Source organism: Nocardia sp. NPDC059764, from assembly GCF_042732555.1.
Taxonomy (GTDB): domain Bacteria; phylum Actinomycetota; class Actinomycetes; order Mycobacteriales; family Mycobacteriaceae; genus Nocardia.
In genome coordinates this window covers 1-53,668 of the sequence record NZ_JBHWHH010000031.1, presented here as the reverse complement: position 1 = coordinate 53,668, position 53,668 = coordinate 1, and the positions used below count along the sequence as shown (strand labels likewise).

42 protein-coding genes and 1 pseudogene are annotated in these 53,668 nt (G+C 68.9%); 25 read left to right on the top strand and 18 right to left on the bottom strand.

Annotated elements, in window-relative coordinates; translation table 11 throughout:
• Positions 1-274: 274 nt before the first annotated feature.
• Both ACFV4K_RS09525 and ACFV4K_RS09520 read left to right on the top strand, forming a co-directional pair.
• A complete protein-coding gene (locus tag ACFV4K_RS09525; RefSeq protein ID WP_379273483.1) occupies positions 275-3,856 on the top strand; it encodes a protein kinase in 3,582 nt (1,193 codons plus the stop codon).
• A gap of 36 nt (positions 3,857-3,892) precedes the next feature.
• Positions 3,893-5,398 (top strand): alpha/beta hydrolase, encoded by a 1,506-nt coding sequence (locus ACFV4K_RS09520; RefSeq protein ID WP_379273481.1) that lies wholly within the window; start codon positions 3,893-3,895, stop codon positions 5,396-5,398.
• A gap of 68 nt (positions 5,399-5,466) precedes the next feature.
• On the opposite strand, the gene ACFV4K_RS09515 is transcribed toward ACFV4K_RS09520, so the two are convergent.
• The 3 genes from ACFV4K_RS09515 to ACFV4K_RS09505 all read right to left on the bottom strand — a co-directional run bounded on the left by ACFV4K_RS09515 (position 5,467) and on the right by ACFV4K_RS09505 (position 14,231).
• Complete coding sequence (locus ACFV4K_RS09515; protein WP_379273479.1) at positions 5,467-6,783, bottom strand: class I SAM-dependent methyltransferase; 1,317 nt, start codon at positions 6,781-6,783, stop codon at positions 5,467-5,469.
• The gene (locus ACFV4K_RS09510; RefSeq protein WP_379273491.1) at positions 6,780-8,210 is read right to left on the bottom strand and encodes an FAD-binding oxidoreductase; all 1,431 of its coding nucleotides are present in this window, start codon (positions 8,208-8,210) and stop codon (positions 6,780-6,782) included. Before ACFV4K_RS09510 ends, ACFV4K_RS09515 begins: the two co-directional genes overlap by 4 nt.
• 189 nt (positions 8,211-8,399) lie before the next feature.
• A complete protein-coding gene (locus ACFV4K_RS09505; protein ID WP_379273477.1) occupies positions 8,400-14,231 on the bottom strand; it encodes a pentapeptide repeat-containing protein in 5,832 nt (1,943 codons plus the stop codon).
• Positions 14,232-14,335: 104 nt separating this feature from the next.
• On the opposite strand from ACFV4K_RS09505, the gene ACFV4K_RS09500 reads away from it, so the two are divergent.
• On the top strand, positions 14,336-15,574 hold the full coding sequence (locus ACFV4K_RS09500; RefSeq protein WP_379273475.1) for an SLC13 family permease: 1,239 nt from the start codon (positions 14,336-14,338) through the stop codon (positions 15,572-15,574).
• On the opposite strand, the gene ACFV4K_RS09495 is transcribed toward ACFV4K_RS09500, so the two are convergent.
• Positions 15,571-16,464: a hypothetical protein gene (locus tag ACFV4K_RS09495; RefSeq protein ID WP_379273473.1), complete on the bottom strand. Its 894-nt coding sequence runs from the start codon at positions 16,462-16,464 to the stop codon at positions 15,571-15,573. The two genes, ACFV4K_RS09500 and ACFV4K_RS09495, sit on opposite strands and share 4 nt — an antisense overlap.
• A gap of 109 nt (positions 16,465-16,573) precedes the next feature.
• Here ACFV4K_RS09495 and ACFV4K_RS09490 point away from each other — a divergent pair, with 109 nt between their 5' ends.
• Complete coding sequence (locus ACFV4K_RS09490) at positions 16,574-17,008, top strand: SRPBCC family protein (RefSeq protein ID WP_357087866.1); 435 nt, start codon at positions 16,574-16,576, stop codon at positions 17,006-17,008.
• 5 nt (positions 17,009-17,013) lie between these two features.
• Here ACFV4K_RS09490 and ACFV4K_RS09485 read toward each other — a convergent pair.
• From ACFV4K_RS09485 to ACFV4K_RS09475, 3 genes and pseudogenes are all read right to left on the bottom strand, one after another.
• Positions 17,014-17,914: pseudogene (locus ACFV4K_RS09485) on the bottom strand (IS5 family transposase).
• A 58-nt stretch (positions 17,915-17,972) separates the two neighbouring features.
• Positions 17,973-18,320 carry a VOC family protein gene (locus tag ACFV4K_RS09480; protein WP_379273471.1) on the bottom strand — a complete coding sequence of 116 codons (348 nt, stop codon included), beginning with the start codon at positions 18,318-18,320 and terminating at the stop codon, positions 17,973-17,975.
• Positions 18,321-18,334: 14 nt separating this feature from the next.
• Complete coding sequence (locus ACFV4K_RS09475) at positions 18,335-19,144, bottom strand: MerR family transcriptional regulator (RefSeq protein ID WP_379273469.1); 810 nt, start codon at positions 19,142-19,144, stop codon at positions 18,335-18,337.
• Positions 19,145-19,245: 101 nt separating this feature from the next.
• Here ACFV4K_RS09475 and ACFV4K_RS09470 point away from each other — a divergent pair, with 101 nt between their 5' ends.
• Complete coding sequence (locus ACFV4K_RS09470; RefSeq protein ID WP_379273467.1) at positions 19,246-19,575, top strand: YbaB/EbfC family nucleoid-associated protein; 330 nt, start codon at positions 19,246-19,248, stop codon at positions 19,573-19,575.
• Positions 19,576-19,589: 14 nt separating this feature from the next.
• On the top strand, positions 19,590-20,198 hold the full coding sequence (recR, locus tag ACFV4K_RS09465; RefSeq protein WP_357087859.1) for a recombination mediator RecR: 609 nt from the start codon (positions 19,590-19,592) through the stop codon (positions 20,196-20,198).
• A 368-nt stretch (positions 20,199-20,566) separates the two neighbouring features.
• Here the strand turns inward: recR and ACFV4K_RS09460 are convergent, their stop codons facing one another.
• Together ACFV4K_RS09460 and ACFV4K_RS09455 are read right to left on the bottom strand one after the other, a co-directional pair.
• Positions 20,567-21,208, bottom strand: coding sequence for a hypothetical protein (locus ACFV4K_RS09460; RefSeq protein ID WP_379273465.1), 642 nt, complete (start codon positions 21,206-21,208; stop codon positions 20,567-20,569).
• Positions 21,209-21,224: 16 nt separating this feature from the next.
• The gene (locus tag ACFV4K_RS09455) at positions 21,225-21,431 is read right to left on the bottom strand and encodes a hypothetical protein (RefSeq protein ID WP_357275413.1); all 207 of its coding nucleotides are present in this window, start codon (positions 21,429-21,431) and stop codon (positions 21,225-21,227) included.
• Positions 21,432-21,537: 106 nt separating this feature from the next.
• Between ACFV4K_RS09455 and ACFV4K_RS09450 the strand changes: the two genes are divergently transcribed.
• The 3 genes from ACFV4K_RS09450 (at position 21,538) to ACFV4K_RS09440 (ending at position 25,745) form a co-directional block, all read left to right on the top strand.
• Positions 21,538-21,708 (top strand): hypothetical protein, encoded by a 171-nt coding sequence (locus tag ACFV4K_RS09450; protein WP_379273464.1) that lies wholly within the window; start codon positions 21,538-21,540, stop codon positions 21,706-21,708.
• Between the two features lie 199 nt (positions 21,709-21,907).
• Complete coding sequence (leuA, locus tag ACFV4K_RS09445) at positions 21,908-23,710, top strand: 2-isopropylmalate synthase (RefSeq protein WP_379273462.1); 1,803 nt, start codon at positions 21,908-21,910, stop codon at positions 23,708-23,710.
• Positions 23,711-23,960: 250 nt separating this feature from the next.
• A complete protein-coding gene (locus tag ACFV4K_RS09440; protein WP_379273460.1) occupies positions 23,961-25,745 on the top strand; it encodes a MinD/ParA family protein in 1,785 nt (594 codons plus the stop codon).
• A gap of 82 nt (positions 25,746-25,827) precedes the next feature.
• On the opposite strand, the gene ACFV4K_RS09435 is transcribed toward ACFV4K_RS09440, so the two are convergent.
• The gene (locus ACFV4K_RS09435) at positions 25,828-26,817 is read right to left on the bottom strand and encodes an LLM class F420-dependent oxidoreductase (protein WP_379273458.1); all 990 of its coding nucleotides are present in this window, start codon (positions 26,815-26,817) and stop codon (positions 25,828-25,830) included.
• A 72-nt stretch (positions 26,818-26,889) separates the two neighbouring features.
• Complete coding sequence (locus ACFV4K_RS09430; RefSeq protein WP_379273489.1) at positions 26,890-27,783, bottom strand: LysR family transcriptional regulator; 894 nt, start codon at positions 27,781-27,783, stop codon at positions 26,890-26,892.
• A gap of 114 nt (positions 27,784-27,897) precedes the next feature.
• Here ACFV4K_RS09430 and ACFV4K_RS09425 point away from each other — a divergent pair, with 114 nt between their 5' ends.
• From ACFV4K_RS09425 to ACFV4K_RS09395, 7 genes are all read left to right on the top strand, one after another.
• Positions 27,898-28,875: an EamA family transporter gene (locus ACFV4K_RS09425; protein WP_379273456.1), complete on the top strand. Its 978-nt coding sequence runs from the start codon at positions 27,898-27,900 to the stop codon at positions 28,873-28,875.
• A gap of 126 nt (positions 28,876-29,001) precedes the next feature.
• Positions 29,002-30,768, top strand: a complete 1,767-nt coding sequence (locus ACFV4K_RS09420; RefSeq protein WP_379273454.1) for an FAD-dependent oxidoreductase — start codon at positions 29,002-29,004, stop codon at positions 30,766-30,768.
• 66 nt (positions 30,769-30,834) lie between these two features.
• Entirely contained in the window at positions 30,835-31,458 is a 624-nt protein-coding gene (locus ACFV4K_RS09415) for a pyridoxamine 5'-phosphate oxidase family protein (protein ID WP_379273452.1), read from the top strand.
• 183 nt (positions 31,459-31,641) lie between these two features.
• Positions 31,642-32,874 carry a MurT ligase domain-containing protein gene (locus ACFV4K_RS09410; RefSeq protein WP_379273487.1) on the top strand — a complete coding sequence of 411 codons (1,233 nt, stop codon included), beginning with the start codon at positions 31,642-31,644 and terminating at the stop codon, positions 32,872-32,874.
• Between the two features lie 70 nt (positions 32,875-32,944).
• The gene (locus ACFV4K_RS09405; protein WP_357275433.1) at positions 32,945-33,658 is read left to right on the top strand and encodes a glutamine amidotransferase; all 714 of its coding nucleotides are present in this window, start codon (positions 32,945-32,947) and stop codon (positions 33,656-33,658) included.
• A 173-nt stretch (positions 33,659-33,831) separates the two neighbouring features.
• Positions 33,832-35,445 (top strand): GMC oxidoreductase, encoded by a 1,614-nt coding sequence (locus ACFV4K_RS09400; protein ID WP_379273485.1) that lies wholly within the window; start codon positions 33,832-33,834, stop codon positions 35,443-35,445.
• Positions 35,446-35,628: 183 nt separating this feature from the next.
• A complete protein-coding gene (locus ACFV4K_RS09395) occupies positions 35,629-36,429 on the top strand; it encodes an ion transporter (protein ID WP_379273450.1) in 801 nt (266 codons plus the stop codon).
• 4 nt (positions 36,430-36,433) lie between these two features.
• On the opposite strand, the gene ACFV4K_RS09390 is transcribed toward ACFV4K_RS09395, so the two are convergent.
• The 3 genes from ACFV4K_RS09390 to ACFV4K_RS09380 form a co-directional block, all read right to left on the bottom strand.
• A complete protein-coding gene (locus tag ACFV4K_RS09390) occupies positions 36,434-37,642 on the bottom strand; it encodes a low temperature requirement protein A (protein WP_379273449.1) in 1,209 nt (402 codons plus the stop codon).
• Between the two features lie 83 nt (positions 37,643-37,725).
• Positions 37,726-38,319, bottom strand: a complete 594-nt coding sequence (locus ACFV4K_RS09385) for an SRPBCC family protein (protein WP_379273447.1) — start codon at positions 38,317-38,319, stop codon at positions 37,726-37,728.
• 193 nt (positions 38,320-38,512) lie between these two features.
• Positions 38,513-39,091 (bottom strand): TetR/AcrR family transcriptional regulator, encoded by a 579-nt coding sequence (locus ACFV4K_RS09380; protein ID WP_379273445.1) that lies wholly within the window; start codon positions 39,089-39,091, stop codon positions 38,513-38,515.
• A gap of 72 nt (positions 39,092-39,163) precedes the next feature.
• Between ACFV4K_RS09380 and ACFV4K_RS09375 the strand changes: the two genes are divergently transcribed.
• The 3 genes from ACFV4K_RS09375 to ACFV4K_RS09365 all read left to right on the top strand — a co-directional run bounded on the left by ACFV4K_RS09375 (position 39,164) and on the right by ACFV4K_RS09365 (position 42,162).
• Positions 39,164-39,748 carry a dihydrofolate reductase family protein gene (locus tag ACFV4K_RS09375; RefSeq protein WP_379273443.1) on the top strand — a complete coding sequence of 195 codons (585 nt, stop codon included), beginning with the start codon at positions 39,164-39,166 and terminating at the stop codon, positions 39,746-39,748.
• Between the two features lie 112 nt (positions 39,749-39,860).
• Positions 39,861-41,126 carry an aspartate kinase gene (locus tag ACFV4K_RS09370; protein ID WP_357275449.1) on the top strand — a complete coding sequence of 422 codons (1,266 nt, stop codon included), beginning with the start codon at positions 39,861-39,863 and terminating at the stop codon, positions 41,124-41,126.
• A 4-nt stretch (positions 41,127-41,130) separates the two neighbouring features.
• Positions 41,131-42,162: an aspartate-semialdehyde dehydrogenase gene (locus ACFV4K_RS09365; RefSeq protein ID WP_379273441.1), complete on the top strand. Its 1,032-nt coding sequence runs from the start codon at positions 41,131-41,133 to the stop codon at positions 42,160-42,162.
• 71 nt (positions 42,163-42,233) lie between these two features.
• Here ACFV4K_RS09365 and ACFV4K_RS09360 read toward each other — a convergent pair whose 3' ends face one another.
• Positions 42,234-42,434, bottom strand: coding sequence for a hypothetical protein (locus tag ACFV4K_RS09360; RefSeq protein ID WP_357087801.1), 201 nt, complete (start codon positions 42,432-42,434; stop codon positions 42,234-42,236).
• A gap of 455 nt (positions 42,435-42,889) precedes the next feature.
• On the opposite strand from ACFV4K_RS09360, the gene ACFV4K_RS09355 reads away from it, so the two are divergent.
• Complete coding sequence (locus ACFV4K_RS09355) at positions 42,890-44,140, top strand: helix-turn-helix domain-containing protein (RefSeq protein ID WP_379273439.1); 1,251 nt, start codon at positions 42,890-42,892, stop codon at positions 44,138-44,140.
• 15 nt (positions 44,141-44,155) lie between these two features.
• Here ACFV4K_RS09355 and ACFV4K_RS09350 read toward each other — a convergent pair whose 3' ends face one another.
• On the bottom strand, positions 44,156-45,499 hold the full coding sequence (locus tag ACFV4K_RS09350; protein ID WP_379273437.1) for a serine hydrolase domain-containing protein: 1,344 nt from the start codon (positions 45,497-45,499) through the stop codon (positions 44,156-44,158).
• Positions 45,500-45,824: 325 nt separating this feature from the next.
• On the opposite strand from ACFV4K_RS09350, the gene ACFV4K_RS09345 reads away from it, so the two are divergent.
• The 3 genes from ACFV4K_RS09345 to ACFV4K_RS09335 all read left to right on the top strand — a co-directional run bounded on the left by ACFV4K_RS09345 (position 45,825) and on the right by ACFV4K_RS09335 (position 49,678).
• Positions 45,825-47,087 carry an AAA family ATPase gene (locus ACFV4K_RS09345; protein ID WP_379273435.1) on the top strand — a complete coding sequence of 421 codons (1,263 nt, stop codon included), beginning with the start codon at positions 45,825-45,827 and terminating at the stop codon, positions 47,085-47,087.
• An 18-nt stretch (positions 47,088-47,105) separates the two neighbouring features.
• Positions 47,106-48,149, top strand: a complete 1,044-nt coding sequence (locus tag ACFV4K_RS09340; RefSeq protein ID WP_379273433.1) for a tetratricopeptide repeat protein — start codon at positions 47,106-47,108, stop codon at positions 48,147-48,149.
• A 74-nt stretch (positions 48,150-48,223) separates the two neighbouring features.
• On the top strand, positions 48,224-49,678 hold the full coding sequence (locus ACFV4K_RS09335; RefSeq protein WP_379273432.1) for a catalase: 1,455 nt from the start codon (positions 48,224-48,226) through the stop codon (positions 49,676-49,678).
• An 82-nt stretch (positions 49,679-49,760) separates the two neighbouring features.
• Here ACFV4K_RS09335 and ACFV4K_RS09330 read toward each other — a convergent pair whose 3' ends face one another.
• Positions 49,761-50,363 carry a TetR/AcrR family transcriptional regulator gene (locus ACFV4K_RS09330; RefSeq protein ID WP_379273430.1) on the bottom strand — a complete coding sequence of 201 codons (603 nt, stop codon included), beginning with the start codon at positions 50,361-50,363 and terminating at the stop codon, positions 49,761-49,763.
• Between the two features lie 101 nt (positions 50,364-50,464).
• Between ACFV4K_RS09330 and ACFV4K_RS09325 the strand changes: the two genes are divergently transcribed.
• Positions 50,465-51,190 carry an SDR family oxidoreductase gene (locus ACFV4K_RS09325; protein WP_379273428.1) on the top strand — a complete coding sequence of 242 codons (726 nt, stop codon included), beginning with the start codon at positions 50,465-50,467 and terminating at the stop codon, positions 51,188-51,190.
• 18 nt (positions 51,191-51,208) lie between these two features.
• On the opposite strand, the gene ACFV4K_RS09320 is transcribed toward ACFV4K_RS09325, so the two are convergent.
• Complete coding sequence (locus ACFV4K_RS09320) at positions 51,209-51,949, bottom strand: TetR/AcrR family transcriptional regulator C-terminal domain-containing protein (protein ID WP_379273426.1); 741 nt, start codon at positions 51,947-51,949, stop codon at positions 51,209-51,211.
• A gap of 157 nt (positions 51,950-52,106) precedes the next feature.
• Between ACFV4K_RS09320 and ACFV4K_RS09315 the strand changes: the two genes are divergently transcribed.
• Positions 52,107-53,648, top strand: a complete 1,542-nt coding sequence (locus ACFV4K_RS09315; protein WP_379273424.1) for an MFS transporter — start codon at positions 52,107-52,109, stop codon at positions 53,646-53,648.
• Positions 53,649-53,668 lie beyond the last annotated feature (20 nt).

The following is a 53,668-nucleotide window of genomic DNA, read 5'->3' as shown; positions in this document are numbered from 1 at the left end:
GAATTCGCGGCCCGGGTCTCGGCGTTCAACCTGGTAGCAGTGGGGACGTTGCCCGACGTGACAACTGATTTCGTTGCGATGCGGGTAACTCACCGGGTACGTCCGAAGTGGGTTCGGCGCCTGACCGGCGGTCCCCATGCGAGACCGGCGACGGCTCCCGAGCCGTGCGCTGAAGACTCGGGGAGGCGGAACAGTCCACACGCCCGAGCGGTCCGCGCTACGTTGAATATGCGCGGGTGGACACGGTTACTCGTACCAGGTCGAGGTGGTGGAGATGAACTCACAGGCGCGCCGGGACGGCTCGCGGCGTGAGCAGACGTCTCTCGAAAACTCCACGCAGGCATACGTTCCCGTGAACATCGACGACGAACTCGAGGCCATGGGCCTGTTCGACGCGGAGGAGATCGGCCGGGGCGGGTTCGGGGTGGTGTACCGCTGTAGCCAGCGCGCCCTGGACCGGGTGGTCGCGGTGAAGGTGCTCTCCGCGGAGATCGACGACGAGAGCCGGGAGCGGTTCCTGCGCGAGGAACACGCCATGGGCCGGTTGTCGGGGCATCCGAACATCGTGGACATCCTCCAGGTGGACGTGACGCCGACCGGACGGCCCTACATCGTGATGCCGTACGCGACCCGCGGTTCCCTCGAGCAGGTGGTGCAGCACAACGGGCCGCTGTCCTGGGCGGATTCGCTGCGTGTCGGGGTGAAGCTGGCGGGGGCCATCGAGACCGCGCACCGTGCCGAGGTGCTGCACCGGGACGTGAAGCCCGCCAATGTGCTGTTGAGCCGGTACGGGGAACCGCAGCTCACCGACTTCGGAATCGCGCGCATCCCGGGCGGTTTCCGCACGTCCACGAGTTTGATCACCGGGTCGCCCGCGTTCACCGCGCCCGAGGTGCTCAAGGGTGACGAGCCGACCGTGCGCTCGGATGTGTACGGGCTCGGTTCCACCCTGTTCGCGCTGCTGACCGGGCACGCCGCCTTCGAGCGGCAGGCCGGGGAGAAGGTGGTGGCGCAGTTCCTGCGCATCACCAGTCAGCCGGTGCCGGACCTGCGGGAACTGGAGATCCCGCCGGATGTGGCCGCGGCCATCGAGGCGGCCATGTCGCCGGAGCCGCGGGATCGGCCGGTCAGCGCGGTCGAGTTCGGTGAGCTGCTGCGCGGGGTACAGGGCGACCATGGTCAGGTGCCGGACGAGATGGCGTTGATCGACGGCGCGGAACTCGGTGCGGACGGCCACGATCCGTCGGCGCCGACCCATTCGACCCAGCGCCGGCACACCGTGGTGACAGCCCCGCGCAACCGGTCGCTGACGCTGCGCCCGACCGGCAATCCGAGCGCGGTGTTCAGCACCGGCAATACGCTGCCGCCCACGGCCACAACGAAATTCCTGCCGCCGACCCCGGCGCGCGAACCGATCGCCCGGCCCCGGCTGCTGGAGCCGCTGCGGTCCGGCGGCCGCCGCCGGCTGGCGGTGATCCACGGCCCGGCCGGATTCGGCAAGAGCACGCTGGCCGCGCAGTGGTGTGCCGAGCTCACCGATCGCGGGGTGCCGGTGGCCTGGATCGGCATCGACCGCGACGACGACAACGAGGTGTGGCTGCTGGCCCACGTCATCGCGGCCATTCGCAAGGTGCGGCCGGAGATCGGCGTGGGGCTGGAGCAGCTGCTGGAGGAGCGGCCCGCCGAGGCGGTGCCGTACGCGGTGTCGGCGCTCATCGACGAGGTGCGGGCGGGCGGGACCCCGGTGGTCGTGGTGGTGGACGACTGGCATCGGATCACCGACGCCGGGGCGCAGCGGGTGATGGCGTCGCTGCTCGACAATTGTTCGCACGAACTGCGTTTCGTCATCACCAGCCGGGAGCGGGCGGGACTGCCGCTGAGCCGTATGCAGGTGGCCGACGAACTGATCGAGCTCGGATCCCCGCAGTTGCGGCTGACCGAGTCGGAGACCAGGGAAATCCTGCTCGACCGGCTGGGATTGGAGTTGAGCGACCGGCAGGTCGAGCAGATCCACACCGCGACCGACGGCTGGCCGGCCGCGATCCAGCTGGCGGGGTTGTCGCTGCGCGCGGCGGATCACGATGTCGACCGGCTGATCATCGGGCTGTCCGGCGACAACAAGGCGATCCGGGAGTATCTGGCCGAGAACGTGCTGGGCGCCATCGAGCCGCGCATGCTCGAATTCCTCAGTGCCATAGCGATTCCCGAGCGGGTGAACGCCTCGCTGGCCGAGGCGCTGTCGGGTGCAAAGGACGCCGCGGATCTGCTCGACGAGGCCGAGCGGCGGGAGCTGTTCGTGCACCGGATTCCCGACGATCCGAGCTGGTATCGGATGCAGCCGATGGTGGCCGAGCATCTGCGGGCCCGGCTGGACCGGGCGCAGCCGGGGCAGTTGAAGAAGTTGCACGGCAAGGCGTCTCGCTGGTTCGCCGAACACAATCTGATCAAGCAGTCGGTGGATCACGCGCTGGCCGCGACCGATCTGAAGTACGCGCTGGACCTGGTCGAGAAGGGCGGCATGGATCTGATCGACAGTTCCCGGCTGGCTACCCTGTTCGGCACGGTGTCGAAACTTCCGGTCCAGCAGGTGAGTTCGCGGTCCAAGCTGTTGATGGCGCTGGCCCGCGCGAATGTGAATCTGCAGCAGTCCGGGGCGGCGCGGACCGCGCTGGGCCGGCTGTCGAACATGCTGGCGCGCAGCGGCACCGACGATGCCGAGGCGGTGACCCAGCGCTGTCAGGCGGCGGTGCTGGCGGCGGCCGACCAGGTGGCGCGGGACCGCACCGAAGGCGTACTCGACAAGATCACCGAATGCTTGAAACTGGCCGACGATCTCCCGGCGTGGACGGTGTCCACGGCCGCGAATCTGGCCTCGTTCGTGCGGCTGTGCGGTTTCGACTTCGAGGGCGCGCGCAGCATGCAGGACTGGGCCGCCCCGTTCCACGCGCGGTCGGCCGATCCGCTGGGTGCGGTGTTCGGCCTGTGCGCGCGGGGTGACGCCGCCTACGAGCAGCTCGATATCGCCACCGCCACACAGTGTTTCGAACAGGCCTGGCAGACCGCCCGCGATCGCGCCGGGTCCCGGTCGGACGCGGTGCGGGTGGCGGCGGCGCTGCTGGGCGAGGTGGCCTACCGCCGCGGCGACCTGGACAGCGCCGAGCGGCTGCTGGATCAGAGCCACGAATTGACTACCCGCGTCGGCCCGGTCGACTTCCTGGTCACCATCTTCGTGAGTGGCGCACGCGTGAAGGCGGTGCGCGGCGACCTGGTGACGGCGGCGGCCCGCCTGGACGAGGGCGCGCGGATCGCCGCCGACCGCAAGCTCACCCGGCTGGCCGCGCAGGTCCGGGCCGAGCGCCTGCGCCTGGGCCTGCCCGCCGACTCGCTGAGCGCGGGCCTGGTCACCGACCCGATGGCGCGCACGCCGCGGCATGCCACCGGCGCGGCGGTGCTGACCGCCGAGGCCGAGGAGATCGCCACCATCCGGGCGCTGTTGGCCCGCCACTATCGCGGCGACGACCGCGCCACCGACGACCTGGCCCCGCTCGGCACCGACGACACCGTGGTGAAGCGGGCCCGCGTCCTGCACGCCCGGATCCAGGAGCAGCACCGGCCCCGGGCCGAACTCGATTCGGCGCTACTGCTGGCCGAGTGCCTGTCCACGGCGGGTTGGCTCGGGGAGTCGATCGCGACGCTCACACCGGTGGTGCTGCGGTGCGCCGAGCTGGGCTGGTCGCGGCCGCTACTGGATGCCGGGCCGGGCGTGCTCACCATCCTGCGGACGATGCGGCACGAGATGCCGCTGGACGCCGACGGTCAGGAGGCGCCGCGTCGCTTCCTGGATTCGCTGCTGTAGGTCGGGTCGCAGGGTATTCACAGCGTTTCTCGAGGAATGGCGGACACAATCGCCGTCGTGTTCTCGCCGCATGCGCCGTCGCAGTCACCGCCGCTCGGGCCGCCGCCCGCGCCGCGCCCGCCCGCCGCCCGCAATGGCTACGGGGGCTTCCACCACGGGGTTTCGCTACTGCACGGGTGGGTGCCGCAGGTGGTGGCCTTCGTGGCGGTGCTGCTGCTGGTGATCGCGTTCGCGCGGGCGACGCGGCGCTGGTGGGTGCTGTGGATGCCGGTGTGCGCGGTGGGCGGCGTCGCGGCGGCGTGGGCGGCCTGGGATTTCGTGGACGATCAGGGGCTGGCCTCGGATCCGGCCCCGGCCTTGTTGTGGGCGTCGGTGGGGTTGACCGCCGCCGGACTGGTGGCCGCGGTCGTCGGCCTGCGCACCGGCGGCTGGTGGCAGCGGATCGCGGCGGTGCTGGCCGTCCCGGCGGCGCTGCTGTACACGGGCGTGGTGCTGAACCAGTGGGTCGGCTACTACCCGACGGTGCAGGCGGCGTGGGACGCGCTCAACGCGGATCCGCTGCCGCACCAGGTGGATCTGGACGAGCTGGCCGAATTGCGCAATACCGAGGTGGGGACGGGGCGCATCGTGGAGGTGGATATTCCGGAGGCGGGCAGCGACTTCCGGCATCGGCGCGAGTACGTGTATCTGCCGCCCGCCTGGTTCGCCGGTGACAAACCGCCCACCCTGCCCGCCGTGATGATGATCGGCGGCGAGTTCAACACCCCGGCCGACTGGGTGCGCAGCGGCCAGATCATGCCCGCCGTGGACGCTTTCGCGGCCAAGAACAACGGGCAGACGCCGGTGCTGGTGTTCGTCGATTCCGGCGGCAGCTTCAACAACGACACCGAATGCGTGAACGGCCCGCGCGGCAACGCGGCCGACCACCTCACCACCGACGTGCCCGGCTATGTGGAGTCGGAGTTCGGCGTCTCCAGGGATCCGGCGCAGTGGGCGGTGGTGGGCTGGTCCATGGGCGGCACCTGCGCGGTCGACCTGGCCGTCATGCATCCGGATCTGTTCGGCACCTTCGTCGACATCGCCGGTGACCTGGGCCCGACCGCGGGCTCCAAGGAGCAGACCATCAAACGCCTCTACGGCGGAAACGCGGACGCCTGGGCGCAATTCGATCCGCTGACGGTCATGGAGAAGCACGGCCCCTACACGGGCGTGGTCGGCCTGTTCGACGACCTGACCGCGCCCAAGCGCACCGACAACCCGGGCGCGAACGGTGCGCCCAACGGTCCGCCGCGAAACTTCCCCGGCATGCCCAAGGTGAACGAGGAGCAGATCGGCAAGGGCGGTCGCGACGGCGTCCAGGACGCCAACGAGGAAGGCGCGGCCGAGCAGCTGTGCGACGCGGGCCGCAAGGTCGGCATCGACTGCACCGTGCACACGACGGTCGGCGGTCATACCTGGCAGTTCGCCGCCTCGGCCTTCACGTCGTCATTCCCCTGGCTGACAGCCCGTGTGGGGATTCCGGTACCCGGCCTGTCGTCGTAAGCGGAACGGGCGCGCGGCACCGGCCGCACGCCCGTCCTCCGGGGTTTACCCCTGAGAGCCCAGGAGAGTCATGCCTTCCACCAGGGGCGGAGGGGCACCGTCCAGGTCTGGTCCGCGGCGAGTTTGACGCCCAGGATCTGGTGCAGCTGCACCACATTGCGTTCGAACCCGAGCTGGCAGCCCGCCATGTACAGGCCCCACACCTTGGCGGTGCCCTCGCCGACCTCGGCGACCGCGTGGTCCCAGTTCTTCACCAGGTTGTCGCACCATTCGGCGAGGGTGAGGGCGTAGTGCTTGCGCAGGTTCTCCTCGTGCAGCACCTCGAGGCCCGCGTTCTGGATCTCGGAGATGATGCGGCCGGAGCCCGCGAGTTCGCCGTCGGGGAAGACGTAGCGGTCGATGAAGTCGCCCGCCTTGGTGATTCTGGTGTTGTCGGGCCGGGTGATGGAGTGGTTGAGGAACAGGCCGCCGACGTTCAGCTTGGACTTGATGTAGTCGAAGTAGGCCGGGTAGTTGTGCACGCCGATGTGTTCGGTGAGGCCGATGGAGGACACCGCGTCGAAATTGCCTTCGCGCACGTCGCGGTAGTCGGAGTGCCGCACCTCGGCGAGGTCGGACAGTCCTTCCTCGGCGATCTTGGCCTGCGCCCATTCGGCCTGTTCGGCGGACAGGGTCGCGCCGATGACGTGGACGCCCTGCTTGGCGGCGTAGCGCACCATGCCGCCCCAGCCGCAGCCGATGTCGAGCAGCCGGTCGCCGGGCTTCAGGTTCAGCTTGTCGAAGACCAGGCGGTACTTGTTCTCCTGCGCCTGTTCCAGCGTCCAGGCCGGATCCTCGTAGGTGGCGCAGGTGTAGGTCATGGACGGGCCCAGCACGTATTCGTAGAACGTGTTGGAGACGTCGTAGTGATGGTGGATGGCCTCGGCGTCGCGAGTCTTGCTGTGCCGCAGTCCCTCCAGCGCGATGCGCCGCCACCGCGGCATGGCCTCCTGCGGCGGCGGGGGCACCGGCTTGAGCAGTTCCCAGCCCAGCGAGCGCGCGATGACCACCAGTTGCAGCGCGGTGGGGCGGCGGAACTTCATGCCCGCCATGGCCTTCAGCAGTTCGTACGGGTCGCCGGGCTCGACGCCGTGGGCGATCAGATCCCCGGCGATGTAGGCGCGCGCCATGCCGAGGTCGCCGGGCGCGGTGGCGATGTAGTTGACGCCGCGGGGCGTGAGGATCTCGAGGCCGAATTCGGAGTCCTCGGGTCCGGCGGTGCTGCCGTCGTAACAGGTCAGGTGGATGGGCACCGGGCCGTCGAGCAGGGTCGCGAAGATCTCGGCAATGCTCAGTTTGGTTCCGAGCTCGGCGAATACGTCGGAACGGTCCTTGTATGTGGTCACTTGCGTTGCACCGCCTTCGAGTACAGATCCAGTAGACGAGAATCCGGGTCGTAGCGTTTCTTGAGGGAGGAGTAGGCACCGCCGCCGTAATAGAGGCCGGCGAATTCATCCTGGTCGTAGTAGGAGTCCGAATACAGCGATTTGTGACCGTCCAGTTCGGACACTGTGCGTTCGATGGCGCGGTTGGCCGCGCCCTCGGGCTGTCCGGGCGCGGTCGGCACGGCCGACCAGAAGCCGACGTTCACATAGGTGCGCTCGGGTTCCAGCGGGTAGAGCGGCCAGGGCCGTTCGCCGTCGGTGTCGCGCAATCGCAACGGGCACAGCCAGATCGGCTCGATCGGGATCTCGCGCAGGAACCATTCCACGAAGTCCGCGGTGTGCTCGAGCGGCACCTCGATGTCCTGCACCACCCGCTCGCGGGGCGGATTCCCGTGCCGCGCCTCGATCTTGTCGCCGATGGCGTACTTGTGGTCGAGGGCGATGAGTTTCCAGTAGAAGCTGGAGCGCCGGTATCGCTGCGGCCAGAAGCGCCGGATGCGCGGGTTCTGCGCGCCGAAGGCCCGCGAGCACCAGAACCAGTCGGTGTCCCAGCGCCACAGGTAGTCGTGGATGGTGAGCCGGTCGCGTGTGGGCCGCGGGGAGTCGTGCTGGATGGACCGGTAGTAGATGTCCATGCCGGTGTAGTCGCTGACCGGGCCGGGTTCGTCGGTCTGGCGGCCCAGGATCAGGTAGCTCTCGTCGGCCGTGAAGACCACGCCGTCGAGGTAGTCGACCGGTTCGCCGTCCCAGGCGCGGTCGGCGATGATCCGCGCCATGGCGGCCTCGAGTTCGCGCAGCTGGTGGAAACGGACGTGCCGCAGCTCGACATACGGTTCGACGGTTTCCAATTCGATTTTCAAACGCGTCGAATAACCCAGCGTTCCATACGAATTGGGGAAGCCGCGATACAGCTCGGCATGCTCCCCGTCGCGGGTCGCGGTGATGATCTCGCCCGCCCCGGTGAGCACGTCCATCTCCAGTACGGATTCGTGCGGTAGCCCGTTGCGGAACGAGGTGGATTCGATGCCGAGCCCGGTGACCGCGCCACCGAGGGTGATGGTCTTGAGCTGCGGCACCACCAGCGGGGCCAGTCCGTAGCGCAGCGTGGTGGCGACCAGGTCCTCATAGGTGGTCATCCCGGCCACGTCGGCCGTGCGGGCTTCCGGGTCGACCGCGATGACCTGCGTCAATCCGGACACATCGAGTCCGGGTGCGGTGCTGCGGGCGCGGGCCCGGAAGAGATTGGACGTCTTCTTGGCCAGCCGGACATTGGCATCCGGCGGTATGGCGCGGTAGGAGGCCAGGAGGCGATCGACCCCGGCCCTATGCGCGGCGAAACCTGATTCCTGTGCGGCCGGTGCGCGGCCGGCCTTACCCAACAGACTCACTGCCACCCTCGAAAACCTAGCGTGCACCGACCGGTACGGCCAGCAAGGAAGCACCGGCGGGGCGGGTTTTCACACATAGTTTCCTTGTGTGCGGGCAGGCGTGACCTGCCCTGTAGTCAGAGTATTCCCCGTCACACCGTGATGATTCTTACTTTGGCTAACATTTGGCTTACGGTGCGCCGGAACGGTTTACAGCGGGTCGTCCAGTTCCATCTGCCGGATCTGCGGCAGATACGGGTCCAATTCGCCCGCTTCGAAGCGGCACATGCCGATCACGTGCCAGAACTGGCCCGCCGTCAGACCTTCGGTCTTGTAGCGGCCGTCCGGGGTGAACGCCACCCAGCCCTCCGGCAGGCCCAGCAGGGTGGCCCGCGGTTCCGGCGCGGCGCCGGACTCGTCCAGGGCCCACACCATGATCGAGCCGTCATTCCCGCCGCTGGCCAGCAGCCGCCCGGACGGATCGAAGGCCAAGGACCGCACCCGGTTCCGATGGCCGTGCAGGGTGTGCCGGTGCTCGCCCGTGGCGATGTCCCACAGGTGGATCACCAGATCGTCGCCCGCCGTGGCCAGCAGGCCCGACCGCGCGTCCACCGCCACGCACCACAACCGCCCGCGATGCAGGTCCAGCCGGTGCAGCGGGGGACCTCCGGCCCGGCTCCAGATCCGGACCGTGCCGTCCCAGGAGATGCCCGCGACCAGGTCGTCGTGCAGGACCACCCCGTAGACGCGATGCCCGCCCGCGCCGCTCGGCATCGGATCCGACAGCGTGCCCAGCAGGTCCCCGGACTCCACCGCCCAGAGCCGGATCTGCCCGTCGTCGCAGCCGGTGGCCATGGTCGCGCCGGTGGCGTCGAAGGCGATCGAGCGCACCCGGCCGCGATGGTCGGCGCAGACCGCGTGCTCACCGCCGGTCTCGCGGGTCCACAGCGTCACGGTGTCGTCGTCGTTGGCGGTGGCGATGAAGCGGGCGGTCGGGTCGTAGGCGATGGCCCACACCGGCGCGGAGTCGACGGTGATCTCCCGTTCGGCCTCGCCGGTGCCGATATCGGACACCCGCAGCCGCCCGGCATTGCCGACCGTCACCAGCTGGGTGGCCCGGGCCGGGCTGAACACCCCCGATTCCACCGTGACCAGCCCGTCCGCGCTGCCCTGCAGCCGGCGGGTGAGCCGCCCGGTGGCGGCGTCCCAGAGCCGGACACTCCCGTCGTTGCCGAAACCGGCGAGCAACGTGCTGTCCGCGCTGAAGGACACCGCGCGCACGTGCCGCCCGTGCCCATTGAGGGTGTGCAGGCGTTCGCCGGTGGCGGGATCCCAGACCCGCAGCGCGAACTGGTCGTCGGCGATGGCGAGCTGGGTGCCGTCGGGCCGGAACGCGAACGGCCAGATGGATCCGGTGTGCCCGGTCAGCTTGTGCAGCGGCGCGCCGGTTCGGCCGTCGCGCACGTAGACCGCGCCCGCGGTGTCGCCGGAGGCCAGCATGTCACCGCCCGGATCGAAGCCGAGCCAGTGGATGCGGGCGTCGCCGTGCTCGGTGCGGTGGTGCCGCTGCGCCCCGGCGCCGGTGTCCCACAGCCGGATTCCGCCCGCGAGATCGCCGCTGGCCAGGATGGGTTCGGTCGGATGGAAAGCGATCGTGTAGACGATGTGCTCGTGCCCGGACAGATCGTGGACCAGGGTCCCGGTGGCCGGATCCCACAGTCCGAGTATGCCGTCCGCGCCCCCGGCGGCCAGCAGCGCGCCCATCGGATCCCAGCAGACGCGGCGGACCGGTCCCGGCGCGGCCCGGAAGCGGCCCAGCTCGGCCCCGGTGCCCAGGTGCCAGACCCGCACGGTCCCATCGTGATAGGCGGCGGCGAGCCGGTCGCGGTGGAAGGCGAGGCTGTAGATGCGTTGCGGGCGGCCGTCCGGCGGCGGGAGTTCGTGCAGCAGTTCACCGTCGGGGAGTCGCCGGACCCGTAGCGTCCCGGCCGCGTCGCCGGTGGCGAGCAGGGCTCCGGCGGTATCGGTTTCCAGTGGCCAGGGCCAGTTCTCGTGTCCGGTCAGGACCGCCTTGATCGCGCCGCTGGCGGCGTCCCAGATCCGCACGGTCCCGTCGGCCGATCCGGTGACCAGCACCTGTTCGGTGTAGGCGAGGGCGAAGGTGCGGTCGCGGTGCCCGTGCAGGGTGCGCAGGGTGCGCCCGGTGTCCGCGCCGTAGACGACCACGCTGCCGGAGTCGCAGCCCACCGCGATGGTGCCGCCGTCCGGACTGTAGGCCAGCGGTCGCGGCAGTCGTCCGCTCTGCGCGTCCACGCCGTGCTTGACCCCGATGGCGGCGGGCGCGAATTCGGTCAGCGGCGGGGTGCCGGGGACGCGGCCGGACCCGGCCAGATCGGTCCCGGCGGGACGGCCGACGATGTCGAGCAGCGCGGCCCGGGTCCAGCGGCTGCCCTCGCCGCGCACGCCGGTGAGGTCGGTGCGGGCCAGGCGGGCCCCGGTCAGGTCGGCGCGGCCGAGATCGGCGCGCACCAGCGAGGCCTGATCCAGGTGCGCCCGGTGCAGGCGGGCCCCGCGCAGGTCGGCGTTCTGGAGATTGGCGCTGGTCAGCTGGACTTCGGTCATATCCGCTCCGCGGAGGTCGGTGCCGACCAGGGAGGCCTGGTCGAGTTGCGCGCCCACCAGTCGGACGCCGCGCAGGACCGCCTGGTCCAGCACCGCGCCGGTGAGCCGGGTGGCGGTCATGTTCGCGCCGGTGAAATCGAGCTGCCGCAGATTGCGGAAGGACAGGTCCTCGCGCGACAGGTCGAGGCCACGCAGGTCCTTGTCGGGGCTGATGCGCAGCCGGGCCGCGACGCGGGCGGCATTGGTGCGGGTGATCTCGTGTTCGTCCGGATCGTCCTGGATGCGTTCGACGTAGGCGTGCAGTAGCTCGACTTCGGCCAGATCACAGAGGAATTCGACGGCGAGGGGTTCCAGCTGGGCCTGCGCCAACGGAGCGGGTTCGGCGACCCCCGCACCCAGCTGGGTGGCGATGGCCTTGGCCACCAGCCAGTCCCGCACCGAGGAGTGGATGAAGCCGAAGCGATTGTCGTCGGTGCGCACGATGAGGCTGCGGGAGCCGAGGGCGTGCACGAACTGCGCCACATTGAGCCGGCTCGCGTCGATCTCCTGTACGGCGGCCTGCGCGACCTCGGTCAGCTCGGTGAGATTCAGGTAGGGCCGCCCGTTCTCCCACACCCGCAGCGCGAAATACGTGACGGCGAGCCACAGTTCGGTGAGGCCGAGGGTGGGCTGGGAGCTGGCGCGTTCGGGGGAGCGCTCGATCTCGTAGGTGAGCCAGCTGGTCAGGATCTCCTCGTAGAGCCGGGTGGGGCCGATGATGCGGCGGGCCCCGGCCGCGGTGCGCAGCCGCTGTTCGTCGAGGTCGGCGATGAAGCTCAGCATGCGCGGATTGCAGGCCAGTTTCAGCAGACCGGGAATCCCGCGCAGCAGCCGCATGCGGGCGTCGGCCGAGGGTCCGCTCGGGCCGTAGCGGTTGACCAGGAAGGCGTGCACCTGCTCGTCGGTGAAGTTCTCCACGCTCAGGATGTAGCGGTCCGGGTGCGGGTCCTCGCGGGTGTCGAGGGCCGCCGCGATCTGGTCGTAGGACTTGAAATGCTGTGTGCGCCCGGCCACCACGACCTTGGCCCGGCCCACCGCGGCCTGCAACAGCGTGGCCATGTGCTCGGCGGCGCTGTCGTAGTTGAGGCGGGTGAGCAGTTCGTCGAAGCCGTCGAAGAGCAGCACCACCCGGCCCTGTTCCAGCATGTACCGCAGGGCGCGCAGATCGATGCGGGATTCGCCGTTGTTGGCCAGGTGCGCGGCCAGCAGGGTGTCCAGGGAGCTGGTGCGATCCAGTTCGCGCAGCTCGATGTGGATGGGCACCAGGCCGGTGGTGGTCTCGGTGATCCGGCGGGTCAGCTCGCGCAGCGCGAAGGTCTTGCCGAGCCCGAAATCGCCGAGCAGCAGCACGAATCGGCCGTCCGCGGCGGTCACCAGGTTCATGAGTTCGGCGACCAGATCGTGCTGCACCTCGCGGCCGCGCGGGGCCAGCATGCGGAAGCGTTGCGGCACATACAATTCCGGCGGATAGGCCGGGTCGTCGCGCAGTCGGGCCGACTGATTGCGCAGGTAGTCGCCGAGTTCGACCATGCCCTGGAAGTCGGTGAAGCTGCGGATCCGCACGCCCTCGGCGGCCGCCCGGTCGGAGATCTCGCGGCTCGGGGCGGGACCCAGGTAGATGAGCTGGGAGCCGGGTCGCGGTTCGGGGCCGAGGAAGGCGTCCAGGACCTGGCCGGTCACCTCGCCCACGTGCGCGCCGATGATGAGCTGCTCGATGACCGGCTCGGAATTCATAGTGACCAGCAGGTAGTGCGGGTCGGCGGTGATGCGGCGGATCCGCGCGCCCGGATAGCGCACCTCGCACACCTCGGCGACCTGCTCCAGCAGCATGTCGTGCGGGCGGGCGGTCTCGCTCGCCCGCAGTTCCGGCCGGCGGGGCGGGGGCGGGGGAGCGGGCAGTTCGCGGGAGCCCCGGCGCTCCAGCGCCACAACGGCATTCGTCCAGGTGAGGGCCTGCGGGACCGGAGTCTCCAGCGGTTCGTCGTAGCGGTAGCGGGTGAGTCCGGCATCGGTGATGTGGACCAGTTCGGCCTGACCCGGTGCGGGCGCGGCCAGGACGGGCAGCGTGCCGCCCGGGTGCGCGAGCGAGCGTCCCGCCCGGCCGGGGCCGCGGAGCAGCAGGTTCAGGCGCGGGCCCAGGCGGCGAAAGGCGCGTTCGGCGTCGCGCAGCACGCCCGGGTCGTAGGGCGAGGTGTTCGGACCGGGGGCCGGATCGTGGCGCAGCACGCCCAGCCGGAACCAGCCCTGCGCCTCCTGGGCGCGCAGCTGCTCGGCGAACCAGTCCTTCTGTTCGTCACCGATGGCGCCGTAGTCGTCCTCGGGGCGGTGGGTGGCGGCCATGGTCGAGTTCAAACCGGCCACGACCAAGCGCAATCCGGGGATCGGGAACAGCGTCCAGGGCTGGCCGACATCGAAGACCAGATGGTCGAGGCCGCGGTAGAGGGTGTTGAACATCTGCTCGAACAGCCGCAGTTTCGCGAAGTAGGGCGCGCGGGGCAGGCGGTCGTTGGCCTCGCAGTCCAGGAAGTGGGCGCGGCAGGCCAGTTTCGAGGTGTCGTGGTTGCCGGGGACCACGATCAGCCGGTCGGGTTCCAGTTTGAGCAGCACCCGCAGGCCGGTGAGAAACGCGGTGGCCTTGCGGAATTCGGTCGGATGCGCGGATTCGGTGAGATCACCGCTGACCACGATCAGATCCGGCGGCGGGGCCTGCCGATCCACCAGTTCGGTGACCGCGCCCCAGATGTGGGACTGCAAACCCTCCGGATCGGTGGGGAGATCGGCCGACGCCCGCCCGAAGCGCGGACCGCCGATATGCAGGATGGACAGTCCCGCATGGGTGCGGGCCGCGGCCATGTCCCCCGGAAACGCCGGCGGCGACAGCGGGCGGCGGCCCGGCGGCCTGGGTTCCGGTGCCGCGGACCACAAGTCGTCTGAACGCGGGTCCGCCCGCCGCCGCGGCATCCACCGCTCCGACAGCATCCGCTCGACCCGGTCCAGCACCTCCCGCCGCATCTCGGCCTCATCGGTCACCCCGAACAGGTCCAGGCAGGCGACCCCGGTCGGCAGCCATTCCAGCGAGCAGTCGCTGACCCGGATGGCCAGCAGCTTCCCCGGATCCACGTCCAGCGCGGCCTGCCACTCCCGGTTCGCATGCCGGGAGGACACGTAGTCGCGGGTCAACACCGCGATCACCAGATCCGCCTCGCGGACTCCCCGCTGCACGAACTCCCCGTAGTTCGCCGCCGGATCGAAGTCCCACGACGACACCAGGGTTCGATAGCGCCCCTCGGCATGTTCGAGCAGCCATCCCAGCCAGATGGCCCATCGCTCGTCGGCCGCCGAATAACTCGTGAAAAGTAACCGCCCACCCCACGCCGTCACACCGCCCAGTATCCCGCTCCCCAAACCAACGCGCCGCCAATCGAATTGACCTCTTTCCCAATTCTCAGATCCTGCGATCCGCCTCGCCCTGCGAGAATTGACCGATGCTCGAAGAGGACTCCGGTTCACCGCCCGCCCGGGCGGGCTCGGCCGTGCGCCGGCGGCTCGGTGTCCTGGATTCCGTGCGGATCGGGTTGCTGCTGGTCGGACTGCTGTGCGTCGCGACCGGGCTGCTGCCGTGGGCCGAGGCCGCGGACAATATGCGGCGGATCGCGCCGCTGCTGTTGTTCCTGGGCAGCGTGATCGTGCTGGCGAATCTGGCGCGGCGGGCCAAGGTGTTCGATGTGATCGCGCATCGGCTGGCGATCATCGCGGGCGGAAACTATGCCGGGTTGTTCCTGCTGTGCGTGCTGTTCGCGTCGGTGACGACGACGGTGCTGAACCTGGACACGACCGCGGTGCTGCTGACCCCGGTGATGATCGCGCTGGCGGTGCCCGCGCGGATTCCGCCGCTGCCGCTGACCATGACCACCCTGTGGCTGGCGAACACGGCGAGTCTGCTGCTGCCGGTGTCGAATCTGACCAATCTGCTGGCCGCGGATCGGGTGGCCTTGGATGTCACCGGGTTCGCGGCGCGCATGTGGTTGCCGCAGCTGCTGTCGATCGCGGTGACCATGGTGTGCCTGTGGTGGTGGTACTGGCGGCGGTCGCAGCGCGGGGCCGACCGGTATGTGGTGCCGGATCCGATCCGGCCCGCGGATCTGCGGGAACGGGTGCTGCTGTACGCGTCCGGGGGCGCGTGCGCGCTGTTCGTGCTGGCGATTCCGTTCGTGGGGGACCGGATCGGGATCGCGGCCACGGTGGCGGCGGTCATCGTGGTGCTGGCCTTCGCGATCTGCGACCGGTCGGCGCTGCGGCCGTCGCTGTTGCCGTGGCAGCTGCTGGTTTTCGTGGCCGGCCTGTTCCTGGTGGTGCCGACGCTGTCGCGGTACGGGCTCTCGACGTTGATGGAGCACCTGATCGGGGAGGACACCAGCGGGCCGGGGGTGCTCCGGGCCGCCGGGGCGGGGGCCGCGCTGTCCAATATCGTGAACAATCTGCCCGCCTACACCGCGGGGGAGGCGGTCGTGCACGGCGGCCGGGATCAGTTGCTGGCCTTGCTGATCGGCACCAATGTGGGTCCGGTGGTGACGCCGTGGGCCTCCCTGGCCACCCTGCTCTGCCTGGAGTTCTGCCGTACCCACGAGGTGCGGGTCCCCATGCGCCGCTTCGTGCGGACCGGCCTGGTGCTGGCCGTGGCCGCGACCACCGCCGCGACCGCGGGCCTGCTGCTCACCGGCTAGAACGTATTGGCCGGTCGCAGTGCGTATTCCACGATCTCGGTGACGTCGTCGTCGGTGTACACGGCCGGCAGCGGCAAGGCCAGCCGCTCCAGCAGCCGCCGCACCTGCGCGATGCTCGGTTCGGCGGGCGGCCGCAGCTCGCTGTCGCGGCCCATCGGAACGTGGCGCGCCTGCTTGAAACTCAACGCCAATTCGCGGGTGAGATCGGAGTATTGGGTCTTTCCGCGCTCGAAGAGCAGCGCCGGGGTGTTCGAGCCGCGCTGATTGGTGATGACCACGCTGTCGGACATGTCCCAGCGGTAGGTCGACACCACCGAGGACAGCGCCAGCTCGATGGTCAGCAGCTCGGACTGGGCCCGGTACCAGGAGCAGGCCACCACGGTGGCGAAGGACTGCTTGCGAATCCGGTCGGTGGTCCACGGCCGCCCGGTCGCGTCGCCGCCCGGCTGCAGCGAGTTGCGATGCTGTGCCTCGACCTCGCACAGCTGCTCGTCGCCGGGGTCGAGGATCTCGACCCGCAGATTCAGCAGGTGCTGTTCGGCGCGCACCCGGCCCAGGAAGAACGGCAGGGTGGTGGCCCGCAGGTAGGTTCCGGTGCCGCCCTTGTAGATCCAGTTGTCGGTGTCGCGGCGGGCCAGCGCGTGCGCCTGATCCACCTCCGCGCCGTAGAGCAGGCGCACCGCCGCGGTCTCGCCGACCAGCCGGGCGATCCGGTTGCGGTCCCGCAGCAGCGTCACCGCGAGCAGGCTGAGCACCAGCAGGATGGCATTGCTCACCGGATCGAGCTTGGTGTTCTTGTCGATGAACTCGACGATCACCGCGGTGATCGCGATCACGATGGCGACCACCGCGTCGATATTGAGCCGGAGCCAGGTAGCGAAGCGGGTCATGGGCGGCGTCCTCCCCCGAGAGATGTCACCCAGAATAGGTGCCGCGTAGCATGACCGAGTGGTAACAGGGCAGAGTGCCGGTCAGCCCGCAATCACTAAGGAGCACATGGTGGGACAGGTCAGCGCCTCCAGTTCGATCGTCGTCGCGGCGGATCCGAAGCGCACCCTCGACGCGATCGCCGACTACGAAACGGTCCGGCCGAAGATCCTCTCCTCGCACTACCGCGACTACAAGGTCGTCGAGGGCGGCCAGGGCGCGGGCACCGTCGCGGAGTGGACGCTGCAGGCCACCGAGAAGCGGTCTCGCAATGTGCGCGCGGCCATCTCGGTCTCCGACTCCATGGTGACCGAACGGGACTCGAACTCCTCCATGGTCACCGCCTGGACCGTCACCCCCTCGGGCTCCGGCTCGCTGGTCACCGTGCGCACCACCTGGAAGGGCGCGGGCGGCATCGGCGGCATCTTCGAGGGCATCTTCGCGCCCCTCGGCCTGAAGAAGATCCAGGCCGAGGTGCTCGAGAACCTGAAGCGGGAACTGGCCTAGTTCCGCTAGGTCGTGTCTCCCAATGATCTGAGCCATTCGACGATGAGGGCCAGGACGAATCCGGCACGGTAGGTAGTCGCGAGCTTGTCGTAGCGCGTGGCCACTGCCCGCCAGTGTTTGGCCCTGTTGAAGGCCCGTTCGATGACGTTGCGACGCTTGTAGAGCTTCGGGTCGAAGCTCGGTGCCCGGCCACCGCCGCGGCCTTTGCGTTTGCGGTTGGCGACCTGATCGGACCGTTCGGGAATCACGGTCTGGATCCGTTTGCGGCGCAGCAGGGTTCGGTTCGAGGCCGCCGAGTAGGCGCGATCGGCGATCACGACCTCGGGGTTGCGCCGCGGCGGCCCGCCCTCCAAACGGGGCACGACCACCGCGTCCAGCAGGGGCGGCAGCAGTGGTGAATCGTTGGTCTGCCCGGGCGTGAGCAGCACCGCCAAACCGTGACCGGCGCCGTCGGTGGCCAGGTGGATCTTGGTGGTCAGCCCGCCGCGGGAACGCCCGATCGCGTGGTCGCCGGGTTCATAGCCCGCCCACCGAGTCGGCGGCGGCGCCGGCGGCGTGCTGGTGGACTCGCACGATCGTGGAGTCGACCGAGACGACCCAGTCCAGGTTGCCGGTGGTGTCGGCCAAAGCCAGCAGTGCGGTCAACACCCGATCCCAGGTGCCATCGGCGGCGTAGCGGCGGTGACGTTTCCACACCGTCTGCCACGGCCCGAAGTGTTCGGGCAGGTCCCGCCACGGCAGGCTGGTTCGCAACCGATACAGCATGCCTTCGACGATCAGGCGGTTGTTGGCGAAGTTACGGCCCACGTGGCCTTCGGATTTCGGCAACAGCAGCTCGAGCAGTTCCCACTGATTGTCGGTCAGAACCTGGTATCGATCACCGGTCACGGTCGCCACGGCAGCCATGATGCACGATCGGCCCCAAGATCGGGGCCGATCTGTTCACCCCATTAGGAGACAGAACCTAGTCCTTCGCGATGTCGAAGAGGTTGCCCTCGGGGTCGGACAGCGTCGCCCATTTGACGCCGTATTCGTCGAAGTCGGCGAGATGCTTGGCCCCGAGCGCGACCGCCTTCGCGATATCGGCCTGCTGGTCGGGTGAGTGCAGGTCCAGGTGCACCACGTTCTTGCCCGGGTTCTTGTCGGGCACCTTGATGAACATGAGCGTCGGCGTGGCGGCCCCGTTGTCGATGGTGGCGAAGAATTCGGTCGCGCCGTCGTCGACGGGACGCTCGAACAGCTGCGCGTAGAACCCCGCCAGTTCGGCGGCGTTGTCGCAGTCGAAGGTGATGTTCCCGAGGGACAGTGCCATGTGTTCTCTCCTTTTCAGAGCCGGCCGATCGGCCAGCAGACTTCGGTGCGGTAGTCGGCGGGTTCGGCGTCGCCGGGACCCACCAGGTAGAGCTCGCGCACGGGTTCGGCGAGCGCGGTGTCGTGTTCGGCCACGTGGCTGCCCAGCGCGCCGTACGTCCGGTCGAATTCGGTGAACGGGCCCGCGTGCACCGCGATGGCGAAGCGGCGGGCCGGCAGGTCCAGGACGGTTCCGGGATCGAAACGGCCCCGGTGCCGAGGGTCGATCGGCACGAAGGTGACCACCTCGCCGCGGTCGTGCTCGAAGAAGGCGGGCGCGTAGGTGGCGCCGCCCGGCCCGGCGGGTGCCAGATCGGCCGCGGCCAGGCTGCCGTAGAGCGTCCCGAAACTGTGGTCGCACCACTGGTCGCAGTCCTCGCGCGCCACCTCGGCGGACATGGCGATCACGGGATGGCTTGTGATGGAACGGTATTCGACGCTGATCCGGTCCGACGGCAGCAGCAGCGCCTTGAGCGAGGCCACCACGTCGCGGGTGCGCACCAGCTCGGCCTCCATCCGCTCGAGATGCGCGCGGATCGCCGCGTCCCGGGCCGGCTGATCAGGGGCGGCCATCACCGCCTTGATCTCCGGCGGCGGCATGTTCAGTTCGCGCAACCGCTTGATCAGGTGCGCCTGATCGACCTGGGCGGTCGAGTAGAAGCGGTAGCCCGAGCCGGGGTCCACCGCGACCGGCTCCAGCAGCTCGATCTCGTGGTAGTACCGCAGCGTCTTGATGGTCAGGTAGGTGAGCCGGGAGAACTCACCGATCGGAACCGTTGCCGTCATGCTTTCAGCGAACACCCTCCAGCGAGGGGAGAGTCAAGCGAACCGTCGCGTGTCGGCGACTAGGCTGGGGTGCGATCACCATCCCCCAGGAAGGACGCGCCGTGCAGCCCGGTGAAGGTTTCGATTTCCAGCAGTTGATGGCACAGGCCCAGCAGATGCAGCAGGCGGTGATGGCCGCGCAGCAGGAGATCGCGGAGTCCGAGGTCGAGGGCGAGGCCGGCGGCGGCCTGGTGCGCGCCAAGATCCGCGCCACCGGCGAGGTGCTGTCGCTGACCATCGATCCCCAGGTGGTCGACCCCTCGGATGTGGAGACGCTGCAGGACCTGATCATCGGCGCGCTCAACAACGCCATGGACACCGCGCAGAACCTGGCCGCCGAGCGGCTGGGTCCGCTCGCGGGTGGTCTCGGCGGCGCGCTGCCCGGACTCTGAGCGGGGCTGGGTAGGTGTACGAGGGTCCGGTTCAGGATCTCATCGACGAACTGGGCAAACTGCCCGGTGTCGGCCCGAAGAGCGCGCAGCGCATCGCCTTCCATCTGCTGTCGGTGGAGCCGCCGGAGATCGACCGGCTGCAATCCGCCCTGCAGAAGGTGCGCGACGGGGTGCGGTTCTGCAATGTCTGCGGCACCGTCTCCGATGGCGAACTGTGCCGTATCTGCGCCGATCCGCGCCGCGATCGCACCATGATCTGCGTGGTCGAGGAACCCAAGGATGTGCAGGCCATCGAGCGCACCCGCGAATTCCGGGGCCGCTATCACGTGCTCGGCGGCGCACTCGATCCGCTCTCGGGCGTCGGCCCGGATCAGTTGCGTATCCGGGAATTGCTGACCCGCATCGGAAATCAGGATGACGGGGTGGACGTGTCGGAGGTCATCATCGCCACCGACCCGAATACCGAGGGTGAGGCGACGGCCACCTATCTGGTCCGTATGCTGCGCGACTTCCCGGGCCTGAGCGTGACGCGTCTGGCCTCGGGTCTGCCCATGGGCGGCGATCTCGAATTCGCCGATGAATTGACCCTGGGCCGCGCCCTTTCCGGCCGTCGCGCGCTATAGCCGGTCCGGGGGTTTCGGGGGAACCCCCGAGAGCCGATCAGGTCCAGGTCGGCGGTGCGGGCAGCGCCGCTGGCTGCGGGCACGGAATGTGCTGCACGTTGCGGGGTATATCGGCGCCGGCGCCACTGGCGTGTAAAGCCACGGCAATAGCGAAGGTGGCCGCCAAACCCGCCACAACTGCCAGGCCCTTACGCAAGGTCCCGGTTTTCAGGGACGGGCGTAGCTTCATCTTTCGCTCCTCGCCTCGGTGATAATGCGTCGACCTGGAACACCGCGTGCAATTAGCGAAATGCTAGCTTTCCGTCCCGCCCCCGCCGCACATTGTGGGGGGTTGGAACCGGAAATTGAAATCGTCCCGTTATTTCCGGTCAGAACGTTAGGCGCTGCCAGTCCAGGGCATCGAATCCCGAACGATCTCCGGTCGCCCAGCCCCAGATCAGGTCGGCGACAATTCGCGGATCGTTCGCGGTGGCGGCGAAATGCTTGTCCGGCGACCCGTCCCGGTATTCGACGTCGTAATGTCCGTCCGGGTGGCGATAGGTCTGGATATAGAACTGATCGGCGGTTTCCGCGATCACATAGGGACCGGGCTGACCCAGCTCCGGAATCCACAGGTCCACCAGTTGTTTTGTCAGGTAAGGAAATTCGCCGGCCCCGCCGTGGGTGACCGCGGCGGCCACCGATCCGGCCGGATCCGCCAGCCACGACAGCTGCGGATCCCACACCGCGTACCCGCGCGGCGTGCCCAGCTCGAACAGCAGCGAGCGGGTGTGCCCGATGGCGTCGTACTGGGTGGACACGAACAGCGCGTCACCCAGCACGCCGTCGGCGGCGGGCGTGCCCAGGAAGCTGTCGACCTCGGGCAGCTCCGCATTGCGTTTGTCCAGCTCGGCCGCGATCTCGGTGATCGCCGCACCGGCCGGGCGGCCCTCCTGCCCGGTCAGGTGGTCGTCCACCTCGGCGGGGGAGGACGCGACGCCGGAGGGCAGCAGAACGAGGTCGTAGCTCACCCGGTCAGGCTAGTGGCTAGCCCGCGCGGGTCCGCCGCCCGGTCTCCGCGCAGGCGCAGCCGCCCGCCGCGTCGCCGCAGTCGGCCACGAACAGGTGCCGGGCCCGGTCGGTGTCGAAGCATTCGGATTCGGTGCATTCCACCGGACCCGCGGCGTGCACGATCAGTGTCCCGTGACAGTGATCGAGGGCCGATTCGCACAGTGAGCAACCCGCAGGATGCACCGCAACCTCCTTCAGCCGTTCCTATGGTGATAACACTCGCCACCGACAAGCGCGGGAGGACACCGCGTGTCGTCCGAACTGTCGGATAATCGGGCTCATCGCCGACATGGACGCCATCAATCCGTTCGACTTCTTCGTAGAGGACGGGTCCGACGCCCGCGAATCGACCATCGCCGTTTCGGTCGACGTCGGCCCCATCCCGCCCGATGCCGCCCCTATCGCCCCCGACACGGCCCCTACCCCTCCTGATGTCGGCCCGGCCCAGGCCCGGGAGTGACACACTCGACGATGTGGCCCCCGCCTCCCCGACTTCCAGGCGTCCATCGTGCCCCTGTAAACTCGTGATCATCATGCAGCGGGCACTTCTCCTCGGCCGCCGCGACGGGGTCTGATTCGGACCGGCTCCCGCCGCGGGGATCTGCCGTGCCGGTCTACCCAATAACTGGGATCCAGCCACACCTCGGAGATAAATCGCCATGTCACCCGCTGATGCTTTCGTTTCCGGTACGCGCGTCATCACCGCGCCGTCCAAGCCCGCGCCCGCTGACCAGCCGGCCTGGAACAAGCAGAAGAACTCCTCCATGCCGGTATTCCGGTACCGGCCGTTCGCCGAGGAGGTCGAGCCCGTCGAGCTGCCCGACCGCACCTGGCCGGACAAGATCATCGACCGCGCGCCGGGCTGGTGTGCCGTCGACCTGCGCGACGGTAACCAGGCCCTGATCGACCCGATGAGCCCCGCTCGCAAGCGTCGCATGTTCGACCTGCTGGTGCGCATGGGTTACAAGGAGATCGAGGTCGGCTTCCCGTCCGCCTCGCAGACCGACTTCGACTTCGTCCGCGAGATCATCGAGGACGGCGCGGTGCCGGACGACGTCACCATCCAGGTGCTGACCCAGTCCCGCCCGGAGCTGATCGAGCGCACCTTCGAGGCCTGCGCCGGCGCCCCGAACGTGATCGTCCACTTCTACAACTCGACCTCGATCCTGCAGCGCCGCGTGGTCTTCCGCGCGGACCGGGACGCGGTCAAGAAGATCGCCACCGACGCGGCCGCGCTGTGCCTGGTGGTGGAGAAGCGGTACCCGGACACCAACTGGCGCTACGAGTACAGCCCCGAGTCCTACACCGGCACCGAGCTGGACTACGCCCGTGAGGTCTGCGACGCGGTCTCCGAGATCATCGCGCCGACCCCCGAGAAGCCGCTGATCATCAACCTGCCCGCGACCGTGGAGATGGCGACGCCCAACGTGTACGCCGACTCCATCGAGTGGATGCACCGCAACCTGGCCCGCCGCGACTCCATCCTGCTGTCGCTGCACCCGCACAACGACCGCGGCACCGCCGTGGCCGCCGCCGAATTGGGCTACCAGGCCGGCGCCGACCGCATCGAGGGCTGCTTGTTCGGCAATGGCGAGCGCACCGGCAACGTCTGCCTGGTCACGCTGGGCATGAACATGTTCTCCCGCGGCGTGGACCCACAGATCGATTTCTCGAACATCGACGAGATCCGCCGCACGGTCGAATACTGCAACCAGCTGCCCGTCGCCGAGCGCCACCCCTACGGCGGCGACCTGGTCTACACCGCCTTCTCCGGTTCGCACCAGGACGCCATCAACAAGGGCCTGGACGCCATGAAGGCCGCCGCCGACGCGCAGGGCGCGGACGTCGACGACATCGTGTGGGAGGTTCCGTACCTGCCCATCGACCCGAAGGACGTCGGCCGCACCTACGAGGCCGTGATCCGGGTGAACTCGCAGTCCGGCAAGGGCGGCGTCGCCTACATCATGAAGACCGATCACGGGCTGGTGCTGCCGCGCCGCCTGCAGATCGAGTTCTCGCAGGTCGTGCAGAAGATCACCGACGGCGAGGGCGGCGAGGTCACCCCGAAGGAGATCTGGGACGTCTTCTCCGAGGAGTACCTGACCCCGATCCTGCCGCTGGAGCGCATGCGCCAGAAGGTGACCGCGTCCGAGACCGACGGCGGCGTCGACCACATCGAAGCCGTGGTCAAGGTCGACGGTGTCGAGCACGCCATCGCCGGTGAGGGCAACGGCCCGCTGGCCGCCTTCGTCGACGCGCTGGCCACCATCGACTACGACGTGCGGGTGCTGGACTACAGCGAGCACGCCATGTCCTCCGGCGACGACGCCCAGGCCGCGGCCTACGTCGAATGCGCCATCGGCGATCAGGTCACCTGGGGCGTCGGCATCGCCACCTCGATCACGACCGCCTCGCTGCGCGCGGTGGTCTCGGCGGTCAACCGCGCTGCCCGTAAGGCATGACAAGGCGCCCCGATCGTCGCGAACGCAACGCCTGATTTCGTGACGATCGGGGTAACTCACCGGGTAGGTCCACAATGGTGTGGGCACCCAACGCAGGCACGCGTGCAGGAGTGTCGGCGGCTCTCAGTTGTGCGCCGAAGTCGCGGGGAGGCGCTATTGCCTCGCCGCGTCCGGGCGGGTCAACAATGCTAGCGTTGGGTCGCAATAGCGCCGAGCTCTCTGTTCGAGCTGTCGAGCAGATGGGGGACACGTGACTACGAAAGATCAGAATTCGACCTCGAAGCCGATCGTGGCGGAGGACGTCGAAGACATCCTCGACGAGGTGGAAGCGGGTGGGCCCGCCGAGTCGAAGGAATCCGATTCCGAGGAGCAGGCGGCCGGATTCTTTCCGCCGGTACCGGATTCGATCGACCAGACCGTGGTGTATCCCGGCAATGGCGGACCGTTCCCGGGACCCCAGGGGCCGGACGGCCACAATCCCTTCGCGGCCGACGGCCACAATCCGTTCCCGCCGGGCGGGCCCGGACCGTACGGCCCGCCGGGATTCCCACCCGCGGGCGGCTTTCCGCCGCCGGATGCCGGGCAGTTCGCGCCGCCGCCGAATCCCGGTGTGCCTGGCGGTTTTCCGCCGATCGGCGAAGTACGCGAGCAGACGCCCTACGGTGAGGTCCGGCAGGAGATCGGCAGCGACGGCATGGTGCGCCGGGTGTTTCCCGAGCAGCAGCCGGGTGAACCGGTGGAGCCGGGCCATTTCGGCGGCCCCGGACAGCCGGGGCAGTTCGCGCCCTCCAACGATCAGCCGGGCGGGCCGATCTACAGCTGGTCGCCGCCCCCGGCCGCGCCGCCGCAGCAGCCGCAGGTCGGTTTCCAGCCGGGCTGGAATGCCCAGCAGCAGCAGGGGATTCCGCCGCAGCCGGGCTCGTTCGGTCAGCAGTACGGTCAGCAGCCGCCGCCGCCCGGACATTCGGTCAATGACCTCAATCTCTTGAAGCGGGCCCGGCGCGCGCCGGGCAGCGGCTGGCGGCGCGCCGTGCACAAGGCTTCCGGCGGTGTCATCAATCCGGGCGAGTCCGCCGCGGACGTGGTGTACCGGCAGCTGGTGGACCGGGTGAACCAGCCGGTGCGCGGCGACTACCGGATCGCCATCCTGTCACTCAAGGGCGGCGTCGGAAAGACCACCACGACTGTCGGTCTGGGCTCCACCTTCGCGTCGCTGCGCGGCGACCGGGTGATCGCCATCGACGCCAACCCCGACCTCGGGACGCTCGCGCACCGGGTGCCGCGACAGACCCGCTCCACGGTGCGAAACCTGCTGGAGGACGGGCACATCAGCCGGTACTCCGATGTGCGGGCGCACACCTCGCAGGCCCCGAGCCGGCTGGAAGTGCTGGCCTCCGAACAGGATCCGGCCGTGTCGGAGGCGTTCTCGGAGGCGGACTACCGCAAGGCCATCGGCATCCTGCAGCAGTTCTACAACATCATCCTGACCGACTGCGGTACCGGTCTGATGCACTCGGCCATGTCCGGCGTGCTGGATATGGCGAGCTCGCTGGTACTGGTCACCTCCCCGGCCATCGACGGCGCGCGCAGCGCCTCGGCCACCCTGGACTGGCTCGACCACCACGGCTACCACAAGCTGGTGGAGCGAACCGTGGTGGTGGTCAACGCCTCTCGCAAGGGCTCCTCGACGGTGGACCTGGACCAGCTGCGCAAGCTGTTCCTGGACCGCACCCGGGCCGTGCAGGTCGTCCCGTTCGACGACCACCTGGCCGAGGGCGCGGAGATCGACCTCGAACTGGTCGGCAAGCCCACCCGCCGGGCGCTGCTGGAGCTGGCCGCCATGGTGGCCGACGACTTCGGCTATCAGGCTGCCGCGCAAGGTTTCCCGCCCCAGCAGGGCGGCTTCCCGCCGCAGGGTGGTTTCCCGCCTCCGCAGGGCGGAATGCCCCCGCAGCAAGGCGGTATGCCCCCGCCGCAGGGTGGGATGCCGCCGCAGGGTGGCTTCCAGCCGGGCGCGTTCCCGCCGCAGGGCTGAGCTCCGGCCGGATCCGACGAACGAAAAACCCCGCTGTTCAACAGCACCGCGGGGTTTCGTCTGTCCGGCGCCGGGCGGCGATTCAGCCCTGGACCAGGGGCGAGAGCGCGCGCCCGGCCAGTTCGACCGTGCCCGCCTCGTGCCCGTTGGTGACCAGGTTGACGATGATGCCGTCGATGCCGTGATCGAGGACCCGCGACTGGATCTGCTCGGCCACTTCGTCGGGGGTGCCGACGAATTGGCGGTCGGCGGGGGAGTTGCGCAGCGCCTCGTTGGGCAGCGCGCCCAGGTCGGTGATGCCGATGCGGGCCAGCATCTCGGCCTGGGTCTTACGGGCGCGGTCGCCGTCCTCGTCGACGATGACGAAGGCCAGGAAGCTGGTCTCCAGGGTCTTCGGGTCGCGGCCCGCCTCGTCCAGCCGCGCGTGCAGGGCGTCCAGCTTGCGGGGCAGCTCGGAGGCGTTGCAGATGATGTTGAGGTGGTCGGCGAAGCGGGCCGCCAGCCCGAAGGTCTTCTTCTCGCCGCCGCCGCCCAGCAGGATCGGCAGGTCGTCGCGTACCCGCGGCTCGTTCATGGCGTTCTTCGTCCGGTACCACTTGCCGTCGAAGGTGGAGTGCTCGCCGCGCAGCATCGGCGTGATGATCTCGAGGGCCTCCTCGAGCTTCTCGAAGCGCTCGGTGAAGGTGCCGAAGTCGAAGCCGTAGGCCTGGTGCTCGAGCTCGAACCAGCCCGCGCCGATGCCGAGCACGGCCCGCCCCCGGCTCACCACGTCCAGGGTGGTGACGGTCTTGGCGGTGAGCGCCGGGTTGCGGTAGGTGTTGCCGGTCACCAAGGCGGACAACTGGATTCGCTCGGTCGAGGCCGCGAGACCGGACAGCGCGGTGTACGCCTCCAGCATCGGTTCCTCGGGCGCTCCGAGGAGCGGCAACTGGTAGAAGTGGTCCATCACGAAGGCCGCGTCGAAGCCCGCCGCCTCGGCCTCGCGCGCCTGCGCCACCACCGCCGGGAAGAGGTCCCGGGGCGCGACCCCGTAGCTGAAGTTCGGCATCTGATACCCGAGTCGAATGCTCATGAGCGCCACGGTAGGACTTGGAGCGCACTCCAAGTCAACCGCTGAAATTCCACCCTGGTCGCCCGGCGTGGGTCAGGTGGTGGCGTGGCGGGCGGCGGCCTGGAAGGCGGCGATCACCATGGCGACGGCGGGCCGTTTCTCGGCGTGCGGGCGGGTGGCCAGATCGTAGACGCGGGCGGCGCGCACCCCGGCCAGGCGCAGCATCACCAGGTGCGGGTGGCGGACCGCGTAGCGGGGCATGAGGGCGACGCCATACCCGGTGGCCACCAGGGCCTCGATCACGCTGAACTCGTTGAGCCGCTGGGCGATCCGCGGTTGCACGCCGGTCACGGTGGCGATGGAGCGCAGCACGTCGTCGACCGGGAAGCCGGTGCGCACGCTGATCCAGGTCTCGTCAGCGAGTTCCGCGGGCACCACCGCACCCTGCCGGGCCAGCCGGTGGTCGGGCGCGACCACCACGTCGATGGGCTCCCGCATCAGCACTCGCGACGCCACCCGCGGCCCGGTGAGCGACGGCGCGCGCTCGTCGCGGTGGGTCAGCACCACGTCGTAATCGGCCAGCAAGCGCGGCACCTCGCTGGGCGGCACGTCCTCGTCGCTGGCCACCACGTCGACGCCGCCGCCCGCCAGTTCGGCCAGCACGTGCGGCAGCAGCAGCGCGGCCCCGGACGGGAAGAGCGCCACCCGGACCCGTCCGCGCGGCGATCCCCGGTACTCGGCCATCTCGGTGACCGCGCGTTCCATGGCCGCGAGCACCTCGTCCGCGCGCATCACCAGCGCCCGCCCGGCGTCGGTGAGCCGCACCCGCCGGCCGTCCGGCTCGAGCAGCGCCACCCCGGCCTCGCGGGCCAGCACCTTCAGTTGCTGCGAGACCGCGGAAGGCGTCATGGACAGCGCTTCGGCGACCGCGGCGACTGTTCCGCGATCGGCCAGTTCCCGCAGCACCCGCAGCCGTTCGAGCGACATCAGCGGCCCGTCGGCGCGGGGCGGTTCAGGGCTCGGCACAATTAAGTTCTACTACATCGTGAGTGCAGAATTATTCGATTGTCCTTACTTATTAGCGCCAGCAATATTCTCGGCATGACCAATCGCGATCGTCTGCTCGGACTCGCCGTCGTGGTGCTGTGGGGCCTGAACTTCCTCGCCATCCACGTCGGGCTGGAGCACTTCCCGCCGTTCTTCTTCGCGGGACTGCGGTTCGCCGTCATCGCGATTCCGGTGCTGCTGTTCGTGCCCCGGCCCCGGGTGGCGTGGAAGTGGTTGCTGCTCTACGGGATCGGGTTCGGGATCCTGCAGTTCGCCTTCCTGTTCACCGCCCTGCGGACGGGGATGCCGACCGGGCTGTCCTCGCTGGTGCTGCAGTCGTCCGCGCCGTTCACGGTGCTGCTGGGCGCGGTATTCCTGCGGGAACGGCTGCGTGGGGTCCAGTTGGCGGGGATCGCGGTGGCCATGGCGGGCATGGCGGTGATCGGCTGGGATCGGGCGCATCACGCGGCCCTGGTGCCCCTGCTGCTGACGCTGCTGGGCGGATTGGGCTGGGCCTTCGGCAATATCGGGTCCCGGCTGGCCGCGGCCTCGTCAGCGGACGTGAATCCGCTGCACCTCACGCTGTGGATGGCCGTGGTGCCGCCGATCCCCCTGTTCGCGCTGTCCGCGCTCACCGAGGGGCCGAGCACCGGCTGGAACGACCTGATCGCGTCGTTCGCGGCGACCGGGTGGCCCGCCTTCGCGGCCCTGGCCTACATCGTGGCGCTGGGCACCATCGCGGGTTCGGGCCTGTGGACCTATCTGATGAGCCGCTATCCGGCGAGCACGGTGGCCCCGCTGTCGCTGGCCGTGCCGGTGGTGGGGATCGCCGCCTCGTGGGCCTTCCTGCACGAGTCACCCTCGGCATTGTCGCTGGTCGGGGCGGTGATCGTGATCGCGGGCGCGTTCACCGCGACCTCGGCGGGCCGCCGGGTCCCGGCGGTCGAGGCGGAGGCCGCCACGCCCGGGCAAATTCGACACGCCCAGCCGACACGCCGCCAAATTCAGGACCCCGCGCTCGTCGAGGCCTAGCTGAGCAGTCCGGTTTGTTGTTGTTCGACCGAATTCCGGACCTTCGGGATGAAAATTTCCACCCCAACCGACCATCTGTCTGCGACAGCTCCATAGGATGCTGACCAGGCGTGGGAGGTAACGGGTATGGCAGGACAGCGTTTGTCCGTCACGCGGCGATCAGTGCTGCGTGGAGCAATGGCGGCCGGGGCGATGGCGGGAGCGGTGGCGGCGGGAGCCGCCCGTCCCGGCACCGCCCACGCGGCCGCCGGACGTCGGGTAGCCGTGCTGGGCGGTGGTGTCGCGGGTCTGACCGCGGCGCACGAACTGGCCGAACGCGGTTTCGAGGTGACCCTGTACGAGCGGCGGGCGCTGGGCGGCAAGGCGCGCAGCATTCCCGTCCCGGGCAGCGGCAAGGACGGGAAACCGGAACTGTGGGGTGAGCACGGATTCCGTTTCTTCCCCGGCTTCTACCGTCACATTCCAGACACCATGCGGCGAATCCCGTTCGCGGGCAATGTCAATGGCGTATGGGACAACCTGGTCGCGGCGTCGGAGGCGCGCTTCTCGCGCAAGGGCACCGACGACACCATCATTCCGATGGGCAAGGCCGGGAAACCGTGGTCCACCCCCGACAACTTCCGCGAAACAGTCGGGTCCGCGATCACCACCTCCACCAATATGGGCACGGCCGACGCCCTCTATTTCGCCAATCGCCTGCTGGTCTTCAACACCAGTTGCGACGCGCGCCGCAATGGCCAGTGGGACAGCGTGGCGTGGCGGGACTACGTCGGTGCGGGCAAGCGCTCCAGCGAATTCCGCATGCTGTTGTCCAGAACGCTCACCACCCTGCTGGTGGCCGCCAAGGACGACAAGGCCAGCACCCGCACCATCGGCAATATGGGCGAGCAGTTCCTGGGCAACCCGCTCGAGACCGGCAATGACGGCCCGCTCGACCGGCTGCTGAACGGCTCCACCAACGAGGCCTGGATCGACCCCTGGGTCAACCGGCTGCGCGATCTCGGCGTCACCTTCGTCAACGCCGAGATCCGTGGACTGGAACTGGACGGGGCGCGCATTTCCGGTGCGCGGATGGTGGATTCGTCGGGAGCGGCCCAGACAATCGAGGCCGACCATTTCGTGAGCGCGCTGCCCGTCGAGGTGGCCCGCACCCTGTGGACGCCCGAGATCCTGTCGCTGCGACCGGAATTGGCGGGCATGAGCCAGCTCACGGTGGACTGGATGAGCGGCATCCAGTTCTTCCTGCGCCGCCGCACCGATATCGCGCGCGGCCACGTCGCCTACGTGGATTCGCCGTGGTCGCTCACCTCGATCGCGCAGGGCCAGTTCTGGAATCGCACGCCGGTCACCGGACTCGGTGACGGCACCGTGCGGGACTGCCTCTCGGTCGACATCTCCGACTGGAACACCCCGGGCATCCTCTACGGCAAGCCGGCCAAGGAGTGCACGCACGAGGAGATCGCGCGCGAAGCCTGGGCCCAGCTCGACGCACACCTCAACGACCGCGGCGAGCTACTGCGCAAGGACGACCTGCACTCCTGGTTCCTCGACACCGGCATCACGTGGGACGCCGCGCAGCAGCGCAACACCAATGCCGACCCGCTGCTGATCAATACCGCGGGTTCGCTGGCGCTGCGCCCCGATTCGCACTCCGACAGCCTCCAGAACCTGTATCTGGCGGGCGATTACGTACGCACCAACGTGGACCTCGCCACCATGGAGGGTGCTTCGGAATCGGCCCGCGCGGCGGTCAACAAGCTGCTCGACGTGACCGGTTCGGACGCGCCGCGCTGCAGGCTGTTCACGCTCTACCGCGCCCCCGAGCTGGAGCCGTTCCGGCAGCTGGATGTCCAGCGGTACGCCGCCGGTCAGCCGAATCTGTTCGACGCCTGAGGGAATTCCTCACACCGGCGGAAAAGAGCTGGTGTGAGGGCATCCCGTGCGCGTTGAATCGGGGACATGAGCGAGATCACGGACCCGGTCGAACTGCGTGAACTACTGGGGGAGGTCGCTCCGCGGCCGCGGGACAAGGACCGCTACACCCTGCACGAGCGGGATCGGGAGTGGATCGCGCGCTCGCCGTTCGTGGTGCTGGCCACCAGCGCCGCGGACGGCACCTGTGATGCCTCGCCGAAGGGCGATCCGGTCGGATTTGTGCGGGTGCTCGACGACAAGACCATCGCGATCCCGGAGCGGCCCGGCAACCGCCGCGCCGACGGCTACCTCAATATCCTGAGCAATCCGCATGTGGGCGTGCTCTTCATGATTCCGGGCCGCAACGACACCCTGCGGATCAACGGCCGCGCCCGATTGCTCCGGGACGCACCGTATTTCGACGACATGATCGTCAAGGGCCATCGCCCGATCCTCGCCATCGAGATCGCGATCGAGCAGATCTTCTTCCACTGCGCCAAGGCGTTCATGCGCAGCGCGCTCTGGCAGCCGGAGAGCTGGGCGGCCGACACGCTGCCGGGCACCGCACGTCTGGTCAAGGATGTGCAGCCGGCCACACCCGAGACCGTCGAACAGCTCGAGGAGTACTACAGCGCCGACAGCTACCGAAAGATGCTCTACAACGGCTGAGCAGGCATGTTCGCGGCCCGTCTCGTTCTGGACCGAGCGAAGCGGGGGAGCGGAGGGAGGGAAGAACGAGACTTCGGGGGCCGCGAACCAGCCCGGAGCGGAGCGGAGGGCAAATGGGACACAGCACCGCGTGCACGCTGGTTCCTCGTTCCCCATAAACTCGCGGTCGTGGCAGACATCTCGATGCGCGGACAGCTGGCGCTGCGGGCGGCGACGGCGGCGTCGTGGGCCTCGCGGCGGGCCGGGCGGGGCAACGGCTCGATGATCGGCGGTTTGATCGCGCTGAAGATCGATCCCTCGCTCATGACGCAGCTCGGCCGCGGCAAGCGCACGGTCCTGGTGACCGGCACCAACGGCAAGTCCACCACCACCCGCATGACCACCGCGGCGCTGCAGTCGCTGGGCCGGGTCGCCACCCAGGCCGACGGCGCGAACATGGACGCCGGGATCGTGGCCGCGCTCACCGCGCACCGCACCGCGCCGCTGGCGGCCATCGAGGTCGACGAACTGCACCTGCCGCACGTCGCCGACGCGCTGAACCCGTCGGTGGTGGTGCTCCTGAACCTGTCTCGCGACCAGCTCGACCGGGTCGGCGAGATCAATATGATCGAGCGTCGCCTGCGCGAGGGCATGGCCCGGCATCCCGCGGCCGTCCTGGTCGCCAACTGCGACGACGTCCTGGTCACCTCCATCGCCTACGACCACCCGAACGTGGTGTGGGTCTCGGCCGGCAGCGGCTGGGCCGTGGACGCCACCAGCTGCCCGCGCAGCGGCGAGCCCATCGTGTGGGAGGGCGAGCACTGGTACAGCACGGGCGCGGACTTCCAGCGCCCGGAGCCGCAGTGGCGGGTCGACGAGGCGGGCCTGCACGGCCCTGACGGCCTGGAACTGCCGCTCTCCCTTGCCCTTCCGGGCCGCGCCAACCGCGGCAATGCCGCCCAGGCGGTGGCCGCCGCGGTCGCGCTGGGCGCGGATCCGGCCGTGGCCGCCGCGGCCACCGGCACCGTGAAGGAGATCGCGGGCCGCTACCGCAGCGTCGACGTGGACGGCCGCAGCACCCGCATGCTGCTGGCCAAGAACCCGGCGGGCTGGCAGGAAGCCCTGTCCATGATCGACCCGGCCGCAACGGGTCTGGTGATCGCGGTCAACGGTCAGGTGCCCGACGGCGAGGACCTGTCCTGGCTGTGGGACGTGCGCTTCGAGCACTTCGAGGGCACCCAGGTGGTGGCCGCCGGCGAGCGCGCCACCGACCTCGCGGTGCGCCTCACCTACGCCGGCGTCGAGCACATCACGGTGGCGGATCCCTTGCGAGCCATCGCCTCCTGCCCGCCGGGCCGGGTCGAGGTGCTGGCCAACTACACCGCGTTCCGCGACCTGAACCGCGACCTCGAAGAGAAGACGGGCGCCCGCGCATGAGCGGTCAGGCCCGGAGGCGGCTGCGCAGTGTAACCATGGAGGGCCCCGCGAAGGCGCGAGAGGATAGAGCATGACACGAGAATCGACCGTCCGCATCGGCCTCGTGCTCCCGGACGTGATGGGCACCTACGGCGACGGCGGCAATGCCGTGGTGCTGCGCCAGCGGCTGCGCATGCGCGGCTACGACGCCGAGATCGTCGAGATCCCGCTCACCGAGCCGGTTCCCAACTCCCTGGACCTCTACACCCTCGGCGGCGCGGAGGACTCGGCCCAGCGGCTGGCCACCCGCCATCTGCAGCGCTATCCGGGCCTCCAGGAGGCCGCTGGACGGGGTGCGCCGGTGCTGGCCATCTGCGCGGCCATCCAGGTGCTGGGCCACTGGTACGAGACGTCGTCGGGTGAACGCGTCGACGGCGTGGGCCTGTTCGACGTCACCACCGCGCCCCAGGACAAGCGGGCCATCGGCGAGGTCGCGACCCAGCCGCTGGTGCCCGGCCTGTCCCAGCCGCTCACCGGCTTCGAGAACCATCGCGGCGGAACCAAACTCGGTGGCGACGCCAAACCGCTGGCCCGGGTCACCAAGGGCGTCGGCAACGGGGTCGGGGACGGGCTCGAGGGCGTCATCCAGGGTTCGGTGCTCGGCACCTACATGCACGGCCCCGCCCTGGCCCGCAATCCCGAGCTCGCCGACTATCTGCTCGGCCGTGCGCTGGGCGTGGATTCGCTTCCGCCGCTGGAGCTTCCGGAGGTCGATCAGCTCCGCCGGGAACGCCTCCGGGCCTGATGGCGGGCTGATTTCGGCGTCGCCCACGGGATCGGGGGCTTGTGCCGCGGCACAGCCGTCTCGAATGTCCGGTTAGTGATCTCCCACGAAGGTATTGAGGCGATGGCGACCGGCCGGTAATCTCGCGCGCGGTCACGCGTGATGAGGGAGGTGACCGGTTGCGTAGGCGCACCATGTTGAAGGCTGCCGGATTGGCGGCTCTGCTGGCGGGCGTCGGAACGGGTGCCGCTACGCGCGGCGCCGGGTCCGCGTCGGCCAATCCGTTGTGGAACGCACTGTTCGAGGCGTGGGTCCCGGAAATCTTTGCGCCACTGCCGGATCCGCCCGAGCACACCGAGGCCATCGTCATCGGCTCCGGTTTCGGCGCCGCGGTGACCGCGCTGCGACTGGCCGAGGCCGGTATCCAGAACACCGTGCTGGAACGCGGTTCCCGCTGGCCCAACGACCCGTGGCGGGAGATCTTCACCGGCGACGAACTGCCCGACGGTCGCGGCTTCTGGCATCGCACCAGCTTCACCGGGATCACCAAGGTGCCGGTGCCGTGCGCGTCCTTCGGCGGCGTCCTGGACGTCACCGAGTATCCCGGCATCGACGTGTGGCGCGCCTCCGCGGTGGGCGGCGGCTCGATCGTGTTCACCGGCGCCATGGTCGCGCCGCCGAAGCACCTGTTCGACCACGTTTTCGGCGGCGTGGTGGACTTCGGCGAACTGGACTCGGTGTACTACCCCCGGGTTCGGCAGATGCTGCGGCTGTCCCCGATGCCGCAGGACGTCTACGACTCCGCGCCGTTCGCGCACTCGCGGGTGTGGGACCAGCAGGTCCGGGCCGCGGGGTACACGCCGGAGGCCAACGACTCGATCTTCAACTGGGACGTGGTGCGCGCCGAGCTGGCGGGCAACAGCCGCGCCTCGGCCACCGCGGCGCGCAGCAATCTCGGCAACTCCAACGGCGCGAAGTTCGACCTCAACCAGAACTACCTGCGCTACGCCGAGGGCACCGGCCGCACCGGCATCTTCCCGGGCCACCGGGTCGACACCATCGGCCAGGACGCCAACGGCAAATACGTTGTCACCGTGAGCAAGCTGGCCCCGACCGGTCAGGTGCTGCGCACCCGCACCCTCACCTGCGACAAGCTGTTCCTGGGCGCGGGCTCGGTCGGCACTTCCGAACTGCTGGTGCGGGCCCAGGTCACCGGCGCCCTGCGCAACCTCAACGAGCACGTCGGCGACGGCTGGGGCACCAACGGCGACGTGGTGCTGGCCCGCAGCTTCAGCTACCCGTCCATGAACGGCGGCGGCGTCCCCAGCGCCAGCCGCATCTTCGACGACGCGGGCATGCCGCTGCACCTCGAGAACTGGTACGTGCCGGGCATTCCCATGGACACCGGCGCCATCGCCTCGCTGGGCATCGTGCTGGACCCGACCCGCGCCCGCTTCGGCTACGACAGCGGCCGCAATGCCGTCGGACTGGCCTGGCCGCGCGCGGCGCAGGATCGGATCGTGGACGCGTGCCGCGCGGTGGATCACAAGGTGGGACAGGCCAGCGGCGCGATGGTGGACTACACCGCCATCGGATTCGACGCCCAGGGCTTCTTCACCGCGCACCCGCTGGGCGGCGCGGTGCTCGGTCGCGCGACCGACGGCTACGGGCGGGTCGTCGGCCACCCCGGCCTGTACGTCATGGACGGCGCGGCCATCCCGGGCAGCACCGCCACGGTGAACCCGTCGCTCACCATCACCGCCATCGCCGAACGCAATATCGAGGCGATCATCCGCGCCGGAAAGTAGCCGGGCGGAAGGCATTTCGCTGTTGTCCACAGTTCCCCAAGGGGGCTGTGGACAAACTTGCGACGCGGAATGCTGCGATAGGGAAAGACCGGTCGGCGGGAAATCTGCTGTGCGGAACACCGCCTCACCGAGGGTTTGCGCCGACTACGCTGGCGGCGACCGTTCGAGGAGGAAGGGGACGTTGTGACCGAGCTCGGCGCAGCGGAGGCCGATGAGTTTCCGCACAAGCCCCCGGCCCTGTGGAGCGATTTCCTCATGCTCGCCCTCGCGGTGGTGTCCGTCGTGCTGGTCGCCTGGATCACCTTCTTCCCGGTATCCGACCACACCTACCGGATGATCCGGATCGCCGACTACAGCATCTGCGCGGTGTTCGCCGCCGAATTCCTGTGGCGCTGGCGGCGCGAGGGCTGGAGCTGGACGTTCCCGTTCATCTACTGGTACGAGGTCCTCGGCATGATTCCGGTGACCAGTCCGTTCTTCCGCGGGTTCCGGCTGCTGCGGATCGTGGTGATCGTGGTGCGGCTGGGCCGGGTGGCCGACCGCGCCTTCGGCGACCGGATCACCGCGGCGGTGGTGAACCGCTCGATCGGGGCCATCGTCGAGGCCATCGAACGGCCGCTCACGATCCGGGTGCTCGACGAGGTCGGCGAGGTGATGCGTGCCGGGCACTACACCCGCAATATCGCGAATGCGCTGGAGGAGAACCGCTCCGAGATCGATCAGATGATCGTCGAGGTGATCCGGAGCGATCCGCAGCTGGGGAAGGTGCGCTACATCCCGTTCCACGAGGAGATGATCCGCGGCATCGCGGACGCCAGCTTCCGGGTCATCTTCCAGGTGCTGGCCGATCCGCGCACCGACGAACTGGTCGCGGACGCGCTGCGGGAGAACATCAATCAGCTCCGCGACGCCGTGCACGCGGGCACCCGGGTGCCGGAGGCGATCAACCACCGGCTCGCGCCGGTCCCCGGCTCGCCGGTATGACCGCTCAGTACGTCCCGTGCCGGATGAGATCGCGCGGCTGGGCGTAGCGCACCACCTCGAACACGATCAGCGCCAGCAGCACCGCGCACAGGATGCCCAGCGCCGCCAGCGCGGGCAGCGCCGAGGCGAGCGGGATCAGCGCCACCAGGACCACGGCGGCCACCAGTCGCGGCACCAGCACCGTGCCGGTCGCGTAGTGCCGGAACCCGACCAGCGCCAGCAGATAGGCCGCCACACCGCCGTACAGTGCGAACAGCGGGATCCCGTGCAGCTGGTCGCTGAGCGAATGCCCTTGCGCGCCACCCACGTAGTTGAGCACCTTCTTCAAACCCAGTGCCATGGACACGATTCCGGCGATCATCGGGAAGTGCCAGAAGGTGTAGCAGTTGCGGGCGATCTGGATGCGGCGCTCACCGCCGGCCTGGTGCATGGCGCGCTCCACCACCAGCGCGGCCACGTCGAAGTAGGCCCACCACAGCAGCCCGGCCACGCCGAGCCCCAGCATCGAGCCGACCGTGATGGACCACGAGATCGGCAGTCCGGCCACGCCGACGCCGATGGACACGATGGACTCGCCCAGCGCGATGATGACGATCAGCCCGTACCGCTCGGCGAAGTGCGAGGCCGAGTAGAGCCGCCATTCGTTGCCCGCGAAGAACGTCCAGCCCATCTCCCACACCAGGGCGGCCAGCCACAAACCGAGCTGGGCGGTGCCGGAGGTGAGCGCGCCCATGACCAGCAGCACGCTGGCCACGCTGAGTGATCCTGCGGCCCAGCGGATCACCTGCCGCCGCAATTGGGCGTCGTGGGTGCTGGCCATCCAGAACACGGTCAGATGGACGACCCGCACGACCAGGTAGCCGATCACGAAGACCAGCGGCCCGTACCAGCCGCCGGGCAGATCGTGGAAGGCCTCGGGAATGGTGAGCGCGATGATGAACACCGCGCCCATGGCCACGAACATGGCCACCCGGGCGATGCCCTCGTCGGCCTTGATCACATTGCCGAGCCAGGAGTAGCCGATCCAGGCCCACCAGAGCATGGTCAGCATCAGCAGGGCGCGCAGCAGCGTGACACCGGAGGTGTCGTGCGCGGCGAAGTCGGTGACCATGGTGAACGCGAAGACGATCACCAGGTCGAAGAACAGTTCCAGCTGGGTCACCGAGGCGTCCTCGGCGACCGGGGTCATGCGGGTGCGAACCGAACCGGGCATGGCAGACATACTGCCGGTTCGCGCGGTCGAACGGCAGTGCCGGCGGCGAGTGTTCGCCCTCGGCGTTACGGGGTGAGCCGAGGTTACGCGGTGCCGAAGCCGGGCTCGAACCCGCGGCCGTAGTCCAGACGCTGCGGGTAGCCGGGCTGGGCGTAGCCGCCCTGCTCGTAACCCTCGGCGTAGGGCGCGGGTTCGGCGGCCTCGGCCGGAGCGGCCTCGACCTCGCCGAGGCCCTGCAGGCCGGTGACGGATTCGACGAAGGCGATGAAGTTGCTGATCAACGCCTCGCCCTCGCGGCGCGCGCTGCGCTTGAGGACCATGCCGGGCACCGGGATCGGCAGGTAGAGCTCGGAGTGGTACCAGACTTCGGTTGCGCCGTCCTCGATTTCGGCGAGGTCGAACCAGCTGGTGCCGCCGGCGCCGGCGCTGGACTCGGTGACCCGCCATTCGACGCGGGTCTCGGTGCAGCTGAACTCGACGACCTGCCGGTCCGGCCGGCCCATCAGATTGGCCGAGACGTAGACCCGCTTCGGTCGGCCGAACCGGTCGCGGCTGGCGACCCGGACGTCCTGGTGCGAGGGCGACCAGTCGGGCATCTGCTCGACCATGAGCAACGCGTCCATCACCTGATCGGGATCGAGGTCGATCACGAACCGGTGGTCAGTTTTCGTGCGCATATCTACCCTCCACTCGGGGACCGATTGTGACCAGGGTCGCTGCCAGAGTCAACTGCGCATCCCACCACTTTTGACCGACTGGTCGGTCTGATTGGCCGCAATGTCCCAGCTCCGCGTGGAAATCCGCCAGGGCTGTAGATAAACCGGAAATCTTGGGCAAAGCCGGTATTCGGGCGGTGCGAAGTGACGGCGGTCACACGGTCGGAATGGCGCGTTCCACCGCCGCCTCGATCAGCCGCGCGGCCTCCGCGTCATCGAAGATCTCGGGCAGCGTGAGCCTTTCGACGATCAGCCAGTTCAAGGCCAGGTACAGCAGCAATACGGAGTCGGCATCGCCCGGCAGCCCGGAGTCCAGATGGTTGCGGACATTGAACTCGATGTCGGCGCGCACCCGCTCGGTGAGGATCGTCTGCAACTCCGGGCGGCGGGTGGCTTCCAAGCGCAATTCCAGCAGGGCGAGGTAGCCGGTCCGGAAACCCGTGATCCGGGCGACGGTCTCGGTCATCAGCTCGGCGATGGTCTGGCGGGTGCGCGGGCCGGTCGCGAGGTGATTCATCGTCTCGGCGCTGGGTTGCAGCCGTTCGTAGAAGCGGTGCCCCGCCTGCACGAAGAGTTCGTCCCGGTTCGGGAAGTAGTTCGAGGCCGTTCCCGCTGGTACGCCGGCCGCCTTGTCGACCGCGCGGAAGGTCAGTCCGCGGGCGCCGTCGCGGGCCAGGACCTCGATGGCCGCGTCGATCAGGGCATTGCGTCGTTCCGGATTCGTCCGAACCATTGACACCACTCCATCCGTAGTACTATGTTCGTAACCACTACGGACACAGTACTACGAATGAGGCGGTAAACCATGCGAAACCTCGTCTACTACGTGGCGGTCACCCTCGACGGCTTCATCGCAGGTCCGGATAACGAGGTCGACTTCTATCCGGTCGGTGACGACCTGTCGGCCTGGTTCACCGAGCGGATCCCGGAGGTCGTCCCGACCCACATCCGCGAACACGTGGGCCTGCCGGCCGATACCTCGAACCGGGAGTGGGACACGGTCCTCATGGGTCGGGCCACCTATGAGCCCGCGCTGGCCGCGGGCATCGCCAGCCCCTACGACCACATGAAGCAGTACGTCTTCTCCACGACCCTCGCGCCGGTCGACAACCCGCAGGTGGAAGTGGTCGCGGGCGATCCGGTGGAGCTGGTGCGCCGATTGAAGAAGGAGGAGGGGCTCGACATCTGGCTCTGCGGTGGCGCGCACCTGGCCGGACAACTGATCGATGAGGTCGACCGGCTCATCCTCAAGAGTTACCCGGTGATCGCCGGTGCGGGCATCCCGCTCTTCGCCGGCGGGTTCCATCCCACCCGGTTCGCCGTCACCGAGCGCCGGGAATTCGGCAATGGCACGCAGGTCACCTGGCTGGACCGGATGCGTCCGGAATAGCTACCGGATGGCTGAACTCGGCCGACGAGAGGTGGGGCGAAATCTCGTGCACCTCGGCCGGTAGTCTTGGGGCTCGGTAGCAGCAGTTTGTCGATCTTGGAGGATTTCCGCCGTGGCTCTCGTCGTCCAGAAATACGGAGGATCCTCGGTCGCCACCGCCGAGCGCATCCGGAGGGTCGCCGAGCGGATCGTCGAGACCAAGAAGCTGGGCCACGATGTGGTCGTGGTGTGCTCGGCCATGGGCGACACCACCGACGAACTCCTGGATCTGGCCCAGCAGGTCGCGCCCGCCGCGCCGGCCCGCGAGATGGACATGCTCCTCACGTCCGGTGAGCGCATCTCCAACGCGTTGGTGGCCATGGCCATCCACTCGCTCGGCGCCGAGGCCCGGTCCTTCACCGGCTCGCAGGCCGGTGTCATCACCACCGGCACGCACGGCAACGCCAAGATCATCGATGTGGCCCCGGGCCGGGTGCAGCAGGCGCTCGGCGAGGGCACCATCGTGCTGGTTGCGGGTTTCCAGGGCGTGTCCCAGGACAGCAAGGACGTGACCACGCTGGGTCGCGGTGGTTCCGACACCACCGCGGTCGCGCTGGCCGCCGCGCTCAATGCCGATGTGTGCGAGATCTACACCGATGTGGACGGCGTCTTCTCCGCCGACCCGCGCATCGTCACCGACGCCCAGAAGCTGGACTCCGTCTCCTATGAGGAGATGCTGGAGATGGCGGCCTGCGGCTCGAAAGTTCTGATGCTGCGTTGCGTCGAGTACGCGCGCCGCTACAACGTGCCCGTCCATGTGCGGTCCTCGTACACGGACAAGACGGGCACCATGATTACCGGATCGATGGAGGACATCCCCTTGGAGCAAGCAATCCTCACGGGCGTCGCGCACGACCGCAGCGAGGCCAAGGTGACCGTGGTCGGCATTCCGGACGAGCCGGGCTACGCCGCCAAGGTGTTCCGCGCGGTCGCCGATGCCGAGATCAATATCGACATGGTGCTGCAGAACATCTCCAAGGTGGAGACGGGTAAGACCGACATCACCTTCACCCTGCCCAAGCTGGAGGGCCCGCGCGCCGTCGAGCTGCTCACCAAGCGGCAGGGCGAGATCGGCTTCTCCCAGGTCGTGTACGACGACCACATCGGCAAGGTGTCGCTGGTCGGCGCGGGCATGAAGTCACATCCGGGCGTGACCGCCACCTTCTGCGAGTCGCTCGCGGACGCGGGCATCAATATCGACCTGATCTCCACCTCGGAGATCCGGATCTCGGTGCTGGTCAAGGACACCGACCTGGACGAGGCCGTGAAGGTGCTGCACTCGGCGTTCGATCTGGGCGGCGACGAGGTCGCCGTGGTGCACGGCGGAACGGGACGGTAGAGCCATGGGTGTGCGTGTAGGCGTCGTCGGCGCGACCGGTCAGGTCGGCGCGGTCATGCGAAAGCTGCTGGAGGAGCGCAACTTCCCGGCCGACGAGGTGCGCTTCTTCGCGTCCTCGCGCTCGGCGGGCAAGACGCTGCCGTTCCGCGGCAAGGACATCGTGGTCGAGGACACCGAGACCGCGGACCCGACCGGACTGGACATCGCGCTGTTCTCGGCCGGCGCCACCATGTCCCGGGTGCAGGCGCCGCGCTTCGCGGCCGCCGGTGTCACCGTGATCGACAACTCCTCGGCCTGGCGCAAGGATCCCGAGGTGCCGCTGGTGGTCTCCGAGGTGAACCCGGAGGCGACCCGCAACCTGGTCAAGGGCATCATCGCGAACCCGAACTGCACCACCATGGCCGCGATGCCGGTGCTCAAGGTACTGCACGACGAGGCCGGTCTGCAGCGGCTGATCGTGTCCAGCTACCAGGCGGTCTCGGGCTCCGGCCTGGCCGGTGTGGAGGAGCTGGCCTCGCAGGTGCGCGCGGTGATCGGCGATGCCGAGAAGCTGGTGCACGACGGCTCGGCCGTGGAATTCCCGGCGCCGAACAAGTACGTGGCCCCTATCGCCTTCGATGTGATTCCGCTCGCGGGCTCACTGGTGGACGACGGCAGCGGTGAGACCGACGAGGATCAGAAGCTGCGCAACGAGTCCCGCAAGATCCTGGGTCTGCCGGACCTGCTGGTGAGCGGCACCTGCGTGCGCGTGCCGGTGTTCACCGGGCACTCGCTGTCGATCAATGCCGAGTTCGCCCGGCCGATCTCGGTGGAGCGCGCTGAGGAATTGCTGGCCAAGGCGCCCGGTGTGCAGCTGACCGATGTGCCGACGCCGCTGGCCGCCGCCGGCAAGGACGAGTCGCTGGTGGGTCGTATTCGCCAGGATCCGGGTGCGCCGGATGGTCGCGGTCTGGCGCTGTTCATCTCGGGCGACAATCTGCGTAAGGGCGCCGCGCTGAACACCATTCAGATCGCGGAAGTTCTTTTGAACAACTGATCAGTTTCTCTGATCGGAACTAACCGTTACGGACCGTGCACGCAAAGTGCGCGGTCCGTTTTCGGATATGGTCAATCGGCCCAGAGTTCCGCGCACGGTAGTGGCGCGAGCCGATCGATAGGCATGCCGTCGATGGTGACTTCAATGCGATGCGGTCTCAAATGCGCTGCGAGACGTTCCGCAATTGCGCGCTCGGCGCGGTAATCCAAGATCATTCCGCCGGGAAACCGCAGGCGCACATGGACTTCGTCGGTTTTGGGGGCGGCCGTCATCGGGTGGGCGCCCGGTGGGTGACTGGTTGACCTTTCGCCGCGCGAGAGTTCCGGTTACCCTCGCGTTCGAGGCGAGCGGTGATCGATTGCACCGTCGCCCCGTCGGCAGTGGAGGAATACTTGGTGGCCGCTAGGGCGCACGCCGCGAACCACATTGCCGCGCCGCCGATTCCGGCTCCGAGTAGGAAGAAGAGAAGTTCGCCGGGCATGACCACCTCTTGTCGTCCGTTTGGTTCGACGGGTCCTCTTCAAACGTTAAACACAGAAAAATTGCGGTGCAATAAGAAAAATCCATGTTCCATACTGTGCGCCGTAAGCTCGCCCGGTCTGGAATCCTTGTCGGCAGATCCCCCCTCGGAAGGAATGGGCGGAAGGAGAAGGGCATGGTAGACATCGGCGAAACAAGCGGGCGGTGACGGCCGGGAAAGCCGATCAGGCAGAAGGAGTTTGACCCGGTGGCCGAAAGTACCCTTGGGGCACGGGTAGCGGAGTTGCGCCGGCGGCGGGGACTATCGCAGAAAGAGCTGGGCGCGGCGATTCGGCGCTCGGAAAGCTGGGTGTCGCAGGTCGAGCGAGACGTCCTGCCTGTTGAGCGACTGTCCGTTCTGCAAAGACTGGCGGACGTGCTCGGCGTGGCGGTACGCGATCTGCGTCCCGAAGCGGCCGAACCGGTGGCCGCCGACCGCGGTGACGGGCATCGGCCCGGCTCGGCGGTCTTCGAACAGCTGCGGCTGATGCTCACCGGACATCCCGCACTGGACCAGCTCCTCGGCGACGAGGCCGACCGCGTTCCCGAGCCGAACGCGGCGGACGCGAAACTCCCCGAGCTGCAACAGCGCGTGGACCTGGCCTGGCAGCTGGCACACGAATCCCGCTTGGTCGAGGTGGGCGGCAGCCTGCTGGAACTGATCCCGGACCTGGAACACGCCGCGCGAGCGAACACCCCGCGGCGGCCGGAAGTGCTGACCCAGCTCTCGCGCGCCTATCAGGTGGCCGCGACCGCGTTCACCCGTCAGGAGGAGGTCGACGCGGCGTGGGTCGCGGCCGATCGCGCCTTGTCCGCGGCCGAGGAATCCGGCGACCCGCTCAGCGTCGTGGCCGGAACCTACCGCATGGCACAGGCCTTCCTGCGCCTGCAACGACTGGAACAGGCCGAACGGGCGGCACGGGTGTCGGTGGCGGCGCTGGCCGCCCGCGCGGCGGCCGACCACCCGCGGCCGGAAGTGCTGTCGCTCTACGGATCTCTGCAGCTCATGCTGGCGGTGATCGCGGCGACCGACGGGAATCGCACCGCGGCCCGGGCCGGGCTGGCGGCGGCGCGCACCGCGGCCGATCGACTGGGCGAGGGCCGCAACGACTTCGACACCGAGTTCGGTCCGACCGGGGTCGCCGTGCACGCGGTGGCCGTGGCCGTCGAACTGGGTGACGCCGGCGAGGCGCTCGACACCGCGCGCACCGTCGACGCGTCGATCCTGTCGCCGGAACGGCAGGCCCGCTTCCTGGTCGACGTGGCTCGCGCGCACGCGCAGCGGCGGCAGGCGGCGGAAGCGTTGGAGGCGTTGCTCAATGCCGAGCGACTAACGCCCGAACTGGTCCACACCGATCATCGCGCCCGCGAGGTGGTGCGCGATCTGCTGCAGTTCGCCGGCCGCCGACCGGCCGACGAATTACGGGAGCTGGCGGGCCGGGCCGCGGTCACGCCCTAGGCGCTGTCGTCGGAGTCAGCGCACACCCGGGGTGCGCGGGTCGGGGCCGACGCACGCCAGCAGCAGGCAGCCCGGGGGCGCGTCACTGAACGGCGGGGCGAGCGGAAGGTTCAAGCAGGACAACACGGTACAGCCGGGATAGGCGTCCGCGCCGACGCCGAAGACCGCCAGCGCGATATCGGTGTCGAAGTAGGCGCGGTAGTCCACCCGCAGCGGCGTCTCCACGTACGGGCCCGGATCCGGCATCGGATGGTCGCGGAACCCGGACAGCAGGCGGCGGAAGAACTCGTGCGACGGCTCGTCGCTGTATTGCAGGAGGCCACCGGGGCCTTGACCGCTGTGCACGCCGAACGCGCCGGTCCACACCACCATCAGGTCCAGGTCGGGCACCACGAAGACGTTCTGCAGACCGAGGCCGGACATGGAATACGTGTCGGCGGGCAGGAATTCGGGATTCTCCGCGCAGCCCGGGCCGAGCCAGAACAGGTAGCCGTAGCAGCGGTTGGTGCCCGACGGCGTCACGGCCCGATCCAGGTAGGCCTCGGAGATGACGGCGCGGCCGTTCCAGCGGCCGTGCGCGGCGGCCAGCATGCCCAGCCGCGCCAGATCGGCGGGCGGGATGAACAGGTGCGCGTACCCGTAGGTGTGGCCGGAACGGTCCCGCGCCCAGTAGTAGTCGCCGCGCTCGATGCCCAAGGGGCCGAACAGTTCCCGCTGCGCGAAGTCCTGGAGCGGTTCGCCGGTGGCCAGTTCGATCACGTACGACAGCAGGTCCACATTGCGCTGGCTGTATTGGAAGGCGCTGCCCGGCGCGGTGTCGAAGGGCACGCCCAGGGCCTGGATCGCGCTGAACGGGTCGATGGGGACGACACCGGTGATGCCCTCGGTGGCCGCGCCGACCCGCAGGCCCGAGGTCTCCTGCAGCAGGTTCTCCACGGTGATGGCGCGGTGCCCGGCATCGCCGACGTCCGGCGGGAGGTAGTTGTCCAGGGTCGCGTCGATATCGAGTTTCCCGTGGTCCCAGGCGATTCCGGCGAGCAGGGAGACGACGCTCTTGGTGACGCTCCAGACGTTCCACGGGACGGGGTCGGTCTCGTTGTTCGAGGGGCCGGTGCCGATCAGGCAGTTGTGCCGAAAGACCTGGACGTTCAAGCGGTTTCGGGTGGCCGCGAAAGCGAGGGCATCGGCCAGCGGCCCCGGGTCGACCCCGGTGTCCTCGGGTGCGGCGCGCACGAAGTCGCGCCCCGTGGGTTGCGCGCAGTACGCGGGATCGGTGGCCGCTGTCGCGGCTCCTCCGCCGAGGATCACGCTGCCCGCCATCACTACCGTCGCCAACGTGCCGGCCATCCCCCTGCGCATGCGCCGCATGGTTCAGGCTAACCCGGAAAGTTGAAGCCGACGCCCAACAAGCGCCTCTCGGCGAGTGGTCGCTCGCAGCGACGAAGGGTGCGGCCCGGGGCTGTTCCGACGCCGGCGCTCCGCATCAACCAGGCTCCGCGCCGATCTATTCCGGCTGCGACACTGTGATCTGGGCGATGCCTCGAAACACCTATGGAGAGTCCGGGTTCAAAACCACGGGATGGCACGCCGGCATGATTTGGGTGACGTCTGTGCGGTGGTGACCGGTGTCACCCGGAGCGTTTAGCATTCGGCGAAGAACATCTGTACTTCTCTTGGGGGAGCTGTGACCGACGATCCGGTGATCGCCACTCTGCTGACCGTGCTCGACGCCAATCCCGAGCTGCTGCCGGTGCGGATCAGCGTGATCGAACTGCTGGCCGCCCGCGGCCGCCACGCGGAGGCGCTGACGCAGTGCGCCGCGGCGCTGGCCCAGGATCCGGTCAACGCGCAGGTGACGGCGCTGCTGCAACGCTGCACCGCAGCGCTGGCGGGCGGCGAGGCCGGTGAATCGGCCGCGGTCGCACCGGTTTCCGCGACCTCGCCCGCGATCGGGTCCGAGGCCGCCGTTTCCGGCTACGACTGGGACGCCGCCGAGGAGCAGGTGGGCGACATCATCCAGCCCGCCTTCGTGAACGAGCGGTCCGAACCGTACGCCGAGGGCGATGTCGGCCTGTTCGAGCGCCCCAAGCTGACCCTCGCCGATGTCGGTGGCATGGAGCATGTCAAGCAGCAGCTGGAGTTGTCGCTGCTGGGCCCGGTCCGAAACCCGGAGCTGGCCAAGGCCTTCGGCACCAGCGCCCGCGGCGGTCTGCTGCTCTACGGTCCGCCCGGTTGCGGCAAGACGTTCGTGGCGTCGGCGGTGGCGGGTGAGCTGGGCGCGAACTTCTACGCCATCGAGATCGCCGACATCCTGAACTGGTACACCGGCCGCAGCGAGTACAACCTCAAACAGGTTTTCCGCACCGCCCGCCGCAAGGCCCCCTGTGTTCTGTTCTTCGACGAGATCGACGCCCTCGGCCACAAGCGCAGCCACCTCTCCGGCTCCAGTTCCCTGCGCTCCACCGTCAATCAGCTGCTCACCGAGATGGATTCGATGACCAGCGACAACGAGGGCGTCTACATCATCGGCGCCACCAACCACCCCTGGGACGTCGATGTCGCCCTGCGCCGCCCCGGCCGCTTCGACCGCATGGTCCTGGTCGCCCTCCCCGACCCGGAGGCCCGAGTCTCGATCCTGCGCCACCACCTGAAGGACCGCCCCGTCGAAGGCATCGATCTCACCGCCGTCGCCGCCCGCACCGAGAACTACTCCGGCGCCGATCTGGCCCAAATCTGCAAGTCCGCAACCCAACTCGCCATGGCCGACTCCATCCGCACCGGCACCGTCCGCCCCGTCCGCATGGACGACCTCGCCGCCGCCCTCACCCAAACTCGCCCCAGCACCGGCGCCTGGTTCGAATCCGCCCGCAACGTCGTCGAATTCGCCAACAACGACGGCAGCTACGACGAACTCGCCGCCTATATGCGCACTCGCGACAACCGCTGATCCCGGATCGCCGATCGGATGAGCGAGAAGATCGAGAAGGCCAGGGTGCTGGCGGATCTCGGGCGGTTCGAGGCGGCCCGGGAGATGTTGGGGGAGGTGCTGGCGGGGGATCCGGAGGATCCCGAGGCGTTGGCGGATATGGCCAATCTGGCCTATCGGGCGGGGGAGTACGAGCGGGCGCTGGAGTTCGCGGGGACCGCGATGCGGGTGGTGCCGGACGAGCCGTTCGTGTGGCGGGTGCGGGCGCTGGCGGAATTGCAGTTGAGCCGGGGCGCGGCCGGGGGCGAGGGGGCGCAGCGGCGGGTGCGGGCGCTGGCGGCGGCTCGGCGGGCTGTCGAACTCGAGCCGGACGAGGCGGTGAACTTCCGCATTCTGGCTGCCACGCAACGGGATACCGATCCGGCGGCGGCGCTCGAGAATCTGGAGCTGGCGCTCGAGCTGGAACCGGATGACCCGCACACGCATCTGCTGCGCGGGCTGACCCTGCGGCGGAACGTGCACGGGCCCGATGCGCAGGCGCAGGCGGAGGCCGCGTTCCGGGAGGTGCTGCGGCTCGAGCCGGACCATGCGGAAGCGCTGTACGAACTCGCATTGCTCGCGGTGGATCGAGGGGAAAACCAGGCGGGCGCGGAGCAATTGCGGCGGGTCGCGCAGTTGGATCCGGCGTACGGCGGTGTGGTGCGGGAGCAGCTGGCGTGGCTGGCCGCGCAGGACGAGGTGCGCGCGTGGGCGGTCCGGGAGGCCGCGGCCGGGGGCGCGTCCCGTCGTCCGTCCGGCACGCGGAAAGCCGCTGTCCAGGTACCGGTTTCGCGGCCGCGGTCCGACGGCAGCCGGTTCGGGCGGTGGGCGGCGGCGGTCGGGGTGCTGCTGGTGATCCGGGTGGTGATCGCCGCGCTGGGTTCGGATCATGACTCCGCGCCGACCACGACCCACTACACGCCGCCGCGCTACAACGCGCCGCCGACATTCCCGTCCTACCTGCGGCAATACCCGCTCACGGTGCCGCCGATGCCCACCTGGCCCGGCGATTTCCCGACCTATCGGATGTCGCCGCCGCGGTAGTCCCGGACTGTATACACCTTTGTTTACGCCCGCTTTTCTTGACTAGTTCCAGAAAACCGAGCACGCTCGGCGACATGACCAAGGCGACCACCACCAACTCCGGCGCCCCGGTGCCCAGCGACAACGAATCGCTCACCGCGGGCGCCCAGGGCCCGATCCTGCTGCACGATCACTACCTGATCGAGAAGCTCGCGCACTTCAACCGGGAACGCGTCCCGGAGCGCGTGGTGCACGCCAAGGGCGCGGGCGCGTTCGGCGAACTGGTGGTCACCGGCGACGTCAGCCGCTACACCAAGGCCGCGCTGTTCCAGCCGGGCACCCGCACCGAATCGCTGGTCCGGTTCTCCACCGTCGCCGGTGAACAGGGCAGCCCCGACACCTGGCGCGACCCGCGCGGTTTCGCGGTGAAGTTCTACACCACCGAGGGCAACTACGACATCGTCGGCAACAACACCCCGGTCTTCTTCATCAAGGACCCGATCAAGTTCCCCGACTTCATCCACTCGCAGAAGCGCCTGCCCGGCTCCGGCCTGCGCGACGCGACCATGCAGTGGGACTTCTGGACCCTGCGTCCCGAGACCGCCCACCAGGTCACCTGGCTCATGGGCGACCGCGGCATCCCCGCCACCCTGCGCCACATGGATGGCTTCGGCTCGCACACCTACCAGTGGATCAACGAAGCGGGCGAACGCTTCTGGGTGAAGTACCACTTCAAGACCGACCAGGGCATCAAGACCCTCACCCAGGCCGAGGCCGACGAACTCGCCGGCAAGGACGCCGACTACCACCGGCGCGACCTGTACGAGGCCATCGAGCGCGGCGACTACCCGAGCTGGACGCTGAAGGTCCAGATCATGCCGGTCGCCGAGGCGGAGAACTACCGCTTCAACCCGTTCGACCTGACCAAAGTCTGGTCGCAGCAGGACTACCCGCTCATCGAGGTCGGCCGCTGGACCCTGAACCGCAACCCCGCGAACTACTTCGTGGACATCGAGCAGGCCGCCTTCGCGCCCTCGAACGTGGTGCCCGGCATCGCCTTCTCGCCCGACAAGATGCTGCTGGGCCGCGTCTTCGCCTACGCCGACGCGCACCGCTACCGGATCGGCGCCAACCACGCGCAGCTGCCGCCGAACCGCGCCAAGGCCGCCCCGGTGAACTCCTACTCGCAGGACGGCGCCATGCGCTCCGGCCATAACGCGCCGACCGTTCCGGTGTACGCGCCCAACTCCTTCGGCGGCGCGCACGCCGACCCGGCCCGCGCCATCGATGACGGCGCGTGGGCGTTCGACCCGACCATGATCCGCGCCGGGTACGTCACCCACCGCGAGGACAACGACTTCGCGCAGGCGGGCACCCTGGTGCGTGAGGTCATGGACGACGCGCAGCGGGATCGCCTGGTGAGCAATGTGGCCGGGCACATCCTGGGCGGTGTGCGCGAGCCGATCCTGAGCCGCGTGTTCGACTACTGGAAGAGCGTGGACGCCGACCTCGGCAAGCGCATCGAAGTGGCTGTCCGCGAACGGCTCTGACCAACTCTCGGGACTCTCGGGGGGTTTCACCCCCCCCTGAACCCCCGATCGAGGCCCGCGTCGCCTTTGGTGACGCGGGCCTTCAGGTGTTCCCGGCCAGAATCGAATCGGTGAGCCGTTCGGCCACGGCGGCATCGAGGGGTGCGTGGCCGAGCAGGAAGCGATACCAGAACACGCCGTAGAACTGGTCGACCATGAGATCGAGATCGGTGTCACCGGCCAGTTCGCCGCGTTCGCGCCCCCGCTCCAGGACCTCCCGGACGGCCCGACGCCGTTGCGCCGTAAAGGTTTCCAGCAATTCGGCCAGGTGCGGGTCCTGCGCCGCCTCGCGAACCAGGGTGCGCAGGGCGGGCGCGGTCGAATCGCTCTGCGCGCCACGGAAGGTCGCGTCGATGATCGCGAGCAGGTCGGCGCGCACCGTACCGGTGTCGGGCGTCGGCACGTGCAGGGCCGATCGTTCGGTGAGCGCGTCCAGCAGCAGCGCGCCTTTGGAGGGCCACCAGCGGTAGACGGTCTGCTTCCCGACTCCGGCCGCCCGCGCGATGGCGTCGATCGTGACTGGCGCGCCCCCGGATTCGCCGAGCAGCCGCAGCGCCGTATCGAGGATGGCCTGGTGGGTGGCCTCGTTGCGGCGGCGGCCGGTATGGGGTCGCTGCGGATCGGTCTGCGGCCCTGTGGTTTTCATCGGCTTCCTCCTGTGGCGCAGCTCACCGTTCTGTCGAGACTAAAAGTCTCGGTTTCGCTGTTGTCGAGACTATCAGTTCCAACAAACTGGAGGTTCCGGCAATGACCACAACACAGCGCGTCGTCATCATGGGCGGCAGTTCCGGCATCGGCGAGGCCACCGCCGCCGTCTTCGCGGCCGCGGGCGCGGAGGTCGTCATCACCGGTCGCGACCGGGGCAAGCTGGACGCGGCAGTGGCCCGCATCGGCGGCGCCACCACCGGACACGCCGTGGACGCCACCGACCAGGCCGCGGTCGACGCCTTCTTCGCCGGGCTGGGAACCCTTGACCACCTGGTCATCTCGGTGAGCGGTTCGGCCGGCAGCGGCCCGTTCGCCGAACTCGGCCTGGATCAGCTGGCCGCCGGTTTCGACGGCAAGTTCTGGCCGCAGGTCCGCATCCTGAAAGCCGCGCTGCCGCACCTGGATTCGCACGGTTCGGTGACCTTGGTGACCGCCGCCTCGGCTCGGTCGGCCTTCCCCGGCACGGCGGGTCTGGCCGCCATCAATGGCGCGCTCAATGCCATGGTCGCGCCGCTGGCGGTCGAGCTCGCCCCGCGGCGGATCAACGCGGTCGCCCCGGGTGTCATCGATACGCCTTGGTGGGACCGGGTTCCCGAGGCGCAGCGCACCGCTCTGTTCGACGGTTTGGTCGCCACCACCCCGGTGGGCCGGGTCGGGCGCCCGGAGGATGTCGCGGCCGCCATTCACCTGCTGGCGGTGAACGGCTTCACCACCGGCGTCGTCCTCGATGTCAACGGGGGGACCGGTCTGGCGACCGGTCGCTGAATCCGCCGTCGCGGCGGGCTATTTCCCGGCCGCACGGTCGCGGCGCAGTTCCAGGCCGTCCAGGATGAGACTGAGTTCGGACTCGAAGAAGTCCTCGCGGGTCTGGGCGATGTCGATATCGCCCAGGCTGCGATGTCGCTTGGTGATGTGCGGATATCCCCGCGTCGCCTTCCCGGCCATCACCATCATCTTCGCGAACCACTCCTGTTCGGTCTGGCCGCTGCGTGCGACGGTGGTGACCATGGCGGTCTCGCCGCCGGTGGTGCCGATCACGTAGGACCAGATGGCATTGGAGCCGCGGTCGGCGGCGTAGTCGTCGAACCCGGCCGCCTCGAGCAGGGCGAGCATGCCCTCGGACAGGCGCAGCAGGTTCGGGCCGAGATAGGCGAGTCCGGCGCCGGTCATGGCGATGCTGATCCAGGGGTGTCGCAGAATGGTGGCTCGCAGTTCGCGGCCGACCGCCAGTAGATCGGCGCGCCACTGCTCGGGGGCGAGGGGCGGCATCCGGACCTCGCCGAAGGCCTCGTCGATGGCGAGCTCGAGGATCTCGTCCTTGTTGGTGACGTGGGTGTAGAGCGAGGTGGCGCCCGCGTTGAGCCGGCTGCCGAGGCGGCGCATGCTGAGCGCGTCGTAGCCCTCGGTATCGAGCAGGGCGAGCGCCTCGGTGACGATCTGTTCTCGGCTCAGTGCGGGCTGATCCTTGCGCTGTCGTTCCGGTCGGGTCCACACCGACGAGAACTCCTGTGCCTTGGCCGCCATGGCTCTTCCTCCTTTGTCTGCCGAACAGCATAACCCCAGCTAGAACGCCGTTCGCACCGCCGTACAGCGTTCCCTCTTGCGAACAGTGTACGGAGACCGTACGGTGTTCGACAACGCCGCACAGTGTGCGGAACCGCTTCTCGAAGGGGACATGACAATGACTGCGAAAGACCTGGCCGAGGCGTTGACCGCGCCGGTCGCCCAACGCGACCCACGGCGCTGGCTGATCCTGGTGGTGCTCTGCCTGAGCTCCCTGGTGCTGGTGATCGACAATATGGTGCTCACCGTCGCCCTGCCCCAGATCGCCACCGACCTGCACGCCGGCCCGCAGGCGCTGCAGTGGGTGATCGACTCCTACATCCTGGTCTTCGCGGGCCTGTTGCTCACCACGGGCAGCCTCTCCGACCGCTTCGGCCGCCGGCTCGTGATGGTCTTGGGCCTGGCGCTCTTCGGCGCGGCCTCGCTGCTGGCCGCCTACGCCACCAGCCCCGAGATGCTGATCGGCGGCCGGGTGATCATGGGCATCGGCGGCGCGCTCATCATGCCGAGCACCCTGTCCATCCTGATCACCGTGTTCGACGAGCAGGAGCGTCCGAAGGCGATCGCCGCCTGGAGCGGTGTCGCCATGATCGGCATGGTCGGCGGCCCGGTGCTGGGCGGCCTCATGCTCGAACACGTGTGGTGGGGCGCGGTCTTCCTGCTGAACGTGCCGATCGCGGCGGTGGCCATCCTGGCGGCCATGACCCTGATGCCGGAGTCCAAGGGCCCGGCCCGCCCGACCGATCTGCCGGGCATGGCGCTGTCCATCGTCGGCACCGTGGCGCTGGTGTGGGGCATCATCGAGTTCCCGACCAAGGGCCTTGCCGGAACCTGGGTTTCGCTGCTGGTCGCCGCGCTCTTCCTGGTGGCCTTCCTGATTCGCGAACTGAAGGCCGAGCACCCGATGGTGCCGCTGCAGCTGTTCCGCAACCGCGTCTTCACCGGGTCCAGCTTCTCGCTGGTGCTGGTCACCTTCGCCAATGCCGGTCTGCTCCTGCTGCTGACCCAGTACCTGCAGTTCGTGCTCGGCTACACGCCGATGAAGACCGCGCTGGCCTTCACCCCGCTGGCCTTCGCCGCCCTGGTGGCGCAGGGTGTGGGCGCGGGTCTGGTGCGGAAGCTGGGCGTCCGCCCGCTGACTCTGCTCGGCATGCTGGTGCTGGCCGCCGGTTCGGGCGCCCTGGCCGCGCTCGACACCGACTCGGGCTTCTGGGCCGCGGCCCTGGCCATGGCGCTGGTCGGCGCGGGCGCCGGTCTGGCCATGCCCGCCGCGATCGGCGCGCTGATGGGGGCCATTCCGCCGGAGCAGGCCGGTGTCGGTTCAGCCCTGAACGACACCATCCAGCAGACCGGTGGCGCGCTGGGCGTAGCCGTGCTGGGCGCGATCCTGGCCGGAACCTACACCGACGGAATGCCTTCCGATGCCCCGGCGGCGGCCCGCGACAGCATCGCCGGAGCCTTCGCCACCGGTGACGCGACACTGCTGAACGCGGCTCGCGACGCCTTCACCCACGCCATGTCGACCACCTTCCTGGCGGGCGGCGCGGCGGTGCTGGCCGCCACGGTGATCGCCTTCTTCCTGATGAAGGGCGCGAAGGCGGCAGCGCCGGAAGGACTTCCGGAGGAGGCGGCCGAGCCGGAGTTGGCCGAGGCCCGCTAGCCGATGCCCGAAAACGATTC

Coding starts and splice junctions, on each gene's coding strand:
- ACFV4K_RS09405 (WP_357275433.1), top strand. CDS start 32,945: ATGACACGAGAATCGACCGTCCGCATCGGCCTCGTGCTCCCGGACGTG.
- ACFV4K_RS09365 (WP_379273441.1), top strand. CDS start 41,131: ATGGGTGTGCGTGTAGGCGTCGTCGGCGCGACCGGTCAGGTCGGCGCG.
- ACFV4K_RS09330 (WP_379273430.1), bottom strand. CDS start 50,363: ATGAAAACCACAGGGCCGCAGACCGATCCGCAGCGACCCCATACCGGC.
- ACFV4K_RS09340 (WP_379273433.1), top strand. CDS start 47,106: ATGAGCGAGAAGATCGAGAAGGCCAGGGTGCTGGCGGATCTCGGGCGG.
- ACFV4K_RS09360 (WP_357087801.1), bottom strand. CDS start 42,434: ATGACGGCCGCCCCCAAAACCGACGAAGTCCATGTGCGCCTGCGGTTT.
- ACFV4K_RS09390 (WP_379273449.1), bottom strand. CDS start 37,642: ATGCCCGGTTCGGTTCGCACCCGCATGACCCCGGTCGCCGAGGACGCC.
- ACFV4K_RS09450 (WP_379273464.1), top strand. CDS start 21,538: ATGGACGCCATCAATCCGTTCGACTTCTTCGTAGAGGACGGGTCCGAC.
- ACFV4K_RS09315 (WP_379273424.1), top strand. CDS start 52,107: ATGACTGCGAAAGACCTGGCCGAGGCGTTGACCGCGCCGGTCGCCCAA.
- ACFV4K_RS09350 (WP_379273437.1), bottom strand. CDS start 45,499: ATGCGCAGGGGGATGGCCGGCACGTTGGCGACGGTAGTGATGGCGGGC.
- ACFV4K_RS09380 (WP_379273445.1), bottom strand. CDS start 39,091: ATGGTTCGGACGAATCCGGAACGACGCAATGCCCTGATCGACGCGGCC.
- ACFV4K_RS09525 (WP_379273483.1), top strand. CDS start 275: ATGAACTCACAGGCGCGCCGGGACGGCTCGCGGCGTGAGCAGACGTCT.
- ACFV4K_RS09320 (WP_379273426.1), bottom strand. CDS start 51,949: ATGGCGGCCAAGGCACAGGAGTTCTCGTCGGTGTGGACCCGACCGGAA.
- ACFV4K_RS09425 (WP_379273456.1), top strand. CDS start 27,898: ATGACCAATCGCGATCGTCTGCTCGGACTCGCCGTCGTGGTGCTGTGG.
- ACFV4K_RS09500 (WP_379273475.1), top strand. CDS start 14,336: ATGCTCGAAGAGGACTCCGGTTCACCGCCCGCCCGGGCGGGCTCGGCC.
- ACFV4K_RS09400 (WP_379273485.1), top strand. CDS start 33,832: ATGTTGAAGGCTGCCGGATTGGCGGCTCTGCTGGCGGGCGTCGGAACG.
- ACFV4K_RS09410 (WP_379273487.1), top strand. CDS start 31,642: ATGCGCGGACAGCTGGCGCTGCGGGCGGCGACGGCGGCGTCGTGGGCC.
- ACFV4K_RS09375 (WP_379273443.1), top strand. CDS start 39,164: ATGCGAAACCTCGTCTACTACGTGGCGGTCACCCTCGACGGCTTCATC.
- ACFV4K_RS09495 (WP_379273473.1), bottom strand. CDS start 16,464: ATGACCCGCTTCGCTACCTGGCTCCGGCTCAATATCGACGCGGTGGTC.
- leuA (WP_379273462.1), top strand. CDS start 21,908: ATGTCACCCGCTGATGCTTTCGTTTCCGGTACGCGCGTCATCACCGCG.
- ACFV4K_RS09435 (WP_379273458.1), bottom strand. CDS start 26,817: ATGAGCATTCGACTCGGGTATCAGATGCCGAACTTCAGCTACGGGGTC.
- ACFV4K_RS09430 (WP_379273489.1), bottom strand. CDS start 27,783: ATGTCGCTCGAACGGCTGCGGGTGCTGCGGGAACTGGCCGATCGCGGA.
- ACFV4K_RS09475 (WP_379273469.1), bottom strand. CDS start 19,144: ATGACGGCAACGGTTCCGATCGGTGAGTTCTCCCGGCTCACCTACCTG.
- ACFV4K_RS09415 (WP_379273452.1), top strand. CDS start 30,835: ATGAGCGAGATCACGGACCCGGTCGAACTGCGTGAACTACTGGGGGAG.
- ACFV4K_RS09520 (WP_379273481.1), top strand. CDS start 3,893: ATGGCGGACACAATCGCCGTCGTGTTCTCGCCGCATGCGCCGTCGCAG.
- ACFV4K_RS09335 (WP_379273432.1), top strand. CDS start 48,224: ATGACCAAGGCGACCACCACCAACTCCGGCGCCCCGGTGCCCAGCGAC.
- ACFV4K_RS09385 (WP_379273447.1), bottom strand. CDS start 38,319: ATGCGCACGAAAACTGACCACCGGTTCGTGATCGACCTCGATCCCGAT.
- ACFV4K_RS09420 (WP_379273454.1), top strand. CDS start 29,002: ATGGCAGGACAGCGTTTGTCCGTCACGCGGCGATCAGTGCTGCGTGGA.
- ACFV4K_RS09480 (WP_379273471.1), bottom strand. CDS start 18,320: ATGGCACTGTCCCTCGGGAACATCACCTTCGACTGCGACAACGCCGCC.
- ACFV4K_RS09325 (WP_379273428.1), top strand. CDS start 50,465: ATGACCACAACACAGCGCGTCGTCATCATGGGCGGCAGTTCCGGCATC.